Origin of the sequence: Acinetobacter calcoaceticus DSM 30006 = CIP 81.8 (assembly GCF_000368965.1) — a bacterium.
In the GTDB taxonomy this organism is placed as follows: Bacteria; Pseudomonadota; Gammaproteobacteria; order Pseudomonadales; family Moraxellaceae; genus Acinetobacter; species Acinetobacter calcoaceticus.
On the sequence record NZ_KB849779.1, the window covers coordinates 403,700 to 461,370 of the forward strand.

Annotated in this window: 57 protein-coding genes, 4 tRNA genes and 1 riboswitch (2 of these 62 running past the window's edge); of the genes, 21 read left to right on the top strand and 40 right to left on the bottom strand. The window is 40.3% G+C overall.

What is annotated here, in order from left to right; all coding sequences use genetic code 11:
• From tuf to F936_RS04370, 20 genes are all read right to left on the bottom strand, one after another.
• A protein-coding gene (tuf, locus tag F936_RS04275) for an elongation factor Tu (protein WP_004640736.1) crosses the window boundary here: on the bottom strand, positions 1-726 show its 5' portion. 465 nt of this gene lie to the left of the window's left edge; the window shows 726 of its 1,191 coding nt (coding positions 1-726); it begins with the start codon at positions 724-726; its stop codon lies beyond the left edge, outside the window.
• Between the two features lie 146 nt (positions 727-872).
• A tRNA-Thr gene (locus F936_RS04280) sits at positions 873-947 on the bottom strand.
• 13 nt (positions 948-960) lie between these two features.
• Positions 961-1,036, bottom strand: a tRNA-Gly gene (locus F936_RS04285).
• 37 nt (positions 1,037-1,073) lie between these two features.
• Positions 1,074-1,157: transfer RNA gene (locus tag F936_RS04290), tRNA-Tyr, on the bottom strand.
• Positions 1,158-1,210: 53 nt separating this feature from the next.
• Positions 1,211-1,286: transfer RNA gene (locus F936_RS04295), tRNA-Thr, on the bottom strand.
• 98 nt (positions 1,287-1,384) lie between these two features.
• On the bottom strand, positions 1,385-2,878 hold the full coding sequence (gene trpE / locus F936_RS04300; protein ID WP_005045175.1) for an anthranilate synthase component I: 1,494 nt from the start codon (positions 2,876-2,878) through the stop codon (positions 1,385-1,387).
• A 109-nt stretch (positions 2,879-2,987) separates the two neighbouring features.
• Complete coding sequence (locus F936_RS04305) at positions 2,988-3,656, bottom strand: phosphoglycolate phosphatase (RefSeq protein WP_005045178.1); 669 nt, start codon at positions 3,654-3,656, stop codon at positions 2,988-2,990.
• 65 nt (positions 3,657-3,721) lie between these two features.
• A complete protein-coding gene (locus tag F936_RS04310) occupies positions 3,722-4,351 on the bottom strand; it encodes an FHA domain-containing protein (RefSeq protein ID WP_005045180.1) in 630 nt (209 codons plus the stop codon).
• Positions 4,352-4,581: 230 nt separating this feature from the next.
• A complete protein-coding gene (locus F936_RS04315) occupies positions 4,582-4,911 on the bottom strand; it encodes a hypothetical protein (protein ID WP_005045182.1) in 330 nt (109 codons plus the stop codon).
• 138 nt (positions 4,912-5,049) lie between these two features.
• Positions 5,050-7,221, bottom strand: coding sequence for a type II secretion system secretin GspD (gspD, locus tag F936_RS04320; RefSeq protein WP_005045184.1), 2,172 nt, complete (start codon positions 7,219-7,221; stop codon positions 5,050-5,052).
• Between the two features lie 41 nt (positions 7,222-7,262).
• Positions 7,263-8,099, bottom strand: a complete 837-nt coding sequence (locus F936_RS04325) for a type II secretion system protein N (protein WP_005045186.1) — start codon at positions 8,097-8,099, stop codon at positions 7,263-7,265.
• A gap of 2 nt (positions 8,100-8,101) precedes the next feature.
• Positions 8,102-8,845: a type II secretion system protein N gene (gspN, locus tag F936_RS04330; protein ID WP_005045189.1), complete on the bottom strand. Its 744-nt coding sequence runs from the start codon at positions 8,843-8,845 to the stop codon at positions 8,102-8,104.
• 333 nt (positions 8,846-9,178) lie between these two features.
• On the bottom strand, positions 9,179-9,505 hold the full coding sequence (locus tag F936_RS04335) for an H-NS histone family protein (protein WP_003654486.1): 327 nt from the start codon (positions 9,503-9,505) through the stop codon (positions 9,179-9,181).
• A gap of 194 nt (positions 9,506-9,699) precedes the next feature.
• The gene (locus tag F936_RS04340; protein ID WP_003654484.1) at positions 9,700-10,140 is read right to left on the bottom strand and encodes an acyl-CoA thioesterase; all 441 of its coding nucleotides are present in this window, start codon (positions 10,138-10,140) and stop codon (positions 9,700-9,702) included.
• 7 nt (positions 10,141-10,147) lie between these two features.
• The gene (locus tag F936_RS04345; RefSeq protein ID WP_005045192.1) at positions 10,148-11,341 is read right to left on the bottom strand and encodes a hypothetical protein; all 1,194 of its coding nucleotides are present in this window, start codon (positions 11,339-11,341) and stop codon (positions 10,148-10,150) included.
• 9 nt (positions 11,342-11,350) lie between these two features.
• Positions 11,351-12,193, bottom strand: a complete 843-nt coding sequence (locus F936_RS04350; protein WP_003654481.1) for a hypothetical protein — start codon at positions 12,191-12,193, stop codon at positions 11,351-11,353.
• 8 nt (positions 12,194-12,201) lie between these two features.
• Positions 12,202-12,969, bottom strand: coding sequence for a uroporphyrinogen-III synthase (locus F936_RS04355; RefSeq protein WP_005045195.1), 768 nt, complete (start codon positions 12,967-12,969; stop codon positions 12,202-12,204).
• 3 nt (positions 12,970-12,972) lie between these two features.
• Positions 12,973-13,890 (bottom strand): hydroxymethylbilane synthase, encoded by a 918-nt coding sequence (gene hemC / locus F936_RS04360; RefSeq protein WP_035359162.1) that lies wholly within the window; start codon positions 13,888-13,890, stop codon positions 12,973-12,975.
• Positions 13,891-13,991: 101 nt separating this feature from the next.
• On the bottom strand, positions 13,992-14,732 hold the full coding sequence (locus F936_RS04365) for a LytR/AlgR family response regulator transcription factor (protein ID WP_005045199.1): 741 nt from the start codon (positions 14,730-14,732) through the stop codon (positions 13,992-13,994).
• A gap of 60 nt (positions 14,733-14,792) precedes the next feature.
• Positions 14,793-15,932, bottom strand: a complete 1,140-nt coding sequence (locus F936_RS04370) for a sensor histidine kinase (RefSeq protein ID WP_005045201.1) — start codon at positions 15,930-15,932, stop codon at positions 14,793-14,795.
• Here F936_RS04370 and argH point away from each other — a divergent pair.
• Together argH and F936_RS04380 are read left to right on the top strand one after the other, a co-directional pair.
• Positions 15,923-17,356 carry an argininosuccinate lyase gene (argH, locus tag F936_RS04375; RefSeq protein ID WP_003654474.1) on the top strand — a complete coding sequence of 478 codons (1,434 nt, stop codon included), beginning with the start codon at positions 15,923-15,925 and terminating at the stop codon, positions 17,354-17,356. The genes F936_RS04370 and argH overlap by 10 nt on opposite strands.
• Positions 17,357-17,365: 9 nt before the next feature.
• Positions 17,366-17,635, top strand: coding sequence for an oxidative damage protection protein (locus F936_RS04380; RefSeq protein WP_000089995.1), 270 nt, complete (start codon positions 17,366-17,368; stop codon positions 17,633-17,635).
• A gap of 304 nt (positions 17,636-17,939) precedes the next feature.
• On the opposite strand, the gene phoU is transcribed toward F936_RS04380, so the two are convergent.
• The 4 genes from phoU to F936_RS04400 all read right to left on the bottom strand — a co-directional run bounded on the left by phoU (position 17,940) and on the right by F936_RS04400 (position 21,677).
• Positions 17,940-18,662, bottom strand: a complete 723-nt coding sequence (gene phoU / locus F936_RS04385; protein ID WP_003654470.1) for a phosphate signaling complex protein PhoU — start codon at positions 18,660-18,662, stop codon at positions 17,940-17,942.
• 108 nt (positions 18,663-18,770) lie between these two features.
• A complete protein-coding gene (gene abuO / locus F936_RS04390) occupies positions 18,771-20,117 on the bottom strand; it encodes a multidrug efflux outer membrane protein AbuO (protein WP_005045205.1) in 1,347 nt (448 codons plus the stop codon).
• Positions 20,118-20,197: 80 nt separating this feature from the next.
• Positions 20,198-21,103, bottom strand: coding sequence for a DMT family transporter (locus tag F936_RS04395; protein ID WP_005045207.1), 906 nt, complete (start codon positions 21,101-21,103; stop codon positions 20,198-20,200).
• Positions 21,096-21,677 (bottom strand): TetR/AcrR family transcriptional regulator, encoded by a 582-nt coding sequence (locus F936_RS04400; protein ID WP_005045209.1) that lies wholly within the window; start codon positions 21,675-21,677, stop codon positions 21,096-21,098. Before F936_RS04400 ends, F936_RS04395 begins: the two co-directional genes overlap by 8 nt.
• A gap of 108 nt (positions 21,678-21,785) precedes the next feature.
• On the opposite strand from F936_RS04400, the gene F936_RS04405 reads away from it, so the two are divergent.
• The 6 genes from F936_RS04405 (at position 21,786) to gluQRS (ending at position 28,171) form a co-directional block, all read left to right on the top strand.
• Positions 21,786-22,871 carry a hypothetical protein gene (locus tag F936_RS04405; RefSeq protein ID WP_017390010.1) on the top strand — a complete coding sequence of 362 codons (1,086 nt, stop codon included), beginning with the start codon at positions 21,786-21,788 and terminating at the stop codon, positions 22,869-22,871.
• Between the two features lie 34 nt (positions 22,872-22,905).
• Positions 22,906-23,040: riboswitch (TPP riboswitch) on the top strand.
• Positions 23,041-23,128: 88 nt separating this feature from the next.
• A complete protein-coding gene (gene thiC, locus F936_RS04410; protein ID WP_003654459.1) occupies positions 23,129-25,006 on the top strand; it encodes a phosphomethylpyrimidine synthase ThiC in 1,878 nt (625 codons plus the stop codon).
• Between the two features lie 75 nt (positions 25,007-25,081).
• The gene (locus F936_RS04415; RefSeq protein ID WP_005045212.1) at positions 25,082-25,717 is read left to right on the top strand and encodes an NUDIX domain-containing protein; all 636 of its coding nucleotides are present in this window, start codon (positions 25,082-25,084) and stop codon (positions 25,715-25,717) included.
• A complete protein-coding gene (cpdA, locus tag F936_RS04420) occupies positions 25,714-26,526 on the top strand; it encodes a 3',5'-cyclic-AMP phosphodiesterase (RefSeq protein ID WP_005037307.1) in 813 nt (270 codons plus the stop codon). Before F936_RS04415 ends, cpdA begins: the two co-directional genes overlap by 4 nt.
• A gap of 210 nt (positions 26,527-26,736) precedes the next feature.
• A complete protein-coding gene (gene dksA / locus F936_RS04425) occupies positions 26,737-27,273 on the top strand; it encodes an RNA polymerase-binding protein DksA (RefSeq protein ID WP_004640678.1) in 537 nt (178 codons plus the stop codon).
• 1 nt (position 27,274) lies between these two features.
• Positions 27,275-28,171 (top strand): tRNA glutamyl-Q(34) synthetase GluQRS, encoded by an 897-nt coding sequence (gene gluQRS, locus F936_RS04430; RefSeq protein ID WP_005045214.1) that lies wholly within the window; start codon positions 27,275-27,277, stop codon positions 28,169-28,171.
• A gap of 49 nt (positions 28,172-28,220) precedes the next feature.
• On the opposite strand, the gene ftsW is transcribed toward gluQRS, so the two are convergent.
• The 5 genes from ftsW to F936_RS04455 all read right to left on the bottom strand — a co-directional run bounded on the left by ftsW (position 28,221) and on the right by F936_RS04455 (position 33,334).
• The gene (gene ftsW, locus F936_RS04435; RefSeq protein ID WP_003654449.1) at positions 28,221-29,417 is read right to left on the bottom strand and encodes a putative lipid II flippase FtsW; all 1,197 of its coding nucleotides are present in this window, start codon (positions 29,415-29,417) and stop codon (positions 28,221-28,223) included.
• 24 nt (positions 29,418-29,441) lie between these two features.
• Complete coding sequence (murD, locus tag F936_RS04440) at positions 29,442-30,788, bottom strand: UDP-N-acetylmuramoyl-L-alanine--D-glutamate ligase (protein ID WP_005045216.1); 1,347 nt, start codon at positions 30,786-30,788, stop codon at positions 29,442-29,444.
• Positions 30,789-30,948: 160 nt separating this feature from the next.
• Positions 30,949-31,200, bottom strand: coding sequence for a DUF6587 family protein (locus F936_RS04445; protein WP_005045218.1), 252 nt, complete (start codon positions 31,198-31,200; stop codon positions 30,949-30,951).
• Between the two features lie 20 nt (positions 31,201-31,220).
• A complete protein-coding gene (gene feoB / locus F936_RS04450; RefSeq protein ID WP_005045220.1) occupies positions 31,221-33,074 on the bottom strand; it encodes a ferrous iron transporter B in 1,854 nt (617 codons plus the stop codon).
• Positions 33,071-33,334, bottom strand: a complete 264-nt coding sequence (locus F936_RS04455; RefSeq protein WP_016801736.1) for a FeoA family protein — start codon at positions 33,332-33,334, stop codon at positions 33,071-33,073. The genes feoB and F936_RS04455 overlap by 4 nt, the downstream gene beginning before the upstream one ends.
• A gap of 143 nt (positions 33,335-33,477) precedes the next feature.
• Here F936_RS04455 and xerD point away from each other — a divergent pair, with 143 nt between their 5' ends.
• The 4 genes from xerD (at position 33,478) to thrC (ending at position 38,096) form a co-directional block, all read left to right on the top strand.
• Positions 33,478-34,398, top strand: coding sequence for a site-specific tyrosine recombinase XerD (gene xerD / locus F936_RS04460; RefSeq protein WP_004640667.1), 921 nt, complete (start codon positions 33,478-33,480; stop codon positions 34,396-34,398).
• Between the two features lie 146 nt (positions 34,399-34,544).
• Positions 34,545-35,357, top strand: a complete 813-nt coding sequence (locus F936_RS04465) for a DsbC family protein (protein WP_005045223.1) — start codon at positions 34,545-34,547, stop codon at positions 35,355-35,357.
• Positions 35,358-35,600: 243 nt separating this feature from the next.
• Positions 35,601-36,902, top strand: a complete 1,302-nt coding sequence (locus tag F936_RS04470) for a homoserine dehydrogenase (protein ID WP_004640662.1) — start codon at positions 35,601-35,603, stop codon at positions 36,900-36,902.
• 54 nt (positions 36,903-36,956) lie between these two features.
• Positions 36,957-38,096, top strand: coding sequence for a threonine synthase (gene thrC / locus F936_RS04475; protein ID WP_005045225.1), 1,140 nt, complete (start codon positions 36,957-36,959; stop codon positions 38,094-38,096).
• Positions 38,097-38,206: 110 nt separating this feature from the next.
• On the opposite strand, the gene pbpG is transcribed toward thrC, so the two are convergent.
• Complete coding sequence (gene pbpG, locus F936_RS04480; RefSeq protein WP_003654437.1) at positions 38,207-39,253, bottom strand: D-alanyl-D-alanine endopeptidase PBP7/8; 1,047 nt, start codon at positions 39,251-39,253, stop codon at positions 38,207-38,209.
• 212 nt (positions 39,254-39,465) lie between these two features.
• Here pbpG and gacA point away from each other — a divergent pair, with 212 nt between their 5' ends.
• The 3 genes from gacA to F936_RS04495 are packed head-to-tail and all read left to right on the top strand — an operon-like array spanning position 39,466 to position 43,122.
• Positions 39,466-40,101 (top strand): response regulator transcription factor GacA, encoded by a 636-nt coding sequence (gene gacA, locus F936_RS04485; RefSeq protein ID WP_003654436.1) that lies wholly within the window; start codon positions 39,466-39,468, stop codon positions 40,099-40,101.
• 9 nt (positions 40,102-40,110) lie between these two features.
• The gene (locus tag F936_RS04490; RefSeq protein ID WP_005045227.1) at positions 40,111-41,679 is read left to right on the top strand and encodes a sensor histidine kinase; all 1,569 of its coding nucleotides are present in this window, start codon (positions 40,111-40,113) and stop codon (positions 41,677-41,679) included.
• Positions 41,680-41,703: 24 nt separating this feature from the next.
• Complete coding sequence (locus F936_RS04495) at positions 41,704-43,122, top strand: sigma-54-dependent transcriptional regulator (protein ID WP_004640656.1); 1,419 nt, start codon at positions 41,704-41,706, stop codon at positions 43,120-43,122.
• 4 nt (positions 43,123-43,126) lie between these two features.
• On the opposite strand, the gene F936_RS04500 is transcribed toward F936_RS04495, so the two are convergent.
• From F936_RS04500 to lptF, 4 genes are all read right to left on the bottom strand, one after another.
• The gene (locus F936_RS04500) at positions 43,127-44,311 is read right to left on the bottom strand and encodes a S41 family peptidase (RefSeq protein ID WP_004640654.1); all 1,185 of its coding nucleotides are present in this window, start codon (positions 44,309-44,311) and stop codon (positions 43,127-43,129) included.
• Positions 44,312-44,326: 15 nt separating this feature from the next.
• On the bottom strand, positions 44,327-45,874 hold the full coding sequence (gpmI, locus tag F936_RS04505) for a 2,3-bisphosphoglycerate-independent phosphoglycerate mutase (protein ID WP_005045230.1): 1,548 nt from the start codon (positions 45,872-45,874) through the stop codon (positions 44,327-44,329).
• A 126-nt stretch (positions 45,875-46,000) separates the two neighbouring features.
• The gene (gene lptG / locus F936_RS04510) at positions 46,001-47,071 is read right to left on the bottom strand and encodes an LPS export ABC transporter permease LptG (RefSeq protein ID WP_003654431.1); all 1,071 of its coding nucleotides are present in this window, start codon (positions 47,069-47,071) and stop codon (positions 46,001-46,003) included.
• Positions 47,071-48,171 (bottom strand): LPS export ABC transporter permease LptF, encoded by a 1,101-nt coding sequence (gene lptF, locus F936_RS04515; RefSeq protein ID WP_003654430.1) that lies wholly within the window; start codon positions 48,169-48,171, stop codon positions 47,071-47,073. The genes lptG and lptF overlap by 1 nt, the downstream gene beginning before the upstream one ends.
• Positions 48,172-48,314: 143 nt before the next feature.
• On the opposite strand from lptF, the gene F936_RS04520 reads away from it, so the two are divergent.
• From F936_RS04520 to F936_RS04535, 4 genes are all read left to right on the top strand, one after another.
• A complete protein-coding gene (locus F936_RS04520; RefSeq protein WP_004640647.1) occupies positions 48,315-49,763 on the top strand; it encodes a leucyl aminopeptidase in 1,449 nt (482 codons plus the stop codon).
• Positions 49,756-50,163, top strand: a complete 408-nt coding sequence (locus tag F936_RS04525; protein WP_004640645.1) for a DNA polymerase III subunit chi — start codon at positions 49,756-49,758, stop codon at positions 50,161-50,163. Before F936_RS04520 ends, F936_RS04525 begins: the two co-directional genes overlap by 8 nt.
• Before the next feature lie 37 nt (positions 50,164-50,200).
• Positions 50,201-50,839 (top strand): cell division protein BlhA, encoded by a 639-nt coding sequence (gene blhA / locus F936_RS04530; RefSeq protein ID WP_005045232.1) that lies wholly within the window; start codon positions 50,201-50,203, stop codon positions 50,837-50,839.
• 131 nt (positions 50,840-50,970) lie between these two features.
• Positions 50,971-51,189 (top strand): hypothetical protein, encoded by a 219-nt coding sequence (locus tag F936_RS04535; protein ID WP_003654423.1) that lies wholly within the window; start codon positions 50,971-50,973, stop codon positions 51,187-51,189.
• 61 nt (positions 51,190-51,250) lie between these two features.
• Here F936_RS04535 and F936_RS04540 read toward each other — a convergent pair whose 3' ends face one another.
• From F936_RS04540 to glnK, 6 genes are all read right to left on the bottom strand, one after another.
• A complete protein-coding gene (locus F936_RS04540) occupies positions 51,251-51,910 on the bottom strand; it encodes a riboflavin synthase (RefSeq protein WP_005037345.1) in 660 nt (219 codons plus the stop codon).
• A 43-nt stretch (positions 51,911-51,953) separates the two neighbouring features.
• Positions 51,954-53,246, bottom strand: a complete 1,293-nt coding sequence (locus tag F936_RS04545; RefSeq protein WP_003654420.1) for a DNA adenine methylase — start codon at positions 53,244-53,246, stop codon at positions 51,954-51,956.
• Positions 53,243-54,328, bottom strand: coding sequence for a bifunctional diaminohydroxyphosphoribosylaminopyrimidine deaminase/5-amino-6-(5-phosphoribosylamino)uracil reductase RibD (gene ribD / locus F936_RS04550; RefSeq protein ID WP_005045235.1), 1,086 nt, complete (start codon positions 54,326-54,328; stop codon positions 53,243-53,245). Before ribD ends, F936_RS04545 begins: the two co-directional genes overlap by 4 nt.
• 15 nt (positions 54,329-54,343) lie before the next feature.
• On the bottom strand, positions 54,344-54,802 hold the full coding sequence (nrdR, locus tag F936_RS04555) for a transcriptional regulator NrdR (protein WP_003654416.1): 459 nt from the start codon (positions 54,800-54,802) through the stop codon (positions 54,344-54,346).
• Positions 54,803-54,963: 161 nt separating this feature from the next.
• Positions 54,964-56,358, bottom strand: coding sequence for an ammonium transporter (locus tag F936_RS04560; RefSeq protein ID WP_005045237.1), 1,395 nt, complete (start codon positions 56,356-56,358; stop codon positions 54,964-54,966).
• A gap of 56 nt (positions 56,359-56,414) precedes the next feature.
• Entirely contained in the window at positions 56,415-56,753 is a 339-nt protein-coding gene (glnK, locus tag F936_RS04565; RefSeq protein ID WP_000780326.1) for a P-II family nitrogen regulator, read from the bottom strand.
• Positions 56,754-57,031: 278 nt separating this feature from the next.
• On the opposite strand from glnK, the gene F936_RS04570 reads away from it, so the two are divergent.
• Entirely contained in the window at positions 57,032-57,259 is a 228-nt protein-coding gene (locus tag F936_RS04570; RefSeq protein ID WP_003654412.1) for an accessory factor UbiK family protein, read from the top strand.
• Between the two features lie 65 nt (positions 57,260-57,324).
• On the top strand, positions 57,325-57,671 hold the beginning of the coding sequence (locus F936_RS04575; RefSeq protein ID WP_005045239.1) for a YifB family Mg chelatase-like AAA ATPase. 1,138 nt of this gene lie beyond the right edge of the window; only the first 347 of its 1,485 coding nucleotides appear in the window; it begins with the start codon at positions 57,325-57,327; its stop codon lies off the right edge, out of view.

Consider the following 57,671-nt stretch of genomic DNA (forward strand, 5'->3'; position numbering starts at 1 on the left):
GCCTACTTTCACGATACCAGCTTCTACACGACCAGTTACTACTGTACCACGGCCAGAGATAGAGAATACGTCTTCGATTGGCATTAAGAATGCTTTGTCGATAGCACGTTCTGGTTCTGGAATGTAAGAGTCAAGCGCTTCAACAAGAGCAAGAACTGAAGGCTCACCATATTGACCAGCATCGCCTTCCAACGCTTTAAGCGCAGAACCACGGATAACTGGAGTATCATCACCTGGGAAGTCATAAGTAGAAAGAAGTTCACGAACTTCCATTTCTACTAATTCAAGTAATTCTTCATCATCAACAAGGTCACACTTGTTCAAGAATACGATGATGTAAGGTACACCAACCTGACGAGAAAGAAGGATGTGTTCACGAGTTTGTGGCATTGGACCATCAGTCGCAGCACATACAAGGATCGCGCCGTCCATCTGAGCAGCACCAGTAATCATGTTTTTAACATAATCGGCGTGGCCCGGGCAGTCTACGTGAGCGTAGTGACGGATTGGAGAATCGTATTCTACGTGTGAAGTATTAATTGTAATACCACGTGCTTTTTCTTCAGGTGCTGAGTCGATTTGTGAGTAATCTTTCGCTTCACCGCCGTAAGTTTTTGCACAAATAGTTGCAATCGCAGCAGTTAAAGTTGTTTTACCATGGTCAACGTGACCGATTGTGCCCACGTTTACGTGTGGCTTATTACGTTCAAACTTAGCCTTAGCCATGTTTATAGTCCTCGTTTACGTCGAACACAATTCTGAGTAAGACCCAGCATCGACATATCGCCTAAAAAATCAAACACCCAATACTTGAAAAGCAGACTAATAAGCCTGCTTTTTAAATCTTTGTAGAAAACCTACTAAACTGTATCTGGAGCTCTTATCGAGATTTGAACTCGAGACCTCTCCCTTACCAAGGGAGTGCTCTACCACTGAGCTATAAGAGCGATTATCCTTCGATGGAGCGGGAGACGAGGGTCGAACTCGCGACATGCAGCTTGGAAGGCTGCCGCTCTACCAACTGAGCTACTCCCGCACGATGCTGGTATACTTAGCACTTCAATCGAAGTTAATGGTGGTGAGAGAAGGATTCGAACCTTCGAAACTTTCGTAGCGGAGTTACAGTCCGCCCCCTTTGACCGCTCGGGAATCTCACCACTTCACACTTATTTCAGTGTTATTCTTCACTTAACAACTTCACACTTTTAGATGGTGCCGGCACACGGATTCGAACTGTGGACCTACTGATTACAAGTCAGTTGCTCTACCAACTGAGCTATGCCGGCGCTTCTTAGTGTTTCGTACGTTTCGTATCGGAACGGTGTGCAGTTTAGCAAAACTTCCAAACGATGCAAGTGGTTTTTTTAAAAAAATCGCTAAAAACTCATAAAATCAATCCGTTTGATGATAATTCAACCGCTTTGATCACTGCGCGAGCTTTTATTTGTGTTTCATTCCATTCTGATTCAGGATTTGAGTCTGCAACCAGCCCTGCTCCAGCCTGCACATACACCTTTTTATCACGGATAACACACGTACGGATTGCAATCGACATGTCCATTTCACCATGCCAACCTAAATACCCCACTGCCCCGCCGAAAACGCCTCGCTTAACAGGCTCAACTTCATCAATGATTTCCATTGCACGAATTTTCGGTGCGCCAGATAGAGTACCTGCTGGAAAGGTTGCCTTAAATACATCTAAGGCATCGATATCATCACGAACTTCACCTTGCACATTTGAAACAATGTGCATGACATGCGAATAGCGCTCAATCACCATTTGATCAGTAACTTTAACCTTACCAATTTTAGAAACTCGACCAACATCATTTCGACCAAGGTCAATCAACATTAAATGCTCTGCTATTTCTTTTTCATCAGAAAGTAAATCTTTTTCTAAAGCGATGTCTTCTTCTTTAGTTTTTCCACGCGGTCTTGTACCTGCAAGCGGACGAACTGTCGCAATACCATTTTCCAGACGAGAAAGAATTTCTGGTGATGATCCTACAATATGGAATGGTTTGTTATCTGTAATTGTTTGACCCTGCACCAAAAACAAATATGGTGAAGGGTTTAAATGACGTAAAGCACGGTAAACTTGCAAAGCCTCACCATCAAAGTCCGAAACCATACGCTGGCCCGGAACAACCTGCATAACATCGCCCGCTCTAATGTATTCTTTTACCTTCTCAATTGTTTCAAGGAACTTAGCCTTACCCGTAATCGATTCAAAATGAGGCGGTGTATGCGGCTTAGCTTGCAAACTCACTGGTGTAGCTAATAACTGCTCTAATTGATCTAACTTTTGCTGAGCATCTTCATAAGCATCTGGCTGCGTTGTATCAGCATGGATAATTAAAAACAAAGTATCTTTAAGGTTATCGAAAACAATGACTGTCTTTGATAGCATCAACCACAAGTCTGGTAAAGCAATTGGATCAGCAGCAGGTACATTCTTTAAGCGCGGCTCAATATAACGAACTGCATCATAGCCCAAATAACCAACTAGCCCGCCAGTAAAACTTGGTAATGCTGGCAGAAGCTCAGCTGGTGGCACTGTAAATTGCTTCTGAAATTCACGAATATATTGAAATGGATCTAGGCAATCTTCTTGTGTGATCGAACCATCAGCATGCTGTATAGACAAGACCCCTGCATTACATGAAAAAACTGTCGATTCGCCTAAACCGATCATGGAGTAGCGCGCCCAGTTTTCACCACCTTCGACAGACTCAAATAAATAAGCTTGTTTTTGGTCCTTAAAACGAGCAAAAACAGATAAAGGTGTTTCCGTATCTGCCAAACGCTGGCGATAAACTGGAATCGTGTTGTAACCTGATGCCTTAAGTTGTTCAAATTGCGCTAATGTAGTCATGAATTTTTCTCTAATATGGTTTCGATTTAAAACGGTGTTTTTCTAGTTTCGATTTAGACACGCCATCGAAAAACCATACGCTTATTCATGCTGATCTCCATTTCACTCATTAGATAATTAACTCAGCCAAACTATCAACTACTTGCTGAGGTTGGCAATCATAGATATTTTCTCCATGATTATAGCCATAGCTAACCACAATACAATCAATTCCCGCGCGGCGTGCAGCCTCAATATCATTACTTGAATCGCCAATCATTAGCGAGTGCGAAGCAGATATCTTTAAACTTTGCATACAATGCAACAAAGGTAATGGATGTGGTTTTCTCTCTGGCAAGCTATCACCACCCAGTACAACTTGAAAATAAGAAGAAAGTTCCAATGCATCCAGCAATCCTTGGGCAAGTTGCACAGGCTTATTGGTAACACATGCCATATGTATATTCAAAGTTTTACAATGCTTTAAAAACTCAGTTACTCCAGGATAAATTTGAGTATTTACACAAAGCTCTGCACCGTATACATCTACAAATTTTTGTAATAAAACTTTATGTTGTTCGGTGTCTAATTTTCCAAATATATGAAGCAAAACACTTTCACAAAGTTTTGAAGCTCCTTTACCCACCCATTCTCGTATTTGTGCTTCAGTTACCAATGGCCAACTTAGCGCGTCTAAACTTAAATTCATGGATCGATATAAATCAGCTGCAGAGTCAACTAACGTTCCATCTAGGTCAAATAAAATTAAATCGCGCTTATTTAGTTGTGCAACAGACATCTTCTTATACTCAAAATTAAAAAGGCATGCGTTTAGCATGCCTTGATTGTAAAAGCACCAATGGATTATTTAAAGAACAACCATGCCAATAAAGCTAAGATTACTAAAATAATAATAGTGATTAAACCAACTGAAGCATTCTTCTGCTGCTCTTTTTCTTCAGCAACACGAGAAACAGGCTCATCAAAAGCAACAGGTGTCTGTTGTGTTTGTACATTAACATCTACACCTTCTGGGATCGGTGCAGGTTTTGGAATAGAGATATTCTGTGGCATCCCATCGCGACTGACTTCTATTTCAGCAGCGCGCTCTGTAAGGCTTGGCATACCTTGATCGCTTAAATCTTGAGATGGAGCCGTATTTACAGGTTCTGCTTCAATTTCAGGCAAATCCTCTATTTCCTGCACAGGCGCTAATACAGAAAATTTAAAGCTAGCAAATTGAACAATATCACCATCATGCAGCTGTTTTTCTTGCTCAATACGAATATCGTTTATGAATGTGCCATTCGATGAATTAAGGTCTTGTACCCATAGCAATTGATCTTTTAAAAGCAATGCAGCGTGGCGACGTGAAATTTCAGCAGCTTGTAACAACACATCAGCATCTTGATGGCGCCCTACCAACATATCACGATCAATACTAATTTCTTGGCCAGTAATTTCGCCAGTAACTGCTTGTAATTTCCAAGTCATAACCCTATCCCACTACCATCATATTTTATGTAATGATAGCAACATTATCACGAAACCACATATAACAATAAAAAGGATAAATTGTTATTTATACTAAAAATAATTTTAAATTAATAACTTATATGTCTAACACTAACTTTTAAACATATCTAAAATAAGAAACAAGCTGCCTAAACAGCTCGCTTCTTAAATAATTTCTCACAACCAATGAAACTACAAATATACTTAAATTATAATTTCGTATAACTTACTATTTTATAGCCTGCATTAAATCTGTAGGGATAATCTTGGATTGAGCCACACCCCAACAAGGCTTTCTCATTTCCAACAATGTCTATCTGTTGAGTCCATTTCACTGTCTGGTTCTTTGCATTTACATATGATATTTCATAAACAACCCTATATGGAATATTGTCCAAGTTAAGAACATAGACCACATTTCCAGCAAAACAACCACTGGTAGTTGGAGATAAAAATCCACTTGTAATAATGGGTGCGGCATAAGAGCTGCTAGCGAGTAAAAACATAATTATTCCCGCAATATAAGATTTTTGTTTCATTTTTTCATACCTATTATAAAGTTTTCAATTTGGTTTAAAATCATAAAAAGCTATTGATTAATAAAAGTTATAAGTATTAATGAATTACATCTCCTTCAATAATTAATAATTCACTTGATTAAAATATAATATTAACATCTATTTTCTCAAATTTGGAGCAGTGGATGACATAGGAATATTACTTGATGGAACTTGATTGTAGCTTTTTGGTTGAGTTGCAATACTTGGCGGTGTCATCTTTTGATTATAGACATCATCAACCTGTTCAGGCAGTTTGGCAAAATTGCCATTTTGATCCATCGCTAATTGTAAGGTGTAAAGTTGATTATAGCGCTGCTGAGACAAACGGCGCACATCATTCGCATCACCAACAATCGTTGGATGAATAAAGACGAGAAGATTACGTTTTACATTGCTTCGAGTATCCGAGCGGAATAACCTACCTAGGTATGGAATACTGCTTAACCCAGGAATACCTTGACGGTTAAATTCAACATCATCCGACACTAAACCACCCAAGACTACTGTCTGTCCATGCTCAGCCAATACAGCTGTTTTTATAGCACGTTTGTTTGTAATCAAATCGGCAGCCTGCCCCTTACTCGCCTGAACATTTGAAACTTCTTGTTCAATTTCAAGTCGAACTGTGCCATTTTCACCTATGTGAGGTATAACTTTTAATGTGACCCCGACATCTTTACGTTCAACAGTTGTGTATGGATTGATACCTGTACTGTTTGTAGTGACCGACCCTGTTACAAATGGAACGTTCTGACCTACAACAATATAAGCTTCTTCATTGTCCATCGTTACAATAGAAGGAGTAGACAATAAATTAGATGCTGTATTCTCTTTTAGAGCTTGAATTAAAGCTCCATAAAGTTGGCGAGAACCATCTGCACCCTCTTTATATTTCCCTAGTGCTATTGAACTACCTGCTCCAATTGCACTTCCCAAACCAGAAGCACCACCTGTTAAATAACCAGCTGCCAGTGAAGCTAGACTTGAACCTGCATTCGTAAAATTAATTAAACCGATACCACTATTAATATCACCAAGTGCCCATTGCACCCCTAATTGATCGGCATCTTTACCCGAAACTTCAATAATGGCAGCTTCAATTAAAACTTGTTGACGACGAATATCAAGCTGCTGGATGGCAGATTCAATTTCACGCATTAATTGTGGATCAGCCTTAACCACTAACGAGTTTTGGGCATTATCCGCGATAATGCTCACACCATTTTGGCTAAAGCTAGAGATACTGTTCTGATTGTTGTTATTTGAATTACCATTTAGGTTAATAGATGGAGTAGAAATTGAGCTACCATTTGAACCAGATGTATTTGAGCTGGAATTCTGGTTATTACCCATTAAATTATTAATCGGATTCGACGAGTTAGAAGAACCATTATTACTATTTGACGAAGAAACAGCCTGCCCCGTTACAAGGCCTTGTAAAATCTCTGATAAATTTTTTGCACTTGCATATTTCAGTCGGAAAACTTTTAAGCCGCCTAAACGGTCTGCCGAAGGCACATCCAGCATCTCAATCATGTGGCGAATGCGCTTACGTGTTTCAGGATCACCCTTTACCAAAATACGATTCGTTCGGTTGTCTGCAATAATACGAATACGTGCACCACTAAAATCTTTCGAAGCTCCCGTTGCACTCATCGCCTCAAGTTGAGTAATGATTTCTTCTGCCTGACTCGATTGCAAGTTAATGGCTTCAATATCATTTTGCCCCGTACCATCAAGGTTACGAATGATATTTTCAAGTTGGTAGATATTCGCAGCCCGGTCCGAAACAATCAGCGCATTAGTGCCTGCTATCGCAGCCATATGTGCAAATTGAGGCATTAAAGGGCGAAGTGCTGGAATTAAGTCATTTGGATTGGTATTTTCAAGCCAAATCACTCGAGTGACGATTTGATCACCACGCAGTCTATTTCTAGAATCGTAAGGAATTCCCGAATTTTTAACATTGCTATCCGGCACCAGTTTAATGGTGTTCCCAGAAGGAATTGCCACCACCCCATTTACATTTAAGACCCCAAGAAACAGATCATAAACTTCATCTTTATTGAGGGGTTTATTCGATATTACTGTGACATTGCCACGTACTCGCGGATCTACTGCAAAGTTTTTCCCCGTGATGTCCGCAACTTCATTAATAAATGCAGTTAAGTCAGCATCACGTAAATTGATCTTCCATGTCTGGGCATAGACGCTGCTGCTCACTGTCGCAATCAATGGGGCTGCTGCAAGTAATGCCCAAAGTGGACGTTGATGATTCAATAAAGCCATAACTTGCGATAATTCCTAACTCTTATGGTGACGTGTTATCACTAAAAATTTTGTTGTATGGTCATCACTTGATCACCACGTTTTATTTCTATTTTCACTTGCCCAGCTCGACGAGCTTGTTCAAGTAACTGCACATCCGTTTGTCCTTGCCCAACCGTTTGACCATTTAAAGAAACAATCCGGTCACCCGGCCTTAAACCTAACTTATTTCGAAGTGCAGTGGGTGTACGTTCTGTAACTTCAAAACCTTCACTTGAGTTACCGCTTACACCCATATCACGTAGATATTGTTCACGGTTCCCTTGCATTTGCTGAATAGCCTGTCCCAGCGCTTCTTGAGTCGTATTAACAGGTGCCGATGGTTGAGACGCTGTAGCAGTTGGTTGTGAGGCATCTGGCGTCATGGGCTGATATAAACCGTTTGGCAAACCTTTGAACTGAAGTTCACGAGTACTGCCATTACCTTGACGCAATATAACGTGATCCCAATAAACTTCTGCCAACTGATAAGATGTAGAGCCTATTGTTTCCCCCACCCGATATCGGTCAGCAGTATTATCAAGCTTAATCACCGCTGAGGAAAAACGGTTCGGATAGCCCACCATCACACCCTGCAATTCTAGGTTGACATTTTCCTGAGCTGCATTGGCTGAAGGTTCATTAAAAATCGAAAAAGTACTAATGTTAGGAATTTGCGGCTGCTGTGATCCCAACTCTACCCGATCGAATTGCATCATTTGGGGAGGTGCAATGACCCACCAAAATAATGAAGCTAATTTCCAACACAGCCATAAAATTAAAAAGGCAAATACGATAACACTTAAGCGATCTAATTTTTGCCATTGTAGTTGCTGTAATTTTTCAATCCATACTTTCATTATTAGTTACTCCCTTGTATTAAGGGTTGACGAGAACTAATGACAAAAGTATCTAAACCAGCTTTTCCATCATAAGACGGAATATTCAGTAATAATCTTTGTGTAAGCTGCACATCAAGCATCATATTGGCATCTAATAGAAGATTTGCCATTTTTTGACTGCGTTGATCACGTATATCAATCTGTAATTGGCCATTTTGATCCGTTAACTGCCCATTTAAAGAAGGCATATTCATCCGGTCTTGACGGTCACCAATATTATAAATTAAAGCACCACCACCCCAATGCAATTGACCATCAACTGCAGCGAAACCTTGCTCTTTTTTATAATTAAAATCAATATCTTTTAACTGGATACTGTTCACAGGCCATTGCCAGTTCACAATTTGTTTTAATGTTTCAGGCGCAATTTGACCATTCATTGCTCTAACAAGTACTTTTTTACCAACACCATAGGCCATTACCCCAGATAATTGGGTATTTCCACTATGGATATCCACATCAGCCGCGAACCTTAATAAAAACAGGTCAAGAGGTCTAGTTTTCCAATGAATCGAGCCTCTCAAAGTACCGCGCCGCCAATCTGCTTGGCCCTGCCAGATATTTCCACTTACATTGTGTAGAGTTTGATTATTCTTTGAAAATTTAGAAATAAGCCACGTCGCTGGGATCTGTAAAATAATAAAAATTAAAAATGCAATGAGGGCAAATAACCACCACTTCCACTGCTTAGACTTTTTCTTCATTCAGCCTTACCAACATGCAAATTATCGTCCTTATTTTGAGAGTAGCTCCCTAGTCTGACATTATGCATACTTTTTCAACATCGCCAATTCACTTCATATAAAAAAACCAAGCAATCAGGCTTGGCTTCTGTATTAAGACTATAAGTTGAACGTATGACAAAATCATGAAAACTGGCCAATCAACTTACTAAACGTACATTTGATCTCAACAATCTATTTAAAGATGAATTTAAACACTCAAATTTTTAAATAATATTTATAGCAAAATTTTAAATATTTTCATGCATAAAAAAGCCAGGCAAATTTGCCTGGCTTTTTAGATCAGCAATACAATTAGATTAAGAAATCTTCAAGTTTTGCGCCTTTTTCAATTTCAGCAACTAACCAGCGTGGTTGTTTACCACGACCAGTCCAAGTCTCTTCAGAATTGTTTTTGTTACGGTAACGCGGTTCAACAGATTTACGTGTTGTTTTCTTACGTTTTTGAGCACCAAACTCAAGAAGTTGTTCAACACTAAAACCTACATTTTCAGCGATCTCGATAATTTGATTATAAGCATCTTCGATTGCTTGATCTTTTTTACTTACAATTAAAGCTTCAGCTTCTTCTTGTAAACGTTTTAACTCTTCAACAGATAATTCACTGATATCCGGTTTCATTAATAAACACTCCAGTCTTACAGACAATTCAAAATAATACAGACAAAATTTAAAAACATAAAATCAAGACCAATATTATTTATAATCCATTCAATAAGCAATAGTTTGAAAGCCGTGTTCATCAGAATAATCAAAAAAATTACCTTTTAATTACATTATCAATTATAAATGACATATATTTTATTAATATTTATTTAAGATAAATGTATTAAGTCATGTCCAACAGTTTTTTCTAGCTCAATAATTTTTTGTTTTATTTCCTGAGGTATTTCACATTTTCGTTCTGTTAATTTATCTACGCATACCATAACAGCTTCACCCGTAGCTACGATTTGTTGTTGTGTTTCGCTCCATAATATATAAGCCATACGGAATGCACTATTACGGAGCTCTTCCACGCGAACACCAACTTTCAATACATCGGGATAAAAAACGGGCTTTAAGTATTTGCATTGGCTTGAAGCGACAACGGTATATAATTGTGGGGTTAATATATTTATCGCTTCCATATATAAAATACGTGAGCTTTCAATATATCGATAATATTGTACATTATTGACATGACCAAAAGCGTCCATATCTCCCCACGCTACTTTCTGTTCATATATTATCGGGTAGACAGACAGTTCTTTCATTTTTACCTCATATTTTAAATTTTAAAAAATTCGCATCATTTTCAAAGATTAGGTTTAACTGATTGATTAACACTTCATCTTCTTTAAGGGTAGACTTAATACGCAAATAGCTCATTAAAATATTATCTGGATATAATGTTAATAATGTTTCAGCCTCTGCTTGACGTCCGGTTGCCATATAGACATGCCATTTTGCAAAAGTTAAAACTGGCAAATTCATATATTGATTTTCAAGCTCAATAATTTTTTCTTCGACATCAGCATAGTCTGGAACCTGTTTAAGCAATTGTTGCTGAAACCATAGGTAAAACACTTCTGGATCAAACTGCTCTTTTAATAAGTGTAGTGTTAAGGCTGCATGCTGCATGCTCATATCAGGTATACGTGCTAATAGTTTGAGCCATAACAACTTACTGCTATAAGGTCGAGTTTGGATCTCAGACTCTAAATCCAGATAACGTTGTTGCAATGCTTGTAAGTCATCAATAGAAGCTTGAGCAAATTGCTGAAGAAGCTGCTGCAACCATAAATCACGGTGTTCAGCATCTAATAATCCATACTTCATTGACCGTAAATATACCCATGGATGTTGCAGCGCTAATTGCCCCCATAAAGCAGTTAATCTTTGCTGGTAGGCGGTTTCTATTTCCACAAGCCAAGGCGACAACTGATGCTGGTATAAAAATTCAAGATGAGTTAATGCACGGTCAGCTTCGTTTTCAGCTAAGAAGATTTCGATTCGCTGTAACTCGGCCAATTCAAATGCCATGGGTGGTGATTGATCTAAAGCAGCCAATGCTTTTGGATAGTCTCCACTTAAAACCAGAAACTTGGCATCAATAATATTTTTTAAAAGCCCTGATTGAGTAAAAACACGTTCAATAAATACACGTTGGTCTTCGGCAGCCTCTAATAACCAAACAATACCTAATTGTTCATAGGGATGAAGGTTTTTAAATTGGAAGATGTTTTCACTTTTTCTTTGCTCACGAGAGGAATAACGTTTAATCCAAAGCCATACGAGTTGTGCAATAAAACTTACTACCACAAAAGCAAGGGTTAATCCCCAGACATTTGTTTGCAACTGCAATTGTCGCCAGTAGATATAGACATACCCCATTCCATAGCCATAACTAAATAAAGCTAAAGCTGCAAAGAGTATTAAGCTAATTACGAAATAAACCGACAGGAGGTATTTCATATCTCCTCCTTATGAACCAATTAGACCAAGTGTAGATAATTTAGGAACAGGCACTACCGATAAATTTGCCACTTTAGCAATACGTTTTTTTAACCGCTGACTCGTTGCATCAGGCATTTCATCTAGCTTTTGCATCACCGATTGCAACTCATTTTGGTACTCTGTCATTTTCCCTTGATTTAGTGCCTGTTCAGCAATTAATAATCTTAATTGCACTTCTTTGAGCACTACACTTCGATTCATTAAATTAATAGACGGCGTTTCTACTTTTTCTATACGGAACCATTTTTTCCACCAAGACACAGACTCGGATTGATCCATCTCAAGTTTAGGCTGAACTAAGGCTTGCTGAATATTTTTATCAATACTCTGTAATAAATCGTCAATCAATTGATGGCGTTGATTTTGGGCCAATGTGAATTGTTGAACTGCCTGTTTATCCTGCTCAAGCGATTGGTTCAAGCTATGTTGCAATGCAGGGGCAATTTCATAGTGTAGAAGAGATTGCTGTAACTGGTTTAATTGATCAACTGCGTAAATCAATTGTTGCTGATCAATTGCAAATTGAATTAAATCTAACTTTTGTTTAATTAAAACTGTAGGGGCAATACCCATCGGCGGGACTTCTAAATGGCCGGCCGGACTCAGTTTATTCCCTGTATTTACAGGTTGATTCTGTAATTGTCGTTGTAAAGCAACCAATTGATCATTTAGATTGGCATAGTGCTGTTCTGATTGAAGCAAACTTTGCTTAAGCTCGGGAACAGTACGAGAAATTTGCCACATATCGTAACTGAGCTTAGCCAACCAAGCCACGCCCAGTAAAATGATGATAGAAACAAGTTTTCTCATACGAATCCTTATAATGCCTGAATGTGATGAATCATCCCCGAAGGCGATAAATTTTCAAGTTGAATAATGTGAAAATGAGCCTGTTGCTGATCGCGATATTCTTTAACAATTTGAAAAAGACGTGGTCCTAAAACCAAATATACACAATCAAGTTGTACATTATTTTTTGAACAAAGCTCTAACCAATACTTCCAGCTCGCCTCACTCGTAATTAAGACCAGCCATTTGTTTAAATTATAATTTGAATTCTGTGTCAGATGTTTGAATGTGGAATATGAGGCTTCTGGGCACTGCCGATGATATAAAACGAAATTTAAAATCTGGATGCCTTGCTGCTGCAAAGTCTCCATCATGAATTGACGGCCACCTTCTCCTCGCCAAAAAGCGACGCTACCAGCTTGTTTCATATTATGGAGAATAGGGAGATTCAACATTCCCTCAGAGGTTTCAACATCTGGAATATGTGCTTCTATTCCATATCCATTTAGACAATTGGCCGTTGACTGCCCAACAGCAATCCACTGAATATGTTTTAAATCACTGAGCTTTAAACCGCTTTGCAGTAAATACTTCATCCCCACATCAACAGCGGTTGGACTCACTACAACGATAGCTTGTGCCTTAACTAATTGTTGGTAAAGCTGAAGTAAATGTTCGAAAAAAGGTTTAGCAACGAGTTCTAAAAGAGGTAAAGACTCAACCTGACAACCTTCATTTTGCAAAACTTCTGTTAATTCTGCAGCCCGAGAATCAGGTCGAGTATTAATAAACAACATAGCTTAGTAGAGAGCCTTTAATAGCTCACCAGCACCTTGATCAAGTAAGTTTCGAGCAAGGTTTTCACCCAATTGCTGAGCATTGCTGGCTTCATCTGTCAGTTCAGCACGTAATAATGTTTGACCATCAGCACTTCCGACACGACCTTCAATATGGATTTGTCCATTGTGTAGTGTGGCATAACCTGCAATTGGGACCTGACAGCCGCCTTCAAGATAAGCATTAAAGGCACGCTCAGCACGCACACAAACATCTGTTTCTTGGTGTAATAACGGTTGAATTAAAGCTAATACTTCGCTGTCAGCTGCCCGGCATTCCAAACCCAATGCACCTTGCCCCACAGCAGGTAAGCTAATATCTGGTGTTAAACAATGACGAATACGTTCTGACAACCCTAAACGTTTCAAACCAGCACTAGCCAAAATAATGGCATCGTATTCACCATCATCTAGCTTCGCTAAACGTGTTCCAACATTTCCACGCAAATCAATAATTTGCAAATCAGGGCGTTGTTTTAAAATCTGAGATTTACGACGTAAACTTGATGTACCAACTTTTGCACCTTGAGGTAGATCAGCAAATTTTTCAAATTGATTTGAAACGAAAGCATCTAATGGATCTTCACGTTCACAAATTACTGCCAAGGTTAAACCTTCTGGTAAAGCCATCGGGACATCTTTCATTGAATGTACGGCTAAATCTGCACGCCCATCTAAAAGTGCTGCTTCTAACTCTTTAACAAACAGCCCTTTCCCACCAATTTTTGCTAAAGGCGTATCTAAAATTTTATCGCCCTGCGTGACAAATTTGACCAACTCCACCGTTAAATCCGGGTGAAGCTCCTGTAATCGGGCACGAATATATTCTGCCTGCCAAAGAGCAAGTGGGCTTTGTCGTGTAGCAATTTTCAAGGTTTTCATAAATTCAAGCATGGGCTGGTCAAACAATACACCCTAAACTTAACTTGATCCCTTAAAATTGCAAGTAAAATCTCGCACGTCCAAGATAACTCTTTTTAAGTTTAGAGCTGATGAATCCGGTCTCTAAGCATAGATAAATGTCGACGGCTCACCGAAAGTCGTTCATCTAAACCACGTAATCGAACCTGATATTGCCCCGAACTGACCAACTCCAATCCATCTAAATAGGCAACAGCAACCAACGCATTGCGATGAATACGAATGAATTGATCTGCAAATTCGGTTTCAAGCTCTTTTAATGTTTCATCAATTAATACACTGCCATTTTGGTGACGCACCGTGACATATTTCTGATCTGCTAAAAAATAATAAATATTCTCAACAGGAATCAGCTCAACCCCACGATAGGTTTTTGCGGCAATTTGATGTCGCTGTGTTTTTAGATCATGTAAAAAATCATGTTGCGGCAAAGCATTGAGCTGTGCTCGAGTAAGCTGCGTCAGTTGACTAAAAACTTGTTCAAGTTCTTGAGGGTCAATCGGTTTAAGAAGATAAGCTTGAGCCTGAGATTTAAACGCTTCCAATGCATGTTGATCATAGGCTGTACAAAATACAATCGCAGGTCTAGGGCTCAGCTGACTTAACTGTTCTGCACAGACAAGACCATTCATACCTGGCATTTGAATATCAAGTAAGATTACATCCGGTTGATGAAGCCGCGCCTGTTCCAAGGCTTCCTGTCCATGATGAGCCGTTGATACAACTTCATGTCCCATCTTTGAAACTAAACGTGATAATCGCTCCACTGCAAGTGGTTCGTCATCACAAATCAGCACCTTCATTAATCCTCCTTGTCACCGTTAACTTGATCCATTTTTTTATGGTTAACTCTGACTAACTTATTATTTTGTTTGATATTGATAGCTCATAATGGTGGTATATAAGGTTTCACCTTTATAAACCTGAAATCTAACGGAGTTCCCATAATATGCTTTCAGGCGTTGTTTTACATTTTCAAGCGCGATTCCATGCCCTTTCCGTGAATTTATTGTATCGTCTGTATATGGGTTGGTAATGACTATACTGACCTGATTTTGCAATATTTCAACCAATACCCCTATGGTTGCCTTACCCATCATTGGTTCTACCCCATGAAAAATACTATTCTCTAACAAAGGTTGTAATGTCAATAAAGGAATGGTGATCTGTTTCAGTTGCACAGGTGAAAGTTCAATTTTCCAATCTACTTTTAAACGCTCTCCCAAACGTACCTGCTCAATCATTAAATATTGTTTACTCAACTCGATTTCTTCATGCAGACTCACCAATTTCAATTCTTGGAAGCTTGCGCGAAATAAACGTGACAGGCTAATCAACATACCTTCTGCTTTATCTGGGTCTATCGCAATTAAGCTCACCACATTATTTAAACTATTAAATAAAAAATGGGGATGAATCCGCGCTTGCATAGCCTGAATACGGGCATTTAACTCTGCATATTGTTGATGTAGCCATTGCTCTCTCACATAGAGATAGCGCAAGCAGAAAGCCCCCAGTAATATCCCGTAGCTTAGATATAAAGGCACATTGCTAAAATAAGTGCTCCAGCCCTGTGTTAAAGAAGCATGTTTATTTAAAAGACCAAACTGAAAAAAATTACTTATTAAGGTCGTCAAAACAACAATAGCTTGCAGCATGACAAAACCGATAGCCAAGGCAAATTCTTGACGTAACCCACTAAAAAAATGCTGAAAGCGTTCAACCAAGGCAAAAAACGACAATATTACCCAGTTAATAAAAACGATGTACTGTAAAAGACGTCCACCGCTTAATGCTTGCCATGACTGAGCTTCAGCCAGTGCCAAAACCAGTGCCAAAATGTTACTTGCGATAATTAATTCGAATAAGTGTTGCCAACGACCGTTTTTCGTAAAAAAATAGGAGGAATTTTGATTTCGGTATGCTGTAGGAAACAACTTTGTTTGTTGAGCTTCGGCAAGTGATATACTCTTTTTTATTTTACTGAGCCACCATGACCACATCTTCAAATCCCCCTAATTCAGTAACCCCAGACCAAACCTCAGGTATGTGGGGTGGTCGTTTTTCTGAAGCGACGGATGCTTTTGTAGCCGAATTTACCGCCTCTGTTCAGTTTGACCAGCGTTTTTATAAACAAGACATCGCTGGTTCGATTGCGCATGCTACCATGCTTGCGAAAGTTGGCGTACTCACAGAAGCAGAACGCGATGATATTATTGAAGGTTTAAGCACCATTCGCTCAGAAATTGAGGCTGGAACCTTTGAATGGCGCATCGATCTTGAAGATGTTCACATGAACATTGAATCACGTTTGACTCAACGTATTGGTATTACTGGTAAAAAATTACACACTGGGCGTAGCCGTAACGATCAGGTTGCAACCGATATTCGTCTTTACCTACGTGACGAAATTGATGACATTTTAAAATTATTAGAGCGCTTACAAAAAGGCTTGTTAGGCTTGGCTGCCAAAAATGTAAACACCATTATGCCTGGCTTCACCCACCTACAAACTGCACAGCCAGTGACTTTTGGTCATCACCTGTTAGCATGGTTTGAAATGTTAGTGCGTGACTCTGAGCGTCTTCAAGATTGCCGTAAGCGTGTCAACCGTCTGCCACTTGGTTCTGCCGCTCTTGCTGGCACAACTTATCCGATTGACCGCGCTTACACAGCAGAACTATTAGGTTTTGAAGCTGTATGTGAAAACTCACTTGATGCTGTATCTGACCGTGACTTTGCCATTGAGTTTAATGCAGCTGCGTCTTTAATTATGATGCATTTATCACGTATGTCAGAAGAACTGATTCTTTGGACTTCTGCACAGTTCAAATTTGTGAATATTCCTGATCGTTTCTGTACTGGTTCTTCAATCATGCCACAGAAGAAAAACCCAGATGTTCCTGAACTGATCCGTGGTAAATCAGGTCGTGTATTTGGTGACTTAATTAGCTTACTTACGCTCATGAAAGGTCAACCATTGGCGTACAACAAAGACAACCAAGAAGATAAAGAACCTTTATTTGATGCAATTGATACGGTTCGTGGTTCACTTATGGCTTTCGCAGACATGATTCCTGCATTAGTTCCAAATATTGAAATTATGCGTGAAGCTGCACTTCGTGGATTCTCTACTGCAACCGATCTTGCTGACTATTTAGTGAAAAAAGGCGTTGCTTTCCGTGATGCGCATGAAATTGTAGGTAAAGCAGTTGCATTAGGCGTAGCTGAAGAAAAAGATTTATCTGAATTAACGCTTGAGCAATTACAACAATTCTCTGACTTAATCACAGCAGATGTGTTTGATAAAGCTCTAACACTAGAAGCTTCAGTAAATGCACGTGATCATATTGGTGGAACTTCACCAAAACAAGTAGAAGCCGCAATTGCTCGTGCCCACAAACGTTTAGAACAGTTATACGCTTAAGGATAAAACATGAGTCGACAAGTATTTTGCCGCAAATATCAAAAGGAAATGGAAGGTCTAGACTTCGCTCCTTTCCCTGGTGCTAAAGGCCAAGATTTTTTTGAAAATGTTTCTAAGCAAGCATGGCAAGAATGGTTACAACACCAAACAACGCTAATTAATGAAAAACGCCTAAATGTGTTTGAACCAGAAGCGAAGAAGTTTCTTGAGGAACAACGTGAGAAGTTTTTCAATAATGATGAAAGCGTAGAAAAAGCTGAAGGCTGGAAACCAGAATAATCGGTTTGTTTCAGCTTACTCATCATTAAAAAGGCGGGTCTATATACATAGACCCGCCTTTTTTTACGTGAAACTTACACAAGCATAAAAAGCCTTACATAGAGCGAACAGGACTCTACATGACATAAAAAAGCGAAGAACTTAATATCAATTCATAGCAAGAAGAACACGATCCCTGTCGTGTTTATGCACTTGATTTTCTGTCCTGAACTTCCCCCAAAGTTCGGGACATTTTTTTATCTATTATTTAAAAAAATAAAAAAGCCTTGTTTCAAACAAGGCTTTTAAATATTTCAGCTTAAGATTACTTTTCGTGGACTTTGGCTTCAATTTCTTCAATTTTGGTATGGCGGGCATCAAAGCCTTTTGCCATGTAAATCACTTGCTCAGCAATGTTACGGGCATGATCACCAATACGCTCTAAAGAACGTAACACCCACATCACATTAATTACACGAGCAATATGACGTGGATCTTCAATCATATAAGTCATTAAAGTACGTGTTGCTGACTGGTATTCACGGTCAATATCTGCATCGGCTAAAAGCACACGCAAAGCTTGATCTGCATCTAAACGCGCAAAAGCATCAAGTGCATCATGAATCATGACACGAACTTGGTTACCAATATGACGAGTTTCCATATAGCCACGTGGAGAACCACCTTCTTCACAGAGGTTTTGCGCAATACGGGCAATTTTTGCAGCTTCATCACCAATACGCTCAAGGTCAGTATTGGCTTTGCTCATCGCAATAACCATACGCAAGTCGATCGCTGCCGGATGGCGACGTGCCAAAATTAGCGTAAGACCTTCATCAATATCACGTTCATATTGATTGACGGCGTTATCTTTAAATTGAACATCAATCGCTAAATTTGCATCTGTATCAAGCAAGGCATGAATTGCGTTCGCCACCTGTTGTTCGACCAAGCCACCCATGGTCATGAACTTTGTGTTTACATCTTGCAAATCTTCATTAAATTGAGAAGAAATATGATGGCTTAACACCGGATTACTTGGACTCAAGGGAAGCCTCCAACATGATGGCGCAGGAATAAAATGATTGAGCATTAGAACACAGCAATCATTAAGTTTTTATGACAAAATTAAAATTCAGATAAAAGCTTTTTTTGCTCACTGATAGGTTAGCCAGCTGTTTAATTCGACCAGATCTTTTTCGCCTAACTGGCCCACCGCAGCTTTTAACCGAAGTACATTCAATAAGTAGTCATACTGACTATTAAGATAATCCTGTTTTGCCGAAAAAGCATTACGCTGCGCCAATAAAACATCAACCATACTTTTTAAGCCTTCGTTATAACTCGCTTTTGAAGCTTGAGAAACAAGCGAAGATGAATCCATGGCAGCTTTTCGTGCTTCGAGTTTTGCCTGGTCTGTATCTACCTGCATAAAGGCACTTTTCACATCAACATTGGCACGGCGAATAGCTGCATCAAGTTGTGCCTGAGCTTTACTGGCCTCTACAGTCGCTTTTTTAATGGATGTTCGTGTACGCCCACCATTAAATAAATTCCAGTTCATTTCCACACCGACCTGATCAAATTTTCCATCAGTCGAGATGAGGGTCTCTGGGGTCTGTTTGGTATAACCATAGCTCGCCACAGCATCTATTTGAGGATAAAGCGCAGCTTTTTCCACACGGCGCTGATCTTCGCTATATTGTTGCTGTAAACGTGCTTGTTGAATCTTTAGATTTTTTTGCTGGGCCAAAGAAAGCCAATCATTAAGCTGGGCTGGATACGGCTTTTGAAAATTAAAATCACCACGCAATACTGCAAGCTTATCTTGATAAGCACCAATATATTCGGAAAGTTGTTCTTGCGCTAAAAGTAATTGAACATTGGTTGAAATACGATTGGCTCTGGCATTTTGATATTGAGCATTTGCCTCACTCACATCACTACGCGCCACCAAACCCTCTTTGAGCTTGGCATTCATCATATTGAGTTGCTCAAGCAAAGCTTTTTCTTCTTGTAAGTATGCAACGCTTAATGCCTGCTGACGCAGCACATTAAAATAGGCTTCTGCTACATTTAAAACATGATCTTGTTTCTGCAGCCTTAAAGTGATTTCACTTAAGGCAACCGAAGTTTTAACTTGCTTATAACCTTCCCAAGCATCCATTCGAAATAGTGGCTGACGTGCAGTTAAAGTCGCTTGACGAGTAGTAGACGTATTACTCACCAAGGCATCTGAAAGCCCTTCCTGATCAACTCCAGGAAAATTAGAACGCTTCACCGTTTGCCGATTACGAGTAATATTTCCAGACAATGTGACGGTTGGTAATAAGGCACCAGTTGCCAAGCCTAAATTAAGTTGATCTGCTTCAAATTGTTGTTGATTGGCTTGCCATGTCGGGTCATTTTGTTTTGCGCGCTCATATGCTTCAACTAAATCTAGAGCAAAACTGGAAGATGCAAAACTCCAAAGGCCAACAGCGACCATTAATTTTATTTTCATTGTTCAAATCAACGATAAAACTTGCCTTTAAGACTAAGAAAAATTCCAAGCAAACTCAAGCCATTAAAAGTTTTAGTTTTTTAAGCGTTCTCATTTTTTGACAATATTAAAATACAAATGAAAATCAAAAACATGCCTATCCATCCCACCCATGAAATATGCTCACCAATCAGCACGATTGCAAAAAGCGCGGCAACTAAAGGTTCAAATAAAGTTAAGGTCGTCGCTTTACTGGCATTTACTGTTTTTAGACCAAAGCCAAAAAGTAAATAACCCAAAAACATAGGAATCAGCATCATATAACCAGCAACAAGTAAATTGGTTGAACTTTGCAACAACCCTCCACCTGTAACCAGTAAAGTAGGAAGCAAAATAACTGCCCCACCACCCATAATCATGCCCATTGCAGCTTTAGCAGCAACACCCCGATCTATTAATCTTTTAGCAGCCCATGAATAAAGTGAATAAGTTGTAGCCGCGACAAGCCCAAGAAAAATACCGAAGATTTTATTCCATTCATTTGTACCCTCTTGGAGCGCATGGTTTTCACCCATGGATAACAAACTTACGCCAATAACACCAAAAATAAAACTTAAGAACCAGATCGCTGACAAAGACTTCCGATCAAAGAATCGTTCTAAAATTGCTGCGATCAGTGGCGCTGCACCAATAGAAACCACGGTGCCAATCGTAATTCCTGCATAATGCATTGAGGAATAAAAGGCCAAAGGATAAATACCAACTGCCGCAACCCCTAAAAGCAGTATTAGAAGGTTTTGCTTTATAAATTGACGGTTTTCTCGAATAGCCCGCGATGCAACCAAAGCTTGCAAAAGACCTCCGCCCCCCATAGCCACAGCACCAATAGCGAGTGGTCCAAGTGTTGGTGCAAATGCGGCTGCAGTACCTGTTGTTCCCCATAAAACAGAGGCAACTAAAATTGCAATTGTGCCGCCATAACTACTATTTTTAATGAGGCTAATCATGTTGGCCTTCTCTCTTTAGAAGATCTTCTGCCATTTGTTTTGCTAAGAGGAGTTGACGACTACTTCCTTCCAACCCTGCTCTTGCCATAGAACCTTCTAAAAGAAAGGAAAGCTGTGTAGCCACGTAGCTAACGCGCTGCGAGTCTGGTATTAATTTTTTTAAATGTTCAGCAACAATAGCCTCAACTTCTTCTTTATGCTGTCTTACCGCACTTCGTCCTGCGCTATTCGCTGGAAACTCAGCCGCAGCATTCAATAACCCACATCCTCGAAAGCCTTTTTCATAGGCAAATTCTGCATGGTCTTGATAGGCATCAAACACTGCCAAAATAGCTTCTGTAGCTGATTTCGTTTGTTCTAAACGTTTTTGATAAAGATTAAGCCACTCCTGATGCCGCGCAGCAATGTAGGCATCAACAAGCTCACCTTTTGAAGAAAAGTTATTGTAAAGCGACATCTTAGCAACATCTGCTTTTGCCGTAACCGAGTTAATTCCAGTTGCAGTAATGCCATCGTTATAAAACAAAGTTGCTGCTGCATCGAGAATTTTCTGTCTCGCTGTTTTATCATTCATAGTTTTGTTTTTAAGTAGACCGATCTACCTAATAATAAAGATTTCTAACAATGATGCAATCTTTTTCCGAGTTATAATTTGAGCAATGTTCACTTCGATAAAAATACAATGATGAAAAAATTTCTAATGATGAGTGTGTGCAGCGCCCTACTTTTATCTGGATGTAATAAAACATCGCAGCAAGATCAAGCTGTTTCTAAAGAGCAAAAATCAACTGTACAAAAGCCTGTAAGCAAACCAGATAACGGCTGCATACAGATCAATGCCGCAATACAGAAGATTAATCAGAACAGTAAAATAGAAGACTTAAATCAAATTAATGAGAAGCTAAAAGCATGTGTGCCATCTTTAAAAAATGATGAACAGCTTAAGCTTATTAACGCATCAACTACCATGTATCAACGTTTTCTAAAGCAAGACTACACTGACAAAACAGCCAGAGCTTTTGAAGCTTTTGGCTATGCTGTTTTAGAACAAAAACAACGAGACCCTAAGAAAGTCATCCAAAGCCAGAAAAAATTATTCGACCAACTTAGTCCACGTGACCAATACCTACTTCAACATAATGGTGAAGCCAATATTGACCTCCTTTATCAAGGTGAAGGCATGTTTACTTATAGACGTCAGCCAAACTATCTAGTCGATGTTTTTTCTAAAGCCTTAACCGTGGACCAAAAAGAGTTCTTAACTCGTATGGCCAAAGACAATCAGGATATTTTCTATAACGATGGTGCTTTGGCTGTTTCATGGAAGGAACTTACTGAACGAGCACTTTTTTGGGAAAAATTTACTCAAAAATATCCAAAGAGCCACTTTATTGGTGATGCAAAATTACTCTTTAACGAATATCGCTATTTTATTTTCTTTGGCCTAGATAACACCCCTGTTTCAGATGAATATGCACCGAACACATGGTTTGATAAAGATGCTCTTGAGCAAATCCGTTTTCTATCTACACAGAGCCAGTCGAGTTTAGCGAAACCTGCCCAGCAATTTCTTAAATTTATTACCACGCCTGTAGAAGAGCGCAATAAGCAATTTAAAATAGATCTAACTGAGAAAAATGGCGATAAAAAATCAAATTATCAGATTACTCATGAACAACTTGAGCAGCTATTAAAATTTGATTCGCCATGGAACACTGAAGTCTATCGTGACTGCCATATAGATGCCGTTTGTATAGATACAAATTGACAATGCCAGCCAACCTAAATCATGTTAGTCTGTAATTCGCTTGACGGAGCGCGAGTAATAGCTCGCTGAGATTGTGTAAATTTTGTGTTATCGCAACACAAGTTTGATCACAAGTACCGTTGAACCTGATCAGGTTAAGACCTGCGTAGGAATCAAGCCATCTAAAAACTAAAGCCTCAAATTTATCTAGTAAAGATAAATCCGCCATCGTTTTTGGTCGTGCTTGATTCGTTGATGTTATTCATAAGGATCATGTAATGAACCAGTTAACGAATCTCTCTTCTGTTGAAATTTCAGCGCAACATGAACAAGATGCAAAAGATTTAACTCGCATCTTACCCGCTTCAAAAAAAGTTTATATTGAAGGCTCTCGCCCTGACATTCAGGTTCCAATGCGGGAAATTTCTCTCACCGATACCCCTACTGGTCTTGGTGGCGAACATAATCCCCCTGTTATGGTCTATGACACTTCAGGTGTTTATACCGACCCAAATGTTCAAATTGATTTAGACAAAGGTTTACCTTCAGTTCGCCAAAACTGGATTGAAGAACGTAACGATACTGACGTACTTTCTGGTTTAACTTCAACGTTTGGTCAGGAACGTTTAAAAGATATCCGTACCGCAGATATTCGCTTTGCCCACATTCAAAATCCACGCCGTGCCAAAGCTGGCAAAAATGTCTCTCAAATGCACTATGCCAAGCAAGGTATTATCACACCTGAAATGGAATATATTGCAATTCGTGAAAATCAGCGCCAGCGTGAAGGTGTTGATACGCGCCAGCATCCGGGACAAAATTTTGGTGCAAAAAATTTAAAAGAAATTACACCTGAATTTGTTCGCCAAGAAGTTGCTGAAGGTCGTGCAATTATTCCTGCAAACATTAATCACCCAGAACTTGAGCCAATGATTATTGGCCGTAACTTCTTGGTTAAAATTAATGCCAACATTGGTAACTCAGCACTTGGTTCTTCAATTGACGAAGAAGTTGCCAAAATGACATGGGCAACCCGTTGGGGTGCTGACACCATTATGGATTTGTCGACAGGTAAAAATATTCATGAAACACGTGAATGGATTATTCGTAACTCACCTGTTCCAATCGGTACCGTACCTATTTATCAAGCGCTTGAAAAAGTGGATGGTGTTGCAGAGGACCTGACTTGGGAAATCTTTAAAGACACGCTCATCGAACAAGCTGAACAAGGCGTTGATTACTTCACGATTCACGCAGGCGTATTACTTCGCTACGTACCACTCACTGCAAACCGTTTGACCGGTATTGTGTCTCGTGGTGGTTCAATCATGGCACAGTGGTGTCTAGCGCATCATGAAGAAAACTTCTTATACACACATTTCGATGAAATCTGTGAAATCATGAAAGCCTACGATGTTTCATTTAGCTTAGGTGATGGTTTACGTCCGGGCTGTATCCAAGACGCAAATGACGAAGCACAATTCAGCGAACTTAAAACACTCGGTGAACTCACTCATCGTGCATGGGAACATGATGTTCAAGTCATGATTGAAGGCCCTGGTCACGTACCAATGCACATGATTAAAGAAAACATGGACTTGCAGTTAGAAGTTTGTAAAGAGGCGCCATTCTATACGCTTGGGCCTTTAACGACCGATATCGCTCCTGGTTACGACCACATTACCTCTGCAATTGGTGCAGCCATGATTGGTTGGTACGGCACGGCGATGCTTTGCTATGTCACACCAAAAGAGCATTTAGGTCTACCAAATAAGAAAGATGTTAAAGACGGGATTATTACCTACAAGCTTGCGGCTCACGCGGCCGATCTTGCTAAAGGACATCCGGGTGCACAGGTTCGCGATAATGCCTTATCAAAAGCGCGTTTTGAATTCCGTTGGGATGATCAGTTCAACCTAAGTCTGGACCCTGACACAGCTCGTAGTATGCATGATGAAACCTTACCGAAAGAGGCTCACAAATCTGCACACTTTTGCTCAATGTGTGGACCAAAGTTCTGCTCGATGAAAATCACCCAGAATGTTCGCGACTATGCCAACAACCTCACCAATATTAATACAGAGGTTGAAGAAGGCCTCAAAACCATGAAAGAGGTTTATCAAGAACAAGGACAAAAACTGTATCACAAAGTGTAAATATTCAAAAAAAACACTTGCCTAGCCATGATTCTCAGTTAGGATGAAATAAATAGATTTTATCCTGACTGGCTCATGAGCATTGTTGAACATCCAAGCTATATATCTGAAGATGTCGAAATAACATCCCGTGAATATGTATTCCGCGGTTTTATTCAGGTTGAAAAAGTCAGCCTTCGACATCGTCTATTTAACCAGTCTGAATATACCCCTGTAATACAGCGCGAGCTTATTCAGCGCCCTGAGGCTGCAGGTGTTCTACTCTACAACGATCAAAAACAACAGTTCGCATTGATTGAACAGTTTCGTGTTGGCGCTTTAGATGACTCTCACTCTCCATGGCAACTGGAAATAATCGCAGGCGTGTTAGACGGTGATGAAACACCCGAGAGTTGTATTCGTCGAGAGAGCCTCGAAGAGTCAGGGTGTACAGTTCAGGATTTACAACATCTATTTAGCTTTTATCCGTCAGCTGGTGCGTGCTCGGAGTTATTTCATCTCTATGTTAGCGAAACCGATTTACCTGCTGAAGGCGGTGTTTTTGGTGTAGATAATGAAGGTGAAAATATTCAACTGCACTTATTTAATTATAGTGAAATCCAGACGTTACTCGACAGCGGACGTTTAAGAAATGCTCCTGTCATTATGGCATTACAATGGCTGTCTCAACACATCACAACGATAATAAAATCCGACGAGGTAGGACGGTGACTTTTCAAGTCTCAACACTTTCACAAAAAGACCATGTCATTATACAAATTACCGATACTCACTTATTGGAGTATCCGCACTTAGAATTTGTGGGGATGAATCCTGAAGAAAGTTTTCATGCAATTATTCAACAGATCCTGAAAAAACATCCTGAAACTGATGCCATTATCCATACTGGAGATCTGGCTCAAGCACCAACGCCTATTACGTACAAACGTTATATTCAATATATGCAAACGTTAGGTCTGCCATTTTTTCAGACACTGGGTAATCATGATAACGTTGACCATTTTCCATTGCATAAAGAAAACCATCAGGAACCTGTGGTGATTGGCTTAGGAAACTGGCGTGTTATTTTATTAAATAGTGCGGTACAAGGTCAGATTGATGGACACCTGTCACCAGAACAACTACAAAATTTAGCGACATTACTCGAAGAATTTTCAGATAACCCTGTTTTATTGGCTTGTCATCATCATCCTTTTGCAATGAAATCCAAATGGATTGATCATCACAAGTTACAAAATTCTAATGCATTGCTTACAACATTAGCTCCATTTAAAAATGTAAAAGCTTTAGTCTGCGGGCATGTTCACCAAGACTCACTCAACACTTGGCAAGGAATCGAATTTTTCTCGACCCCATCGACCAGTGTTCAGTTTAAACCGTTTAGTAATGACTTTGCCCTAGACCAAAATGCTCCCGGCTACCGTTACATTCGTCTAAAAAACGATGGTAGTTTTGAAACCGAAGTCTTCCGTCTTGAAAATTTTCAGGGCCTTATAAATACTGATATTTCAGGCTATTAGCTCTATTTTTTATATGCTTATATGCAATTATGACTAGGGTAAACACGTTTTGAAAATATTTACGGGTCGGAATGACTATCATCTTGCAGGAAAAATCTATATGATGACGACCCGATGGTAAAATCCATCGATGGTTTTCTATAAAAACACTTGCATATCACCATATTTTTTGCGTATAGATAATACGTGTATGATGAGGAATGCCCTATTATGGCGAATGACAACCACAACCAAGTTTTGGATGAACATACAGAAGTTGTAGTGGAAGGTGAAAAAGCTTCTGCAAAACGTGCACGTAAAGTGAAACCTAAAACTTCTGATATAGGCACAACTGCAAGTTTATTTGGTATTGCACCTTATCAACCTAAGAAAAATGAAGAGTACATGTCTGAAGGACAGCTCGAGCATTTCCGACAAATTCTGCAAGCATGGAAAGCTGAATTGATGTCTGAAGTTGATCGTACGTTGAATACGATGCAAGACGAATCAACTGCATTGCCAGATGTAAATGACCGTGCTACCCAAGAAGAAGAGTTTGCAATTGAATTGCGTACACGTGACCGTGAACGTAAGTTAATTCGTAAAATCGAACAATCTATGGAAGCCATTAAAAATGAAGACTATGGTTTCTGTGAAACGTGTGGTATCGAAATCGGCTTACGTCGTTTAGAAGCACGTCCAACGGCAACTTTATGTATTGATTGCAAAACTTTGGCAGAAATCAAAGAGAAGCAAAATAACGGTTAATATGACCGAGGTAACTCTTAAAGAGAAACCTAGCTTTGCATATTCAGGCCGGTTTGCGCCATCGCCAACCGGCCCTTTGCATTTTGGATCACTCATTACTGCCGTTGCCAGTTATTGTGATGCAAAGGCCCATCATGGCACATGGCTCGTTCGTGTCGAAGACACAGATATCCCTCGTATTTATCCCGGCAGTGAAGATCATATTCTCACATCACTGGAAGCCTTCCAGTTCGAACCCGATGCAGAAATCATCTTTCAAAAAAACCGTTTAGACATTTATGAAAGCGTATTAGACCAACTTAAAAAAGAGGGTCTTATCTATGCTTGTCAATGTACGCGCAAAATGCTGGGTTCAAATGCAATCTACGCCGGAACTTGCCGCAATCTAGGGCTTGATTTTCAAGGACAAGCGATTCGGGTAAAAGTTCAAGATCAACAGATCTGTTTTGATGACCGACTACAAGGAATTCATTGCTCTAATCTGCAACACGACCTTGGAGACTTTGTTCTTAAACGCCGTGACGGGATTATTAACTATCAACTTGCCGTAGTTGTTGATGATTATCTGCAAGGCATTACCCATGTCGTTCGAGGCGCAGACCTATTAGATAATACTGAACGGCAGATCTGGCTTGGTGAGCTCCTAGGTTACCCTAAACTAAGCTATATGCACCTCCCCCTCGCCATGAACGATCAAGGGCAAAAGCTTTCTAAGCAAAACCTTGCTCAAGCACTCGATTTGTCAAAAGCTCCTCAATTGCTGCAACAAGCAATACAAGCACTAGGACAACCTAACGTTGATTTAGACCAGCCTAAAGTTATGCTTAAACAAGCAGTAGCGCAGTGGAATGTAGATTTAATTCCACATGTAGAGCAGCTGAGTGGAACATATCTATAAATAAAAAAACCCGATATCAAATCGGGTTTTTTAATACCTAAATACTCAACTAGAAGTTTGATTCTTCCCTTTCTGGGTTAACTTCTTGTGTTGAAGCATCAATCTTTAAGATCAAGCTAATCATCGCAGCACACATCATTAAAGATGTACCACCATAACTAATAAATGGCAGAGTCAAACCTTTAGTTGGCATCAACCCCATATTCATACCCGCATTTACCAAGATCTGGAGCAAGAAAATAATACTAATGCCGTAAGCCAAATAACCTGCGCGAAGGTAATGATGTTTCAATGCACGATGACCAATTTTGATACAGCATGCTAGCATCGAGAAAGATAATATAATGACAATCGAAATACCAAAGAAACCGAACTCTTCGCCTAACACTGCCAACATAAAGTCAGTATGTGCTTCTGGCAAATAAGATAGCTTTTGTACACTGTGCCCTAAGCCTGTACCAAACCATTCACCACGGCCAAAGGCCATTAACGCATTTGATAACTGGTAACCAACCCCTAATGGATCTGCCCAAGGGTCAGTAAATGAAATCAAACGCTGGAAACGGTAAGGCTCAAACAAAATTAAAAAGACAATACCGGTTACAATCGCACCCAACATAATTAAGAACTGTGTTGGCGGCGCACCAGCTAAAAAGAACACACCAACCATCATCAATACAATTACGATCGTAGCACCCAAGTCAGGCTCAGCAATAATCAAACCGACCGTGATTGCCATAACCCCACTTAAACGCAATAAGCCTTTCCAATGAGTACGAACCTCTTTGGCACGGCGCACAACGTAGTCTGCGGTAAAGATTGCCATCATGACTTTGGCAACCTCGGTTGGCTGCAAAGTAAAGCCACCGATCTTAATCCAACGTGTAGAACCATTGACTTCTGAACCCACTACTAAAGCAGCAAGCAAAAGAACCATCGTCAACAACCACAACGGGAAAGTATTTTTAAACCACGTATTAAGTGATATCCGATAGGTCAAATAAGCCACCACAGCCGCAGCGACAATCGAAATACCATGACGAATCACATAGTGAAACGGGTTTTCATGCATATATTCAGCATAGGGCATCGAAGCAGATGCGACCATCACTGAACCGATACACAATAATGCAACGACACAGAAAATCAGGACATTACGTGGCGTCACTTCCGCTGGCCATTTAGGCAATATCCGTTCATACCAATGATTGATTTTCTGGATTGTGGTCTGAGCTAAGCCTGCCATACTACATTCCTAATCATGTTTTCTTTAAACCAACGAATTGACGCAGGCAACAAACTGCTGACCACGGTCATTATAACTTTTAAACATATCAAAACTTGCACAGGCTGGTGATAACAACACCACATCTTCAGCTTGTGTTTCACGTTGACACAGCTCTACAGCTTCTTTGAGCGTTGCTGCATGCAAAATTTTGGTTGCACCCTGAATTGATTGTTCAATGACTGAAGCATCCTCACCAATCAATACCACAACTTTGGCATATTTTTCGATAGAAGAACGTAATGGAGCAAAATCTTGACCTTTGCCCTGTCCACCCAAAATCAAGGCAACCTTACCCTTTTTAACCTCAATTGCAGCACCTAAACCATCAATTGCTGCAAGTGTAGCACCAACGTTAGTCCCTTTAGAGTCATTGTAATAACGCACATCATGTACAGTTCTCACATACTCACAGCGGTGCTCTAATCCTTTAAACTGTTTTAACGTTTCAAGCATAGATTCCATCGGTAAGCCAATTGCTTCACCTAGCGCCAAACAAGCTAAAGCATTGGCTACGTTGTGCATGCCTTGAATATATAAATCCGAGCTTTTAATTAAACGCTGTAGGCCTCGCGCAAGCCAAAGCGCACCATCACCATCTCTTAAAACACCATATTGATTTAAGTCTGGAGCATTTAGACCAAAGCTTTGCATTGGTGTTGTATCAGGAACAAGAGGACGACTTAAAGCATCATCACGGTTAAATATGACTTTTTTAACGCCTTGGAAAATACGGTGTTTTGCTTGGTGATAACCCCACATATCGCCGTGACGATCTAGGTGATCTTCACTCATGTTCAGAACCACAGCAACCTCAGCATTTAAATGAGATGTGGTTTCTAACTGAAAACTTGATAGCTCAAGTACAAGCAACTCTGGTTGATCTTTTAGTAAGTCTAGAGCTGGGCGTCCAAGGTTTCCACCAACAGCAACTTTCTTACCTGCATCTTTAGCCATTAAGCCAATTAAAGTCGTTACTGTACTTTTCGCATTAGAACCCGTAATCGCCACAATAGGTACTTCGGTCGCACGGCGTAATAATTGAATGTCGCCTACAACTGAAATCCCTTGAGCAATAGCTGCCTGAATTTCTGGTAATTGCGGTGCAAGGCCTGGGCTTAAAATAATTTCTTCTGCTTGTAATAATAATTCTTGGTCAAGTTGACCGAAACTGGTTTTAACGCCAGCTGGAATCTGGTCATAACCAGGGGGCGTGGGACGAGAATCCGTTACTGCAACTTGGTAGCCTTGTTCATGCAGGAAATTAACAGCAGAAACGCCTGATATTCCCAAGCCTGCGACAACTTTTAATCCACCACGTTGTATTAACATTTTTGCCCCACAATTTATCAATCGACAGAATGGCAAAAATGTTAGCACTTTGCTGTTTTGAATGCTTTTTCAGTTTGAACTTTATTCATCTTTTTTTGTGTCAGTGCGTAAAAAAGCCATCAATATGATGGCTTTTTAGACGAAACAAGAAATACTAAATTTATTGCCATTTAATCGGCTTAATTTCTTGAACTGTATTCGTAGGTTTATCTTCACTTGAGCAACCACAGCCGCCAGCACAGCCAAAGGTCATTTTTGGCTTAAGCCATTTTGCCAAGGTTGTCCAACCCTGCTTTTCACAAAGTGAAGAGAGTGTAGAAAAGACTGAATTTGCTGTTTTTGGAAATACTTTCTTAAAAACAACAACAGCACTCCAACTCACTAAAACCGCAATAATCAGATATTGAATCATGTACAACCTCCTTTCTTGCCTTAACCCCAATAGTGGGAAGCAATTTGATAGGTAACAAACGATGCCAAATAAGCCAAGCCGAACAGATATGCAGTCATGACAGCAACATGTTTCCATGAACCTGTTTCACGTCGTACCGTTGCCAATGTGGCCAAACAATGTGGAGCATAAATGAACCACACTAAAAGCGATAATCCTGTTGCAAAAGACCAACCCGAGCCATCTGCACTAATCAGATGTGACAAACCTTGAGCTACAGCATCGTCACTCGTTGCAGACAAGGCATAAACTGTACCTAATGCTGCCACTACAACTTCACGAGCTGCCATTGCTGGAATTAAAGCAATACAGATTTGCCAGTTAAAACCAATTGGAGCAAATACAGGTTGAATAAGATGTCCGAGCATACCGGCAAAACTATAATCTATCGCAGGTAATGTCGCCCCTTCTGGTGGCTGTGGGAAAGTACACAAAAACCAGAGCAAAATAGAAAGCGCAAAAATGATTCCACCGACACGTTTCAAGAAGATCTTCGCGCGATCCAGCAAACCAATTCCCACACTTTTTAAATCGGGGAAACGATAACTCGGCAGCTCTAGCAGTAAAGCATGCTGTGACTTATCTTTTTGCAAAAACTTCATTAAAAATGAAACGCAAAGAGCACTCACAATACCAGCCATATACAGACCAAATAGCACCAGACCTTGTAAGTTGAAAATACCCCAGATCATTTTCTCTGGAATAAAGGCCGCAATCAGCAAAGCATATACGGGTAAACGTGCCGAACAGGTCATTAAAGGTGCAACCATAATGGTCGTAAAACGATCACGAGGGTCACTAATACTACGCGTTGCCATAATTCCCGGTACTGCACAGGCAAAGCTTGAAAGTAAAGGAATAAAAGCTCGCCCACTTAAGCCAGCTTGAAACATTAATTTATCAAGCAAGAATGCTGCACGCGGTAAATAACCTGATTCTTCTAATACTAAAATGAAGAAGAACAAGATTAAAATTTGTGGCAAGAACACAACTACGCCACCTGCACCCGCGATAATTCCGTCAACAACCAAACTATGCAGTAGGGGCTGTGTAATCACGCTTCCTATTACTTCACCCAACCAGCCGAAGAAGCCTTCAATGCCATCCATGAATGGAGCTGCCCAGGCAAAAACTGCCTGAAACACAATAAACATCATGAGGGCAAGGCTAAGTAGGCCTAAAACTGGGTGTAAGAAAATTCGATCTAGAAAATCAGTACGCTTATCTCCCTGATCGACATATTGAACAACATCTTTAAAAATCATATCGATTTTTTGATGATGCGTCCCAGTCAAACCACTCAGTTCTGTTTGTGGCACACTGTATTTTTCTTGATCAAGGGCATGTAATAAATTTTCAATACCCGCATTACGAACAGCAACTGTTTCAACGACTGCTACGCCCAAACGTTGAGACAACTTTTGAGTATTAATTTGGATGCCACGACGACGCGCTTCATCCATCATATTCAGTACAAGCAAAATCGGACGGCCAAGCTCGATCATTTCGAGCACTAGCCCTAAATGCAATTTTAAGTTAGTCGCATCGACTACACATAAAAAAGCATCTTGCTGACCTTCTTCGGCGATCTTACCCAAGCAAACATCACGGGTAATAACCTCATCAGGACTGGTTGCATTTAGACTATATGTACCCGGTAAATCGAGTACACGCACTGCACGCCCTGAAGGTAACTGAAAATGACCTACTTTACGCTCGACCGTTACGCCCGCATAGTTTGCGACTTTTTGTCGAGTTCCAGTTAAATGGTTAAAAAGAGAGGTTTTACCACAGTTTGGATTTCCCACAAGGGCAATACGTAACGCATCACTCATGCGGGTACTCCTTCTTCTACTTGAATTTCGATTTTGTCCGCTTCTGCTTTACGCAAAGCGAAACGAGTAAAGCCAATTTGGATCAAGATCGGATCACCACCAAAAATACCCTTGGTAATCACTTCCACTCGTGTGCCTGGAACAAAGCCCAGACTTTCCAAACGAATTGCGACCAAATCCTGCTGCTCGGACTCTACTGATATCCGATTCACTTTGCTGATGGTCGCCGCTTGCTTCACTTTTAAAGCTGATAAACGCACCGCATCCGATCCTAAACCTTTTTTTCTAGTATACATATAAATGAGAATAATTACCAAATAAGGTTAAATTTCACTTCCTATTCAGTTTAATCGACAAACCTTAAAGTTTCTTTTACAGTACAGAGGTTTAGAGGATGTAGTGTATGTTAAATAAAAAACCGCGTATTCCAAGCCCTGTTCAAATTCCAGAACATTTAAGCTTTTTACAAGGTTTTCGCGACTATCTCGTTGCACAGACTGTTAGTCCACATACACGTAATGCTTATTTATCTGACCTCATTCAATGCAGCGAACTCCATAAAAAAAATGCTCTTCCACAATGGTCAAGTGATGATATTGCCGATGTTCTTATTGAACTGACAAAAGCAGGAAAAAGTCCCCGCTCAATTGCACGGTGTTTATCTGCCCTACGTCAGTTTTACAAATTTTTACGTGAACAGAAGTTACGGAGTGACAATCCGGTTGCGACCCACCACTCTCCTAAAATTGGGCGAGCATTACCTAAAGATCTATCTGAAGAAGATGTCGAATCACTGATTCAAGCACCAGATATCAATACAGCACTTGGCTTACGTGACCGAGCAATGTTTGAAGTGCTTTATGCATGTGGTTTGCGTGTTTCAGAATTACTTAACTTGCGTCTGGAACTCATTAATTTAAAACAAGGCTATTTACGTGTTACAGGTAAAGGCAATAAAGAACGTTTGGTGCCACTAGGACAATTTGCCTGTGAGTGGGTAGAACGCTATTTGAATAATGCTCGGCCTCAACTCTATAAAAGCTCGACTGACTATCTCTTTTTAACCCAACATGGCGGGATTATGAGTCGACAAAACTTTTGGTATGCCATTAAACGCTATGCGCTACAAGCCAATATTCAAGCTGAACTCTCCCCTCACACCTTACGCCATGCATTCGCAACGCATCTGCTCAATCACGGCGCAGACTTACGCGTCGTGCAAATGTTACTGGGTCATAGCGATTTATCTACAACACAAATCTATACACATGTAGCACAAGTCAGAATGCAACAATTACATGAAAAACATCACCCTAGAGGATGATAAAGCTTTCAAGCTCCACGCAAGTATTTCATATCAATCGTTTGATTTCGTTCACAAAGGTTAAGAAAGTTTTAACAATACACGTTAGATTTTTTGGTATGCTTAGCAGCTTCTGACTATAAATACTGATGAAATAAGGGTTATCTATGTCTTTTACCCGCTCTCAAATTTTTCTTGCCTGTACTTTGGCATCTAGCCTTTTGTTCAGTGCTTGTTCTAAAGAAAACAAACCACAAAAAGAAGATGCGCTCACAGCGACTGCACCTGCTACAGGGGAAGCTTCAACCATTATCGAGCGTAATGCCAAGCAGCGTTTAATCGAAACTTTGCAAAAACAATTTAAGAATGCAAATATCAACGCCAAAATTTTAGATATTAAACCGACTGAAGTTCCAAATTTATATTGGGTGAATCTTGAAGGGATGACATCAGTTTATACAACAAGTGATGGTAAATATTTAATTCAAGGTGATGTTATCCGCTTAGGAGGCAAAGAGCTTCATAATATTGGTGACTCACTTCAAGCATCAGAAAATAAAAAGCATCTTGCCGCTTTAAAAAATGAAGATCTTATTGTCTACCCTGCAAAAGGCAAGGCTAAGCACGTGATCTATGTGTTTACCGATGCAAGCTGCCCTTATTGCCATAAGCTACATGAGCACATACCCGAAATTAATGAAAAGGGTATTGAGATACGCTATATCGCTTGGCCACGCGGCGAACAATTTATGCCGACCATGGAAGCTGTATGGTGTAGTGCAGATCGTAAAGCTGCCTTTAATCAAGCAGTACAAGGTATCAACATTCCACCTGCTCAATGTAAAAACCCTGTTCGAGAGCAATATCAACTTGGCTTGAATATGGGTGTAAATGGTACACCTGCTATTTACAATGCTGATGGCGAGTACTTGGGTGGATATCTAACACCAGATGAATTAATTAAACGTCTGGATAAATAACATCCTTTAAGCTGATGAATGATTAATCATCTATCTCTTAAGAAAAGCGCTGCTCTTATTGCAGCGCTTTGTTTTTTCAATAATTAATACTTTATCCACCTGTGTTTAAAGACTGATCTACTCTTGTTTTCCAAACATCGCACTTTAATTCATTGAACAGGCACTAAAAGCGCTAGAGTCTGGCGTTTTTTTTAGCTATGATCTAGCTTCAACTAAATGATTAAATGATGAATGGAGTGTGACGTGAAACCAGTTCGCCTGGCAATACTCGGTCTAGGAACCGTAGGTGGAGGAGCCCTTAAACTACTACAAGAAAATGCCGCTGAAATTAAACGTCGCACCGGTCGAGAAATTCAAATTACCCACGTTGGAACACGCCGCCCTCGTCCAGATCTCGAATTAGAAGGGATTAAACAAAGCGCAGATTTACTTGATATCGTTCGTCAACCAGATGTTGATATGGTTGTTGAAGTGATGGGTGGTATACACCCTGCTTACGAAGTCATCATGGAAGCGATCAAACACGGCAAACAAGTCGTTACTGCAAATAAAGCTTTACTCGCTGAACATGGCAACGAACTATTTAAAGCAGCTGAAGATAATGCTGTACAAATCGCTTATGAAGCAGCAGTTGCTGGCGGTATTCCAATTATTAAAGTCATCCGTGAAGGTCTTGCTGCAAACCATATTCAATGGTTGGCAGGTATCATTAACGGCACAGGCAACTTTATTCTGACCGAAATGCGTGAGAAAGGTCGTGCATTTGATGATGTATTAAAAGAAGCTCAAGAACTTGGTTATGCAGAAGCAGATCCAACGTTTGACGTTGAAGGTATCGATGCTGCGCACAAACTTACCATTTTAGCGTCTTGTGCTTTTGGTATTCCGCTTCAGTTCGATAAAGTCTATACCGAAGGTATTAGCAAAATTACTGCACAAGATGTGAAATATGCCGAGGATCTCGGTTTCCGCATTAAACACTTAGGTATTGCCCGCCGTGCTGAAAAAGGTATTGAGTTACGTGTTCACCCAACACTCATTCCAGATGAGCAGCTTATTGCGAATGTAAATGGTGTTAAAAATGCCGTTTTAGTTCAAGCACATGCTGTAGGCCCTACACTCTATTACGGCGCTGGTGCTGGTGCTGGTCCAACTGCTTCTGCTGTTGTTGCAGATGTAATTGATATTGTCCGTGATATTTCTTATACCGAAGATGGTGCGGGGACGATTCCTCAACTTGCTTTTGAAGCATTAACAAATGTGCCAATTTTAAGCCGTGAAGAAATGACCACAGGTTATTACATCCGCTTAAATGCCGAAGATCAAACTGGCGTACTTGCAGATGTCACTACAATCTTAAGCCGTGCTGGAATTAGTATTGATGCCATCATGCAACAATCTCGTTTAAAAGACCTTATTCCAATCGTGATTCTCACCGATCCAATCGTCGAATCTAAAATGGATGAGGCACTTGCACAAATTCAAGCCTTACCTGCAATTCGTGGCGAAATCGTAAGAATTCGTTTAGAATCGCTCGATAGTTAATCAGGTTGAGGGAAAGATTCCCTCTCCCGCTTCACCTCTAATTGGAACACCATCATGTCTAATGCCAATCGTTATACTGGTCTTGTAGATCGTTATCGTGACCGTTTGCCAGTTTCGGCAACTACTCGTGCTATCTCTTTGGGTGAAGGCAACACCCCGCTCATTAAACTAGAGAATATTCCACGTATTATTGGCAAAGATATTGAAATTTATGTGAAATATGAGGGTTTAAACCCAACTGGTTCATTTAAAGACCGTGGTATGACCATGGCTGTAACCAAAGCGGTTGAAGAAGGCTCTAAAGCGATTATCTGTGCATCTACTGGTAACACTTCTGCTGCTGCTGCTGCTTATGCTGCACGTGCAGGTATCAAAGCATTTGTTTTGATTCCAGAAGGCAAAATTGCGATGGGTAAAATGGCGCAAGCGATGATGTATGGTGCGATCACTATGCAAATCCGTGGTAACTTCGATGATGGTATGCGTCTTGTAAAAGAAGTCGCTGATCAAGCGCCTGTAACGATTGTAAACTCAATCAACCCTTACCGTTTGCAAGGTCAAAAAACCATTGCTTACGAAATCGTTGAAGCTTTAGGCCGTGCACCTGATTATCACTGCTTACCTGTAGGTAACGCAGGTAACATCACAGCTCACTGGATGGGCTATACTGAAGCGGTAGCAAATCAACCTGCTGATCAGTTTGAACAAGTGATTTATGACGCAGCAACAGATCAGTTTACTGGTCCAAAACCTGAAGGTTTACCAACAATGGTAGGTTATCAGGCTTCTGGCGCAGCTCCATTCTTACGTGGTGCTCCAGTTGAAAACCCAGAAACAGTTGCAACTGCAATCCGTATTGGTAATCCACAAAGCTGGAACCATGCTAAAGCGGTAGTACGCGACTCTAAAGGCTGGTTTGATGAACTTCAAGACAGCGAAATTTTAGAAGCTCAGCGCTTACTTTCTATGTATGAAGGCGTATTTGTTGAGCCAGCATCTGCTGCTTCTATCGGTGGTGCGATTCGTGACATTAAAGCAGGTAAAATTGCTGAAGGTTCTGTAATTGTATGTACAGTGACTGGTAATGGCTTGAAAGACCCAGATACTGCAATCAAACAATGTGCTGATGCAGTCATGTTGTCAATTGATGCAACAATGAGCCAAGTAAAAGATTCGATTTTATCTAACATGTAAAATCTGAGTTTTCATAAAAACGGCTGTTCAACACAGCCGTTTTTTTATGTCTTTTTTAATAGCTATAAAAAAAAACGCTTCTTGATCGAAGCGTTTTTAGAATAATTAAATTAAATACGTTTTGGTAAATTACTTAACCAACTCAATAGGTTAGTTGCATCATTATTACGTGCTTGCGAACTTGGCTCACCAAGCAATACAATCACTGCTGGACGTGAGTTTACAGTCGTATGCATGACAACACAGCGACCTGCTTCATTGATATAACCCGTTTTAGACAAGTTAATATTCCAACCACCATTACGCACTAGAGCATTGGTATTATTAGATTTCAATACGCGATAACCCAAGTTGAAATCATAAGTTGGTGTGGTTGAAAATTGACGAATCAAACCATACTGAGATGCTGTACTCGCCAAAATCCCTAAGTCACGCGCAGAAGATACATTGCGCGGATCTAAGCCTGTAGATTCATAATAATGAGTTGCGTTCATACCTAAAGCACGTGCTTTAGAGTTCATTGCAGCAACGAATGCAGGACGACCACCCGGATAAGTACGCGCTAAAGCAGCCGCTGCCGGATTTTCAGACTTCATTAAAGCAAACAACAACACTTCTGCACGGTTCATCTTGTCGCCAACACGGAGTGTTGAACTTGAATTTTTACCGTTTGCTCCCGCAAAATCAATTTGCTCAAGCATAATTTCTTCTGACATGTTTAAACGGGCATCTGCCGTTACCACTGCTGTCATTAACTTGGTAATAGATGCAATTGGCACAGAAGCATTCGTATTTTTACTAAACAACACTTCACCAGTTTGCGCATCCATCACTAACGCAGCGCGAGCACTTACACTCGGCTGGGCATTGTAACCAGAGGTATCGCGGATTTGAGCAAATTTTGGTGCAGATGCCACAACTTTGGGTGCATTACCACCACGTAAAGTTGTAGTTACAGATGTTGACCCTTGTATAGTTGGCTCATCATCTTCATCATTCAAAAGTTGGCTAGCGTCAGCTGAAGACCAATTTAAACTTGCACTCCCACCACTCCCTGAGGACGGGTTATTGACGAGTTCTGCAAAGCTTGTTGAACTCAAACTAAGCAAAATAGACATGCTCAGCACATGTATTAAAGACTTTTTAGAATTTTTCACGGCACAATACTCGACTCAGGGTGATACACATTTGCGCTTACTATAATTATGCCTTACATTTGAGGTATAAGGTATAACGCTTTTACCGACACAATTGTGCACAACTATTCGCTCACTATATAAGAATAGGATTGCTAATTTTGTCATTCCATTGCAAGCTAATTTTGCTTTATGTAACAAAAAACTTGTTTTTTGAAAGAAAGGAGGTCTTCTTGATTACAGTTTTAGTTGTGGATGACCATGAACTTGTACGTACAGGCATTTGCCGTATGTTAGAAGATCATGCCGATGTAGAGGTCATTGGACAAGCCGAATCGGGTGAAGAAGCAATTGCTATTGTTCGTCAGAAACATCCTCAAGTTGTGCTACTTGATGTCAACATGCCAGGCATCGGGGGCGTAGAAACAACACGTCGTTTACTACAAACCGCACCAGATACAAAAGTTATTGCTGTAAGTGGCTTATCAGAAGAACCTTACCCTTCTCTTTTGCTTAAAGCAGGAGCTAAAGGCTACATCACGAAAGGTGCTCCAATTACAGAAATGGTTCGAGCAATCAACAAAGTCATGCAAGGTGGTAAATACTTCAGTGCAGATATTGCTGAGCAGTTGGCGAGCTCTTATCTGTCTGACACACAACAATCACCTTTTGACGCCCTATCCGAACGAGAAATGCAAGTTGCAATGATGGTTGTAAATTGTATTAGCGCTCAAGAAATTGCGGACAAACTTTTTGTAAGTGTCAAAACGGTGAATACTTACCGCTACCGTATTTTTGAAAAACTCGCCATCGATAGTGACGTTAAACTAACTCATCTTGCGATTCGGTATGGTCTGATCAAACCATAATCACACTATATGCAATTTCCCTTAAACTCATCGTTGTCCAATACGATTTTTCGTTTGGGCACGTGGTATGGTTTATATCGTCTTATTATTGCGGTTAGCCTCAATATTATTTTGGTTTTAACCGATGCTCAAATAGACAATAGTCTACAACAACCCGCTTTATATTCTTACACACTGCTTGGCTATTCCATATTAAGCCTTCTTCAGCTTTTGTGTTTTAAGTTTGTTGCAACTCAGGCAACAAAGCAGCTTATTTTATTTTTTGTAGTTGATGTTATCTGCCTGAGTTTACTTACATTTTCTGTAGGTGAACCAAATCTACAACTCAGCTTGCTGTATGTTATTACTATATTCACCTCGGCAATTTTACTCAGCGCAAGAATGTCTTTACTCATTACATTACTTGCGGTCATTGCCATTATTTACCAACGCTTTGTCGGTAGTTTATTTGACTACAATAATCTAAATACAATTGGTAATAGTGCCTTATTAGCCTTCTTATTTTTTGTGGTGCATGGCATCGGGCAAATTGCTGTTCAGCGCTTTAAATTACTTGAGACGCTAACTTTCCACCAATCAATAGAACTCTATCAACTACAAAATATTAACCGCTATATTCTGGAACAAATTGAAGAAGGCTATCTTGTTCTAGATGAAAACTATGACATAGTTCTAAGTAATCCGGCTGCCTGCTCTCTGTTAGGCATTCCGCCACAATTTGCCAGTGAAAAATATCCTTTAGCGAAATGGCACCCCGATTTATTTGAAATTCTTAAGTTTGATAACCTACAAGAAGGTGATCGATTTATTTTTGAGTCTCGGCTGTCGGCTTACTCTATTAACATTAAAGTGCAGCATCTTGTGGTGCCGCAACAAGCATTGACGCTGCTCATTTTACAAGATGCACAACACATTAATCAGCAAGCTCAACAACTCAAACTTGCTGCTTTAGGGCAACTTTCAGCCAGTATTGCACATGAAATCCGTAATCCTCTGGCAGCAATTGTTCAAGCAAATGAATTACTTAAAGATAGTGATTTAGAGCAGCAAAACACTTTACGCCGTATGATTGGCAAGCAAACAAAACGCATCGATAGTATTGTTCAAGACACCTTAGGACTTGCCAGCAGCGAAAGAACTCATCCAATCCAGATTGAATTAAACGACTTCATAAAGACGTTATTAGACGAAGATCTATCGGATGTTAAACATTCTATACAGCTTAAAATCTCTGATTCATCCTTAAAATTATTATTTGACGAGAAACAACTAAGACAAGTGCTGATTAACCTTGTCAGGAATGCTTTACGACATAATGCCCCCGATTCACCCCATGTTCTGATCAACATTCACTCACAAACAAATAAAATTTATATTGATGTGATCGATTACGGCGAAGGTGTTTCAAAACGTGATATATCTCAATTATTTAAACCATTTTTTAGTACCGAAATTAATGGAACTGGTTTAGGATTATATTTGTCTCATAGTTTTTGTGAGGCAAACCATGCAAAGCTCACGTATGTAGAGCAAAAACAAGGGGCATGCTTCCGAATGGAATGCCCAATAATATATTGATTTTTTTATTAGGTTTTTGGGGAAATGGCAGAACAGCAACCACTAGTTTTGCTTGTAGACGATGAAGAAGATTTGTGCCTTTTAATGCAAATGACTCTTGCGCGAATGGGGATTAAAACACATCTTGCTTATCGGGTTGAACAGGCCAAACAACTCTTTACTCAGTTTCATTACGATGCATGCTTAACCGATTTAAACCTACCCGACGGTAGCGGTTTAGAATTAGTTAAACATGTTTCTCAAACTTATTCTCACACACCAATTGCAGTTCTAACTGCGTACGGCAATATGGATATTGCAATTGCAGCATTAAAAGCGGGAGCTTTTGATTTTGTAAGTAAACCTATTAACCAAATTCATTTAGATCAGTTATTAAAAAAAGCGCTAAATCAGCCAAAACCAGAGCATGAGTTCGGTGAAACAACGTTGGAAAATGACCTATTAATTGGACGTTCTCCGCCCATACAAAACCTACGTATTGCTATAAAAAAAATAGCTCGTTCCCAAGCTCCTGTGTTTGTTACGGGGGAATCCGGTACAGGTAAAGAAGTTGTTGCTAATCTTATTCACCGTTTGAGTAACCGCAGCGAAGGCCCATTTATTGCGATTAACTGTGGAGCAATCCCAACTGAGCTCATGGAAAGTGAACTTTTTGGACATAAAAAAGGCAGTTTTACTGGAGCTACCCAAGACAAACAAGGCCTTATTTTATCCGCTCATGGCGGCAGCTTATTTTTAGATGAAATTGCCGAATTGCCTTTAAGTATGCAAGTTAAATTACTTCGGGCAGTACAAGAGAAAAAAATTCGCCCAGTAGGTTCAGATCAGGAAATCGATGTTGATTTTCGGGTGATCAGCGCCAGCCACCAAGATTTAGATTTATTAGTTCGACAAGGTAAATTCCGTCAGGACTTATTTTTCCGTATTCATGTTATGGATATCATGTTGCCGCCACTGCGTGAGCGCGGTGGAGATATTTTGTTATTAGCCAATCATTTTATTCAAAAGGTTTGTATGGAATGGGAAATTCCAAGCAAACAATTAACTACTACTGCTGAAACTTATTTATTGCAGCAAGATTTTCCAGGTAATGTTCGTGAATTAAGAAATATGATTGAACGAGCCATTACCTTAAGTGATGATGAATGTATTGATTTAACACACTTAGCACCTCCTCTCAGAGGCAGTAGCGTTAACTCGCAAATCACCACTAAACCAGTGAATGACACATCAACTGCGATTACTCAGAATCGGCCAAAATTACCAATGGAAGGCTTAGAACGCTACTTAGAAAATATTGAAAAAGATATTCTACTGAACGCGTTGGACATGACACATTGGAACCGCACCTTAGCAGCTAAAAAGCTAGGAATGACCTTCCGCTCTTTACGCTATAGACTGAAAAAGTTTGGCTTAGATACCGAATTAGGAGAGGAAGTATAAAAGACTATTTTTTCTTTAGAAATAAGTCTGCAACACGATCTAAATATACGTCTTCTTTCATTTCTGGGGGCAAAGGATAGGTCTGATTAGGCTGAATACCTTGCCCTTCAATCATATTTCCATTTGGCGTGTAATAGTGTGAGACTGTCATTTGTAGTGCCGCACCACTTGGCAAAGGAAACAGTTTCTGCACTACGCCTTTCCCATAACTTTTTTCACCGATTACCCAAGCACGCTGGTGTTCTTTCATGGCCGCGGTAAAAACCTCGGCTGCCGATGCAGAACGATGATTAATTAATATACCTAATTTTATATTCTGAAATTCATTGCCGGGCAAAGCCTGAAATTGCTGATTACCTTCCGAACGGCTTTTAGTTGAGACGATAATCCCACTATTTAGAAATAAATCTGCCGACTCGACTGCTGCCGATAACAATCCACCCGGATTGTTTCGTAAATCGATTAAAACGGCTTTTAAACGTGGTGAACTATTTTCTTCAATTAACCGTTTAATTTCATTTGCCGTGTCTTGCTGGAATACTCTAATTTTTAGTACCAAAACCTGATTATGTAGCATTACAGGTTCTATATCGGTTTCTATTTTTTTATTACGAACTAAGTTGATGTTTCCATTTAAATCTTCTGCTTGTACTTGAAGCGTACTTCCGATAGAGCCATAAAGCAGCCCAAGCACCTGATCTTGGTTTAAATTTTTTAAGTCTTGATTATCAATCTTGAGAATCGCTTGACCATTTCTCAAACCTAATTTGTATGAGTCTGAGCCAGTTTTAAGATCACGAATCATCCATTTATGGACATGCAATTCAGGGCTTAAAGCAAAATCAACCGAGGCAAGGTCACCTTCGGTATATTGAATCAATTGACGATATTCTTCTGCCGACAAATAACGTGAGTAACGATCTAGCCCACTCACTAACCCTTTAATAGCTTGTTGAAATAAGGCATCGTCGGACTTCACGTCAACGTAATTATCTCGAACGATTCCATAGATTTGAACAAACTGTTGAATCGACTCAATCGGTACCTCTGCATAACTATGTTCCGGTTCTTCCGAATCCGAATGCAGAGGTGACAATTTCTCTTTTACAACTGGCGCTGCAAAAGCAAATTGGCTGCAACACAGCAACATACTTACAATAAGTTTTTTATATTTAATGTGTTGCAGCATCCAATCACCTTTGGCTTATGCAGATAATGTAATCAGATTACGCCCTTGCATTTCAGCAGGAACAGGAATCTGCATTAAATTGAGAATCGTAGGTGCTACATCGGCAAGCACACCACCTTCTGCAATTGTTGCTTGTGTTGGGCCAACATAGATAAACGGTACAAGTTCCGTTGTATGTTGAGTGTGAACTTGACCACTTTCATAGTCTTGCATTTGTTCAACGTTACCATGGTCAGCAGTAATCAACATATGGCCTTTCTTTGCCATTACCGCTTCATAGACACGCCCAAGACAAAGATCGACTGCTTCAACTGCTTTAACTGCAGCATCAAAAATACCTGTATGACCTACCATATCACCATTGGCATAGTTCACAACCAATAAATCGTATTCGCCAGAATTAATGGCTTTAACCAATTCATCAGTTACTTCATAAGCACTCATTTCAGGCTTAAGGTCATACGTTGCAACGTTTGGAGATGGAATCAAAATACGCTTTTCGCCCGGATATTCATCTTCACGCCCGCCACTAAAGAAGAACGTTACATGAGCATATTTTTCAGTTTCGGCAATACGTAACTGAGTCTTTCCAAGAGAAGATAAATATTCACCCAATGAATTTTTTAATGCTTCTGGCATGTATGCAACTGGCGCATCAATGCTAGCCTGATAACGGGTTAGCATGACAAATTTAGAAAGGTTTGGTACAACTTTACGCTCAAAACCTGCAAAGTCTTTTTCTACAAATGCACGAGTAATTTCACGAGCTCGGTCAGCACGGAAATTCATAAATACAACGCTATCGCCGTCTTGTACTTTAGCAACATCACCAATACGAGTCGCTTTTACAAACTCATCGTTTTCATTGGCTGCATAAGCTAACTCTAAGCCTTCTACTGCTGTTTGCGCAGTACGAAGTGCCTCACCTTCAGTCAACAAGCGATAAGCTTGCTCAACACGATCCCAACGGTTATCGCGGTCCATTGCAAAGTAGCGGCCAATCATGGTCGCGATACGGCCTTGGTCTGGATATTGAGCGAATAATGCATCTAATTTTTCTAAAGACGACTGAGCACTGCGTGGAGGTGTATCACGGCCATCAAGGAAAGCATGTAAATAAACTTTTGCACCACGCTTTAATGCAAGCTCACACATCGCCACAATATGGTCTTCATGTGAATGAACGCCACCGTCTGAGAGTAATCCCATAATATGAACAGCACCACTAGCAGCTTTGGCTTTTTCAACAGCGTCAATTAACACTTCATGTTTAAAAAAATCACCAGTACGAATATCTTTAGTAATACGGGTAAAGTCTTGATACAAAACACGACCAGCACCAAGATTCATATGGCCGACTTCAGAGTTACCCATTTGTCCATCAGGCAAACCAACATCTTCACCAGAACCAGAAATTAGACTATTTGGATGCTTTGCTGTCATTGCCGCCAAATTCGGTGTTTTTGCTGCAAGAAAAGCATTATCTTCAATCGCTTCACGGTGACCAACACCATCCATAATGACCAGAACGTGAGGGATCTTGCCAGCAGTTGCATCCGTCATAATCTATTTCTCTTTTGTCTACAATTTCGTCACAATATCTTACCGAATTTTCGGTCAAGACTCTATTTTTTCCTATGGCTTTCACCAATATCTACGATTAATGAAAACCATAAATTTCAATTATTACTAGCGAGCGCGGTAAAGCAAATAACTTCCGGCACCAAACATTAATAAGATAGGTACAAGTACAAACCAAGCTGGAGATGGGGAATAAACCAAGCTGGCATAGCCCAAGAAATCCTGCAAATAATAGAAACTCAAGCCAATAAACAATGCGATCACCAAACGGAAACCCATCGATTGTTGGCGTAATGGTCCAAAAATAAATGAACACGCCACTAGAACCAGAGCGATCAACGAAAATGGCGAAGCAACTTTTTGCCAGAAAGCCAATTGGTAAGTCTTTGGTACCTGACTATATTCATCCATATAACGCATGAAGCTAATCAGTTGGCTTGGCGATAAATCCTCAGGATCTAAAGTCACCATGTGCACATATTTAGGCTGTAATGCTAAAGCAAGCGATTGTTCATCATGGTCAGTTTTGATGGCATTTCCTGCCGCCAAAATATCCATTTGTTCTGCTTTCTTCAAAGCCCATTGACCATTTTTTACAAACTGTCCTTGCTGAGCATTAATCAATGATTGCAAGTAATAGTTCTGGTCAAAGTCGACCACTTGAATATCTTTTAAATTGCCCTGAGAGTTAGCATAGTCGATATAGATAAATCGCTGCCCTTCACGTGACCAATAACCTTTGACTTCGCCTAAAGCAGCTACAGAACGGTGGCTTTTAACACTCTGTGCTTTTTCATTCGTATAAGGGATAACCCATTCACTTAAGGCAAAAGACAAAATAATAAGCAGTAAAGCTGAGCGCATAACCCAACCGACAATACGCCATAAGCTAATACCGGCGGAGCGCATGACGATAAGTTCACTACTCGTCGCCAATGACCCTAGACCAATCACAGCACCGATCAAGGCAGAAATAGGCAAAATTTCATATAGATAACGAGGCGCCCCCCATAACACATAGATGAGAGCTTGCCATGCGTTATAGTCTGGTTTGAGTTCACCCAACTCGCCAAGGTACGTAAATAAGACCTGTAAAATCGACAAAACAACTGTGGTGCCAAACATTGCAAGCGCAGTGGTTTTCGTCACATATTTGGCGACTATTCGACGTGCTAACATTATAATTTCACTCGCTTGATCTGTTTCTTGATTTTTGGTGCCAACTTTTGTTTACGTGAAAATAAGGCGGCTGCAATGCCATAAACAACCAACACGGCAGGATAAGCCCAAATATCGAGTTCTTCTTTACTAATACGAGTCTTGATTGCAATCATTAATACGATCAGACTGGAAAAAATAAAAATCGCCGGAATAAGACGGTAATAACGACCTTGTCTTGGACTCACCTCAGACAATGCCACAGAAAGCATTAAAGCAATAATAATGGTAAATGGGCCAAATAAACGCCATCCCAACTCACTTCTTACCACTGGATCATTTGTTTTTGAAAAAAGTTTAGTCGTTGATAAAGCTTCTACATCCCCACTCTCAAACTTAACGTCTTTATCGTTTTCTAAGCGTAGACGATAAGACTGAAACTCTGCTTGTGTATATTTTGGTTGTCCCGGGAATATTTCATAACGGCGGCCTTGCACCAGATCAACTACATTGGCTGTATCATTTGCAACCTCTACACGAGTCGCTTCTTTTGCCAAAATCATGACATCTGGCTTATCTGCTTTGGCTGCACGTTGATAAAAGAAAATATCTTTTAGATTTTTTCGATCTTCTGACAGTGAACCCGCATAAATCGTATATGGTCCAGATGAAATAAACTCTCTTGGACGAACTAAATCGAAGCCCGTGCGAACCGCTTGGGTAGTTGTTAATTTTTCAAACTCACGAAGTCCCCACGGTGTCATCCAAAGCATAAGCACAGACTGACAAACCATATAAACCAGTGTTATAGGAATGAGTAAGCGCGCTAATTGATGGCGACTCACACCACTACCATTCAATACAGCCATTTCATGGTCAACATATAAACGACCAAATACCAACATTAAGCCAATAAAAAAACCTAGTGGTAAAATGAGTGTTAAGAATTCAGGTAAACGGTATCCAATGATACTAAACAAAATACCGGCATCTAAACGTCCCTGTGCCGCCACACCAAAGTATTTGATCAGACGACCACCCATCATGATTAAGGTCAATAAGGAAATGACCACCAATGAGGTAGAGACAACTTGCTTGACGAGATAACGCCGAATAATCAAAGTAATACTTCCAAAAGGCTAATCGGGACGACTGCTAGTTTACCCGAATGTTAAAAATATAAAACCGCACATTGCAACGCTATGCTTGAAAGTGTTTCAATGTTTTAATTCATCATAACTTTCTATAGGCAATCACGACAGCCATGAAATTTACAACTTATACAACTTTTCCCGAACAGACATCTAATGAATCTTTGTGGGTTTTAGTTGATTCAGAACAGCTACAAAGCAACATCAACACATATCAAATCAATAACCTAGAAAGTGTTCTTACTGCTACCCAATTTAAAGGCAACTTCAATGAAACTCTGCCTTTATTTGGTCAGATTTCAAATCAGCCTCACAGCCAATTACTTGGCTTAGGAAAAACAGCCGAACTTCAGACAGTTAAGTTAGCTAAACTGGCTCAAACTATTATCAAATCGACACAAAATAAATTTAAGCATATCGCAATTGATATTGCTGCGTTACCTGTCGAGCACCATTATTTATTTGCATTAAGCTTAACTCAAGCAGCTTATGGTTATGATGAGTTTAAATCGAAAAAAAATGAATTTGTGTTACAACAGGTTGATTTAATTAGTTCAACGACTAGCCTAGATGAAAAACAACTGGCTTTAGTACATGCGGTACAGTCTGGTCAGTCTTATGCACGCGACCTTGGCAACCGTCCGGGTAATATTTGTTTCCCAGAATATTTGGCAGAACAGGCTCTAGCTTTAGCGGCAGAATTCCCTGACCTACTTAAAGTCACTGTTTTAAATGAGCAACAAATGGCTGATTTAGGCATGTATGCTTTTCTTGCAGTAAGCAAAGGATCTGAACGTCCGGGCCGTATTGTAACTCTTGAATATCAAGCACAGATTGATCAAGCTCCGGTAGTTCTTGTTGGTAAAGGCGTAACTTTTGATACAGGTGGCATTTCTTTAAAACCAGGCCTTGGCATGGATGAAATGAAATTTGATATGTGTGGTGCAGCCTCTGTACTCGGTACAATGCGTTCGCTCTGTGAAGCAAAACTTCCTATTCATGTGGTAGGTGCAATTGCAGCAGCAGAAAATATGCCTTCTGGCAAAGCAACCCGTCCAGGCGACATTGTGACCACCATGAGCGGTCAAACTGTTGAAATTTTAAATACAGATGCTGAAGGCCGTTTGGTGCTGTGTGACACATTGACCTATATCAAACGCTTCAATCCAGCAGTAGTGGTTGATATTGCGACTTTAACAGGTGCGTGTGTAGTCGCTTTAGGCAAAGTACTCAGTGGTTTGTTCTCACCAGATGATGCTTTGGCAGCCGAGCTCCAACAAGCGGGCGAACAATCTTTTGACCGTGTATGGCGTATGCCCGTAATTGATGATTATCAAGAGTTACTTGACTCACCATTTGCAGATATTGCGAATATCGGTGGTCCATACGGCGGCGCGATTACGGCTGCATGTTTCCTTGAACGCTTTACACGTGAGTATCGTTGGGCTCATTTAGATGTAGCAGGAACAGCATGGTTATCTGGTCCAGCTAAAGGTGCAACAGGTCGTCCAGTACCACTCCTCATGCAATTTTTAGCAAATCGTGTAAATACGAATGGCTAAAGTTAGTTTTTATCTGTTTGAAACCAGTGAAGAACGGCAAGTCGATAGTGCTTGCCGTTTATGCCGAAAAATTTTACAGAAGCATCCTAAAATCTGGTGGTATTGCCCAGATGTGCAACTACAACAGATGCTTGATGAAAGATTATGGGATTTTGATCCTGTCAGTTTCATTGCGCATGGTGTTGACCAGACTGATGCTGCTGTATGTATTTCGGCTAAACAACCACTTGAACAAGGCTTGTTAGTATTTAATTTTAACAATCATGCACTTGATCAAGTTGATCATTTTAGCCACATTATAGAAATTGTTGAAAATAATGAAACAGCCAAGCAAATTGGTCGAGAAAAATTTAAAATGTATCGCCGTTTGGGTATAGAACCGCGGACCTTTAAATTATAACGCGCTAAAATGTAAATACTGTTGATCAAGGAGAACCATGGTGGCATTAAATGTCGGGCAAGATTTTAAAAAAAGATGGTTAAATGCGCCTGAAGCTGTCCGTCATACCTATCAACAGGATCTGGCTCGTATTTGCGATCTCCTCGAACCCCAAACCCCTATTCAGCTTTGGGTTTTAAATGACGAAAAAGCGCAGTTAGAATCACAGCAAAAAATTGAACAAGCCTACGCAGACCTCAAAGCAGAGCTCATTGAGCAGGCACGTATTCGTCGTCAACTTGCTTTAGAAAAAGCACTTGCTGACAAACGTGCATCAGAAGCTGCTTATGCTGCGGAGTTGCAAGCAGACGAAATTCGCAAGTTTAATGAACAGACTGAAACATTACACATATTACGTAGTCATTTAGAACAAGAGGTTGCAGAGCAAACTGCGCGTTATCAGAAAAATCCTGAAACACCTGCAATTAATTATTCATCTGGCGTAAAACTTAGTATTACCGATGATCAAATCTTATCTGAGCTTGAAAGTTTACGCATTCGTTTAGAACTTGAAGCTGAAAGCTTAATTGAACAGTCTGTAACGGCTTTCCGAGCCAAGTTACATTCGGCAGCTCAAGAAGAAATTGAATACATTTTAAAGAATTCTAAGTTTTCTGATGAAAAAATAGAAAAGTAAACCTTTAAATATTTGTTTTGTCATAAAAGTGACACGTATATGTCACAGAATAGACATATAGATTATTCTTATAGATCAATTAATTATAAGAATGAAAAGTAACTATTCAAGATAATTAATGAGGATAAGAGATGGACATTCTGCATCAGATTTCAAAGCAAGTTGAACAGCTAAATCAGGGTGAGCAATGGACGTTTTCAGCACAAGAATTTTATATGAGTCATAACGACTTTAACTCTTTATCTATCTTACTTACACGTGAGTCTGAAACCCGTGATTTTACAATTACTCGCACTCAGCATAACAAGCCATGGGTCGGCACACACTCGGTTACTCTAACCAAGCATTAAGTTTTCAAAATAAAAAAACCGGAACATGTGTCCGGTTTTTTTATTTTAACGATCTAGCTTTTTATTTTAAAAAACCATTTTCAGCTAAAAAAGCCATACTAATATTTGACTCTGTTTTTTGTTCAGCAGCCTTATCACCTAGTAATAAACGCTCGATATAACGCGCCAAAACATCGACTTCAAGGTTTACCTTGCTACCTACTTGCCACGTTCCAATGTTAGTACGTTCTGCTGTATGCGGAATTAAGTTCAAGCTTAAAATATTTCCACGTAAATGGTTAATCGTTAAACTAATCCCATCTACAGTCACAGAACCTTTTTCTGCTAAATATTTAGCAAGTTCTGCGGGTGCCGTCACTTCATAATAGATTGAGCGAGCATCTTCACGTACTACGGTAATTTCGCCCACGCCATCAACGTGACCACTTACAATGTGTCCACCAAAGCGTGTTGTCGGTAACATTGCTTTTTCAACATTGACACGTTGCCCGACTTTCCAGTGACCCAAAGTCGTTCGGTTTAAACTTTCACGAGAAACATCAGCTGCATACCAATTATCGCCCCATTCAATCACGGTAAGACAAATTCCATTGGTCGCAATTGAGTCACCCAAATGTACATCTGACATATCCAGATCAGTCTGAATACGTAAACGCACATCACCACCTACGCTTTGCAGGCTTTCAACTTTTCCTAAACTTTCAATAATGCCTGTAAACATGGCTGAATCTCCAAATCTTTTTACACTGCTTAAATTGCAGCGCTTACCAAAGTGCGAGCTGTGTGCTATTACCTGAGGTATCTACACCACCTAGCTCGGCGAAGTGGTAAAGCTGGCCTAATAACTGACGTAATGGTGGTCCTGACTTGGCATGAGTATCAGTAATCACAATAAACTCAAGCACGCGTGCACGTTCAGACTGTCGCTGTTTACTTACTCGATAGCGCGGAACATCTTGTGTTAACAAGGTCACTTTGCCCCGCTCCAGATTAGCCATAAGCAAATCTTTCGGCTCGATATTACCATCAGTTGAATAACTGGTCAGAATATAGCGGGCATTGATGGTTGAAAGTAGTTTTTCATACGCATCTTTCGCATATTTAGAAGAGTTATATGGGCTTGGACGCTCTTTACGCCAAGCTCTATCAATTCCGCTCTTATAACCTTTGGTATCTGGTGAAGGTAAATCAACCTGATCCCATAAAGTTAATGCATTCAAAACATGGTAATTACTACTATATGCATGTTGGTTATAAGGGGGATCGAGATAGGCAACATCTACTTCAAAACCACTCATTTGATTTGCTAGATGCTGTGAATCTACACACCACATTTCAGCAGCAGGACGTTTACGATCACCAATCTCGCAAAAACGACTTGGTGTTAACCAAAGTAATGACTCAATTCGCTCTAATGCAGTTTGTGTACGTCCGCCCCACCCTTGGTGGAAGCTTTTAAATACACCACTGGTGTTACTGACAAAACTTGCTGAATAGAGCAATGGTGCGAGCAAAGCACTCATCTCTACATCATTAATTGCGCCTTGAGATTGCCATGTTGCAATCTGCTGGCGAATCGCATCAATACGCATACCATTACGGCGTTTAAAGAACAAACGGTCACGAGCTGGATCATAAATATCATCATTACGTGGGCAAAGGTTATGGGTTACCCAGCCTTTAACTTCAGGTAAGCGATTTAAATAATCGATTGCCTTCTGATACCCGCCTAGCTCTTTAAAAGCAGGTGCATCAATACAAGCTAAAATCGCATGATTTAATGCATGGCTATACGGTTCCCAGTCATTCGCAATCACTCGGTAACCATTTTGACGCGCCAAACGAGACACTACACCACTGCCGGCAAAGAAATCGGCAAAAATCGGAGGATTCTTTTTCTTGCTATTCAGCGTCCCTGTAATTTCAAGGGCTTCTAAAATTAGATGGAGCAATCGGCGCTTATTACCCAAGTAAGGAACAAGCTGATGGAAAAGATATTCGTCTGTCGTACGGGCTGCATGACGACGTTTGTGATAAACCGAAGGCTCTGGATTCATACTTTCTCTTGCGTAGGGATTAACCTTAAGCGTATATCTTGATCAAGTTGTGTCACATCAAGAAGTGTAAAACGAAGTTGTTGTGCCATATATTCAAACTCTGCATTGAACATGGCTCTTGCACTTTTCCCCAATAATGTCGGGGCAATATAACTGATCAACTCATCCACCAAACCTTCTTGTAAAAAGGCAGTAGATAATGTTGCACCGGCTTCTACCAATACATCATAAATTTGATATTGCTTAGATAGGGTCTGTAACAGCACTTTTAAAGGCTGAATTTCTAATTGTATCACGCCTAAATCAGCAAGTTCTTGACGATATGGCCCCATCACCATCACAGTTTCAGGGTTTTCTAAAATTTTAGCAGCGAGCGGCAAACGACCTTGACGGTCTAAAATAATCCGTTTTGGCTGTGCAATTGTCTCAATATCAACACTGTCCAGACTTCGTACATTAAGCTGACAGTCATCTGCAATCACAGTATCAATCCCTGTAATCACTGCTCCTGAAATGGCACGCCAATGCTGTACATCTTGACGCGCAACTGCACCGGTAATCCACTTCGATTCACCAGATGCCATTGCAGTACGTCCATCTAGGCTTGAAGCTACTTTTAAGCGTACATAAGGCATGCCCGTAGACATCGCTTTTAAGAAACCTTGGTTTAATTTTTCTGCCAAATCTTCACAAATGCCAACTTCTACTTCAATTCCGGCATTTTTCAAAATCTGAACACCCTTACCCGCAACAAGTGGGTTTGGATCAGGACATGCCACAACCACCTTTTTAACCTGTGCCTTAACCAGTGCTTCGGCACAAGGAGGAGTTCTTCCATAATGTGCACATGGCTCAAGCGTCACATATGCTGTTGCACCTTGAGCCTGCTCAGCTGCCTGACGCAAGGCAAAAACCTCTGCGTGTGGTTGACCGGCTTTAGGATGGAAGCCCTCACCGATTAACTGATCATCTTTGACAATGACACAACCAACATTTGGATTAGGCTTAGTCGAATATAGACCTCGTTTGGCAAGTTCAATAGCTTGTTGCATCCAATATTGATCTTTTTTCAACTCAGACATAAAAATCTCAAATAATTATTGTTCACGTTGCTGCATTTGCTCAATTTGACGGCGAAAAGCTTCAACATCCTGAAAATCTTGATAAACAGAAGCAAATCGAACATAAGCGACATGGTCGAGCGCAAATAGAGATTGCATGACGACTTCACCAATTGTTCTAGACTTCACGTCACGTTCACCTAAACGGCGAATCTGCAATTGGATATCACTTAAAACAGTTTCTATCTGTTCTTGGGTGACCGGACGTTTTTGCAATGCATGCATTAACGAACGGCGTAGCTTGGCCTCATCGAAAGGTTCATTCTTTCCATTCGATTTGATCACACGGGGCATCACCACTTCATAGCTTTCAAAAGTGGTAAAACGTTCACCGCAACTTACACACTCACGACGTCGACGAATCTGACAGCCTTCGGCGGCTAAACGTGAATCGATGACTTTACTATCTGCGGCGTTGCAAAATGGACAATGCATAGCGGATTTATAGGGTCGATTACTTTGACCTAGTGTAGCAAAATTTCTACACTTACAGAACCAGCATTCTATAAGACAAAAAAACAGTCCTGAGCAAGATCAAAGCATCACTTTGATCACAGCGCAAGACTGTTCTTTTAAGACAGCAGATATATTACGAATTATTCAATACGTTCGCCGTGTTGGCTTAAATCCAGACCCATGCGTTCATCATCAGCATTAACGCGGATACCAATCACAAGATCAATCACTTTAAGAATTACAAAAGTCGCTACACCACTGTAAATCATGGTTGCCAATACGCCTTCAACTTGTACCCATAATTGACCAGCGAAGGTTGGAGCTAAGGTAACGTTGGCTGCTTTGATGATTTCATCACTGTAAAATACGCCAGTTAAAATCGCACCGACAATACCACCTACAGCATGTAAACCAAACGCATCCAAAGCATCATCAGCTTTAAGTAAGCGTTTAAGTGCGGTAATACCCCAGAAGCACACTACGCCACCGATAAGGCCCATGACTAAAGCACCGCCTACACCGACGAAACCTGCTGCTGGCGTAATCACAACCAAACCAGCGACAGCACCAGAAGCACCACCTAATACAGATGCTTTACCGCGAATCATACGTTCAACAACTAACCAAGAGAACGCAGCAGCAGCGGCAGCAACTTGAGTCACTAAAATTGCCATGCTTGCACGAGCGCCAGCACCTAAAGCACTACCACCGTTAAAGCCAAACCAACCCACCCAAAGTAAGCTTGCACCGACTACAGTTAGAGTCAAGTTATGCGGAGCCATAGATTCACGGCCCAAACCAATACGTTTTCCAAGCATGTAAGCCGCAACGAGACCTGCAACACCTGAGTTGATATGTACAACTGTACCACCAGCAAAATCTAATGCGCCTGCTTTAAATAACCAACCATCTGCCGCCCAAACCCAGTGAGTAATTGGTGCATAAACAACGAGTACCCAAATTGCAATAAATACCATGAAAGCTGAATACTTCATGCGGTCTGCAATAGAACCACTTAGAATGGCAACTGTAATAATGGCAAAGGTCATTTGGAAAATAACAAAGAGACTTTCAGGAATTGTCCCACTCAATGCATCAAACGCGACTCCGTTTAGCATTGCTTTAGACAAATCACCAAAAAATGCACCTGTGCCAGAGAACGCGATTGAATACCCAGCAATCACCCACACTAAACTGACTAAAATTGCAGCGGAAAGGCTGAACATCATCGTACTGAGTACATTTTTCTTACGTACCATACCGCCGTAGAATAGTGCCAATCCCGGAATGGTCATTAATAGAACCAATGCGGTTGAAACTAAAATCCAAGAGGTATCACCCGTATCAAGAGTAGGTGTCGGTGCTGGAGCTGCTGGAGTTTCAGCAACTGGTGCTTCTGCAGTGGTTGCAGTAGCTTGAGATGTTGATGTAGCCGCAACTTCCGATGTAGGCGTTGTTACAGCTTCTTCTGCCCAAACGGCAGTACCACCCAAAAGAGCGCCTGATAGACTCAGCGCCATAAGCATTTTTTTCATTCGTGTCCCCCAACCTCATTTGCGAGTTATTTTCTACTCAGCAAGCTTTGTGCCAATTAGACAGCATCTGGTCCAGTTTCACCCGTACGGATACGGATTACTTGTTCCAGGTTAGTCACAAAAATCTTACCATCGCCAATTTTTCCTGTGCTTGCTACACGTGTAATTGATTCAATCACCGCGTCGACCATTTCATCACTAATCGCAATTTCGATTTTTACTTTAGGTAAGAAATCAACCACATACTCCGCGCCACGGTAGAGTTCTGTATGTCCTTTTTGACGACCAAAACCTTTAACTTCAGTTACGGTAATCCCTTGTACACCAATGTCAGAGAGCGCTTCACGCACATCATCCAATTTAAACGGTTTTACAATTGCAGTTACAAGCTTCATGTTTGTTTCCTTCGGCTTCTTTTCACCAGTAAGGTTTTATGTTCAATTTTCATGCCAATATTTCAAAGGTTGAGGGAAATGAATCTATTGCATGAACTTTCTTTATAACCTATTTAGTGATCAAGATGTAGATGAGCTATTAAAAATAAAATGAATTTTCAGTATGTTTACATGCTGATTTAATGTTCTATTTGTACTAAAAGAATTGAAACCTATATCCCACCTTCAAGCAGTGGTAAACTGTAAACCATAAGGTAATACAACACTTTGGATATTTCATGCTAGAAACTTTATTACAGGCCATTCTGGAACAAATTGATGAGCCTAAAAAAGATTTGGAAAAAAATTTACGTGCATTATTAAATGAAGCAGTCGAAAAGTTAGATCTTGTTTCCAGACAAGAGATTGACCGCCAAAAGACTGCACTTCAATCGGCCAACCAACGTTTAGCAGAGCTACAAAAACAAGTGGAACTATTAGAAGAAACTTTAAAGAATAAAAAATAAGCACCAATGTAGCGCACTTATACTTTACAACGATTAAAAATGAAGCACCATAATGGAACAACAAGATGTCTTTTTCTAAAATTTATACACGGGGACTTTTGGGTTTACATGCACCTCTCATTGAAGTAGAGGTACATGTGAGTCAAGGCTTACCTTCTCTTACCATTGTAGGCCTAGCCGAAGCGGCAGTAAGAGAAAGTAAAGACCGAGTTCGCTCGGCGATTATTAACAGTGGATTTCAATTTCCGACTAAACGACTGACCATTAATCTTGCACCAGCAGATTTGCCCAAAGATGGGTCACGTCTAGATTTACCGATTGCTGTAGGCATTTTAATTGCCTCTGGTCAGCTCCCAGAAAACTGTGCCGAAGATTTTGAATTAATTGGTGAATTAGCACTTGATGGTCATGT

Coding starts and splice junctions, on each gene's coding strand:
- trpE (WP_005045175.1), bottom strand. CDS start 2,878: ATGACTACATTAGCGCAATTTGAACAACTTAAGGCATCAGGTTACAAC.
- F936_RS04305 (WP_005045178.1), bottom strand. CDS start 3,656: ATGTCTGTTGCACAACTAAATAAGCGCGATTTAATTTTATTTGACCTA.
- F936_RS04310 (WP_005045180.1), bottom strand. CDS start 4,351: ATGACTTGGAAATTACAAGCAGTTACTGGCGAAATTACTGGCCAAGAA.
- F936_RS04315 (WP_005045182.1), bottom strand. CDS start 4,911: ATGAAACAAAAATCTTATATTGCGGGAATAATTATGTTTTTACTCGCT.
- gspD (WP_005045184.1), bottom strand. CDS start 7,221: ATGGCTTTATTGAATCATCAACGTCCACTTTGGGCATTACTTGCAGCA.
- F936_RS04325 (WP_005045186.1), bottom strand. CDS start 8,099: ATGAAAGTATGGATTGAAAAATTACAGCAACTACAATGGCAAAAATTA.
- gspN (WP_005045189.1), bottom strand. CDS start 8,845: ATGAAGAAAAAGTCTAAGCAGTGGAAGTGGTGGTTATTTGCCCTCATT.
- F936_RS04335 (WP_003654486.1), bottom strand. CDS start 9,505: ATGAAACCGGATATCAGTGAATTATCTGTTGAAGAGTTAAAACGTTTA.
- F936_RS04340 (WP_003654484.1), bottom strand. CDS start 10,140: ATGAAAGAACTGTCTGTCTACCCGATAATATATGAACAGAAAGTAGCG.
- F936_RS04345 (WP_005045192.1), bottom strand. CDS start 11,341: ATGAAATACCTCCTGTCGGTTTATTTCGTAATTAGCTTAATACTCTTT.
- F936_RS04350 (WP_003654481.1), bottom strand. CDS start 12,193: ATGAGAAAACTTGTTTCTATCATCATTTTACTGGGCGTGGCTTGGTTG.
- F936_RS04355 (WP_005045195.1), bottom strand. CDS start 12,969: ATGTTGTTTATTAATACTCGACCTGATTCTCGGGCTGCAGAATTAACA.
- hemC (WP_035359162.1), bottom strand. CDS start 13,890: ATGAAAACCTTGAAAATTGCTACACGACAAAGCCCACTTGCTCTTTGG.
- F936_RS04365 (WP_005045199.1), bottom strand. CDS start 14,732: ATGAAGGTGCTGATTTGTGATGACGAACCACTTGCAGTGGAGCGATTA.
- argH (WP_003654474.1), top strand. CDS start 15,923: ATGACCACATCTTCAAATCCCCCTAATTCAGTAACCCCAGACCAAACC.
- F936_RS04370 (WP_005045201.1), bottom strand. CDS start 15,932: ATGTGGTCATGGTGGCTCAGTAAAATAAAAAAGAGTATATCACTTGCC.
- F936_RS04380 (WP_000089995.1), top strand. CDS start 17,366: ATGAGTCGACAAGTATTTTGCCGCAAATATCAAAAGGAAATGGAAGGT.
- abuO (WP_005045205.1), bottom strand. CDS start 20,117: ATGAAAATAAAATTAATGGTCGCTGTTGGCCTTTGGAGTTTTGCATCT.
- F936_RS04395 (WP_005045207.1), bottom strand. CDS start 21,103: ATGATTAGCCTCATTAAAAATAGTAGTTATGGCGGCACAATTGCAATT.
- F936_RS04400 (WP_005045209.1), bottom strand. CDS start 21,677: ATGAATGATAAAACAGCGAGACAGAAAATTCTCGATGCAGCAGCAACT.
- F936_RS04405 (WP_017390010.1), top strand. CDS start 21,786: ATGATGAAAAAATTTCTAATGATGAGTGTGTGCAGCGCCCTACTTTTA.
- thiC (WP_003654459.1), top strand. CDS start 23,129: ATGAACCAGTTAACGAATCTCTCTTCTGTTGAAATTTCAGCGCAACAT.
- F936_RS04415 (WP_005045212.1), top strand. CDS start 25,082: ATGAGCATTGTTGAACATCCAAGCTATATATCTGAAGATGTCGAAATA.
- dksA (WP_004640678.1), top strand. CDS start 26,737: ATGGCGAATGACAACCACAACCAAGTTTTGGATGAACATACAGAAGTT.
- gluQRS (WP_005045214.1), top strand. CDS start 27,275: ATGACCGAGGTAACTCTTAAAGAGAAACCTAGCTTTGCATATTCAGGC.
- ftsW (WP_003654449.1), bottom strand. CDS start 29,417: ATGGCAGGCTTAGCTCAGACCACAATCCAGAAAATCAATCATTGGTAT.
- murD (WP_005045216.1), bottom strand. CDS start 30,788: ATGTTAATACAACGTGGTGGATTAAAAGTTGTCGCAGGCTTGGGAATA.
- F936_RS04445 (WP_005045218.1), bottom strand. CDS start 31,200: ATGATTCAATATCTGATTATTGCGGTTTTAGTGAGTTGGAGTGCTGTT.
- feoB (WP_005045220.1), bottom strand. CDS start 33,074: ATGAGTGATGCGTTACGTATTGCCCTTGTGGGAAATCCAAACTGTGGT.
- xerD (WP_004640667.1), top strand. CDS start 33,478: ATGTTAAATAAAAAACCGCGTATTCCAAGCCCTGTTCAAATTCCAGAA.
- F936_RS04465 (WP_005045223.1), top strand. CDS start 34,545: ATGTCTTTTACCCGCTCTCAAATTTTTCTTGCCTGTACTTTGGCATCT.
- thrC (WP_005045225.1), top strand. CDS start 36,957: ATGTCTAATGCCAATCGTTATACTGGTCTTGTAGATCGTTATCGTGAC.
- F936_RS04490 (WP_005045227.1), top strand. CDS start 40,111: ATGCAATTTCCCTTAAACTCATCGTTGTCCAATACGATTTTTCGTTTG.
- F936_RS04495 (WP_004640656.1), top strand. CDS start 41,704: ATGGCAGAACAGCAACCACTAGTTTTGCTTGTAGACGATGAAGAAGAT.
- F936_RS04500 (WP_004640654.1), bottom strand. CDS start 44,311: ATGCTGCAACACATTAAATATAAAAAACTTATTGTAAGTATGTTGCTG.
- gpmI (WP_005045230.1), bottom strand. CDS start 45,874: ATGACGGATGCAACTGCTGGCAAGATCCCTCACGTTCTGGTCATTATG.
- lptG (WP_003654431.1), bottom strand. CDS start 47,071: ATGTTAGCACGTCGAATAGTCGCCAAATATGTGACGAAAACCACTGCG.
- F936_RS04520 (WP_004640647.1), top strand. CDS start 48,315: ATGAAATTTACAACTTATACAACTTTTCCCGAACAGACATCTAATGAA.
- F936_RS04525 (WP_004640645.1), top strand. CDS start 49,756: ATGGCTAAAGTTAGTTTTTATCTGTTTGAAACCAGTGAAGAACGGCAA.
- blhA (WP_005045232.1), top strand. CDS start 50,201: ATGGTGGCATTAAATGTCGGGCAAGATTTTAAAAAAAGATGGTTAAAT.
- F936_RS04535 (WP_003654423.1), top strand. CDS start 50,971: ATGGACATTCTGCATCAGATTTCAAAGCAAGTTGAACAGCTAAATCAG.
- F936_RS04540 (WP_005037345.1), bottom strand. CDS start 51,910: ATGTTTACAGGCATTATTGAAAGTTTAGGAAAAGTTGAAAGCCTGCAA.
- F936_RS04545 (WP_003654420.1), bottom strand. CDS start 53,246: ATGAATCCAGAGCCTTCGGTTTATCACAAACGTCGTCATGCAGCCCGT.
- ribD (WP_005045235.1), bottom strand. CDS start 54,328: ATGTCTGAGTTGAAAAAAGATCAATATTGGATGCAACAAGCTATTGAA.
- nrdR (WP_003654416.1), bottom strand. CDS start 54,802: ATGCATTGTCCATTTTGCAACGCCGCAGATAGTAAAGTCATCGATTCA.
- F936_RS04560 (WP_005045237.1), bottom strand. CDS start 56,358: ATGAAAAAAATGCTTATGGCGCTGAGTCTATCAGGCGCTCTTTTGGGT.
- glnK (WP_000780326.1), bottom strand. CDS start 56,753: ATGAAGCTTGTAACTGCAATTGTAAAACCGTTTAAATTGGATGATGTG.
- F936_RS04570 (WP_003654412.1), top strand. CDS start 57,032: ATGCTAGAAACTTTATTACAGGCCATTCTGGAACAAATTGATGAGCCT.